Origin of the sequence: Rhizobium sp. AB2/73 (assembly GCF_020871915.1) — a bacterium.
GTDB lineage: Bacteria > Pseudomonadota > Alphaproteobacteria > Rhizobiales > Rhizobiaceae > Rhizobium > Rhizobium dioscoreae.
This window is the reverse complement of record NZ_CP067071.1, coordinates 393551-449428: the sequence shown is the minus strand read 5'-3', so window position 1 is coordinate 449428 and position 55878 is coordinate 393551. Positions and strand designations below refer to the sequence as shown.

At 60.5% G+C, this 55878-nt stretch carries 59 protein-coding genes (2 of these 59 only partly in view); 18 read left to right on the top strand and 41 right to left on the bottom strand.

Annotated elements, in window-relative coordinates; genetic code table 11:
- From I8E17_RS02295 to I8E17_RS02280, 4 genes are all read right to left on the bottom strand, one after another.
- Positions 1-1049 carry the 5' portion of a DUF2207 domain-containing protein gene (locus I8E17_RS02295; protein ID WP_069612446.1) on the bottom strand. Its footprint begins 886 nt before the window's first position, so 1049 of the gene's 1935 nt are visible here — the first part of the coding sequence; it begins with the start codon at positions 1047-1049; the stop codon falls past the left edge of the window.
- Between the two features lie 96 nt (positions 1050-1145).
- The gene (locus I8E17_RS02290) at positions 1146-2402 is read right to left on the bottom strand and encodes a 3-phosphoshikimate 1-carboxyvinyltransferase (RefSeq protein WP_176728006.1); all 1257 of its coding nucleotides are present in this window, start codon (positions 2400-2402) and stop codon (positions 1146-1148) included.
- 87 nt (positions 2403-2489) lie between these two features.
- A complete protein-coding gene (locus tag I8E17_RS02285; protein WP_069612444.1) occupies positions 2490-3041 on the bottom strand; it encodes a LemA family protein in 552 nt (183 codons plus the stop codon).
- A 209-nt stretch (positions 3042-3250) separates the two neighbouring features.
- Positions 3251-4210 carry a glycine--tRNA ligase subunit alpha gene (locus tag I8E17_RS02280; protein ID WP_069612443.1) on the bottom strand — a complete coding sequence of 320 codons (960 nt, stop codon included), beginning with the start codon at positions 4208-4210 and terminating at the stop codon, positions 3251-3253.
- Between the two features lie 117 nt (positions 4211-4327).
- On the opposite strand from I8E17_RS02280, the gene I8E17_RS02275 reads away from it, so the two are divergent.
- On the top strand, positions 4328-4612 hold the full coding sequence (locus I8E17_RS02275) for a hypothetical protein (protein ID WP_069612442.1): 285 nt from the start codon (positions 4328-4330) through the stop codon (positions 4610-4612).
- 8 nt (positions 4613-4620) lie between these two features.
- On the top strand, positions 4621-4809 hold the full coding sequence (locus I8E17_RS02270; RefSeq protein WP_229002067.1) for a type II toxin-antitoxin system RelE/ParE family toxin: 189 nt from the start codon (positions 4621-4623) through the stop codon (positions 4807-4809).
- A 76-nt stretch (positions 4810-4885) separates the two neighbouring features.
- Here the strand turns inward: I8E17_RS02270 and I8E17_RS02265 are convergent, their stop codons facing one another.
- The 5 genes from I8E17_RS02265 to I8E17_RS02245 all read right to left on the bottom strand — a co-directional run bounded on the left by I8E17_RS02265 (position 4886) and on the right by I8E17_RS02245 (position 7251).
- A complete protein-coding gene (locus tag I8E17_RS02265) occupies positions 4886-5056 on the bottom strand; it encodes a hypothetical protein (protein WP_162750965.1) in 171 nt (56 codons plus the stop codon).
- Between the two features lies 1 nt (position 5057).
- On the bottom strand, positions 5058-5249 hold the full coding sequence (locus I8E17_RS02260) for a hypothetical protein (protein ID WP_069612441.1): 192 nt from the start codon (positions 5247-5249) through the stop codon (positions 5058-5060).
- A 16-nt stretch (positions 5250-5265) separates the two neighbouring features.
- Positions 5266-6126 carry a S49 family peptidase gene (locus I8E17_RS02255; RefSeq protein WP_069612440.1) on the bottom strand — a complete coding sequence of 287 codons (861 nt, stop codon included), beginning with the start codon at positions 6124-6126 and terminating at the stop codon, positions 5266-5268.
- A 109-nt stretch (positions 6127-6235) separates the two neighbouring features.
- On the bottom strand, positions 6236-7012 hold the full coding sequence (locus I8E17_RS02250; protein WP_069612439.1) for a methyltransferase: 777 nt from the start codon (positions 7010-7012) through the stop codon (positions 6236-6238).
- An 8-nt stretch (positions 7013-7020) separates the two neighbouring features.
- Positions 7021-7251: a DUF2007 domain-containing protein gene (locus tag I8E17_RS02245; RefSeq protein WP_069612438.1), complete on the bottom strand. Its 231-nt coding sequence runs from the start codon at positions 7249-7251 to the stop codon at positions 7021-7023.
- Between the two features lie 108 nt (positions 7252-7359).
- Between I8E17_RS02245 and I8E17_RS02240 the strand changes: the two genes are divergently transcribed.
- The 4 genes from I8E17_RS02240 (at position 7360) to moaB (ending at position 11833) form a co-directional block, all read left to right on the top strand.
- Complete coding sequence (locus I8E17_RS02240; RefSeq protein ID WP_069612437.1) at positions 7360-8376, top strand: polyprenyl synthetase family protein; 1017 nt, start codon at positions 7360-7362, stop codon at positions 8374-8376.
- A 124-nt stretch (positions 8377-8500) separates the two neighbouring features.
- On the top strand, positions 8501-10357 hold the full coding sequence (locus I8E17_RS02235) for a tetratricopeptide repeat protein (protein WP_069612436.1): 1857 nt from the start codon (positions 8501-8503) through the stop codon (positions 10355-10357).
- Positions 10358-10364: 7 nt separating this feature from the next.
- Positions 10365-11279, top strand: a complete 915-nt coding sequence (locus I8E17_RS02230; RefSeq protein ID WP_069612435.1) for a 4-(cytidine 5'-diphospho)-2-C-methyl-D-erythritol kinase — start codon at positions 10365-10367, stop codon at positions 11277-11279.
- Positions 11279-11833 (top strand): molybdenum cofactor biosynthesis protein B, encoded by a 555-nt coding sequence (gene moaB, locus I8E17_RS02225; protein WP_069612434.1) that lies wholly within the window; start codon positions 11279-11281, stop codon positions 11831-11833. The genes I8E17_RS02230 and moaB overlap by 1 nt, the downstream gene beginning before the upstream one ends.
- A 31-nt stretch (positions 11834-11864) precedes the next feature.
- Here moaB and I8E17_RS02220 read toward each other — a convergent pair whose 3' ends face one another.
- Both I8E17_RS02220 and I8E17_RS02215 read right to left on the bottom strand, forming a co-directional pair.
- Entirely contained in the window at positions 11865-12173 is a 309-nt protein-coding gene (locus I8E17_RS02220) for a hypothetical protein (RefSeq protein WP_069612433.1), read from the bottom strand.
- A 274-nt stretch (positions 12174-12447) separates the two neighbouring features.
- Positions 12448-12966 carry a glycosyl transferase gene (locus I8E17_RS02215; protein WP_069612432.1) on the bottom strand — a complete coding sequence of 173 codons (519 nt, stop codon included), beginning with the start codon at positions 12964-12966 and terminating at the stop codon, positions 12448-12450.
- Between the two features lie 241 nt (positions 12967-13207).
- Between I8E17_RS02215 and I8E17_RS02210 the strand changes: the two genes are divergently transcribed.
- Both I8E17_RS02210 and I8E17_RS02205 read left to right on the top strand, forming a co-directional pair.
- Positions 13208-14365, top strand: coding sequence for a PA0069 family radical SAM protein (locus I8E17_RS02210; RefSeq protein ID WP_069612431.1), 1158 nt, complete (start codon positions 13208-13210; stop codon positions 14363-14365).
- 105 nt (positions 14366-14470) lie between these two features.
- Positions 14471-15130: a ribonuclease HII gene (locus tag I8E17_RS02205; RefSeq protein ID WP_069612430.1), complete on the top strand. Its 660-nt coding sequence runs from the start codon at positions 14471-14473 to the stop codon at positions 15128-15130.
- Positions 15131-15134: 4 nt separating this feature from the next.
- Here the strand turns inward: I8E17_RS02205 and I8E17_RS02200 are convergent, their stop codons facing one another.
- The 11 genes from I8E17_RS02200 to apbC form a co-directional block, all read right to left on the bottom strand.
- Positions 15135-15521, bottom strand: coding sequence for a phosphotransferase (locus tag I8E17_RS02200; protein ID WP_346016505.1), 387 nt, complete (start codon positions 15519-15521; stop codon positions 15135-15137).
- Positions 15518-15898 carry a hypothetical protein gene (locus I8E17_RS02195; protein WP_229002065.1) on the bottom strand — a complete coding sequence of 127 codons (381 nt, stop codon included), beginning with the start codon at positions 15896-15898 and terminating at the stop codon, positions 15518-15520. The genes I8E17_RS02200 and I8E17_RS02195 overlap by 4 nt, the downstream gene beginning before the upstream one ends.
- 169 nt (positions 15899-16067) lie before the next feature.
- Positions 16068-16559 (bottom strand): F0F1 ATP synthase subunit B, encoded by a 492-nt coding sequence (locus I8E17_RS02190; protein ID WP_069612429.1) that lies wholly within the window; start codon positions 16557-16559, stop codon positions 16068-16070.
- A gap of 3 nt (positions 16560-16562) precedes the next feature.
- On the bottom strand, positions 16563-17156 hold the full coding sequence (locus I8E17_RS02185; protein ID WP_069612428.1) for a F0F1 ATP synthase subunit B: 594 nt from the start codon (positions 17154-17156) through the stop codon (positions 16563-16565).
- A 78-nt stretch (positions 17157-17234) separates the two neighbouring features.
- On the bottom strand, positions 17235-17462 hold the full coding sequence (locus I8E17_RS02180; protein ID WP_015338972.1) for a F0F1 ATP synthase subunit C: 228 nt from the start codon (positions 17460-17462) through the stop codon (positions 17235-17237).
- A gap of 66 nt (positions 17463-17528) precedes the next feature.
- Positions 17529-18281 carry a F0F1 ATP synthase subunit A gene (locus I8E17_RS02175; RefSeq protein WP_113367242.1) on the bottom strand — a complete coding sequence of 251 codons (753 nt, stop codon included), beginning with the start codon at positions 18279-18281 and terminating at the stop codon, positions 17529-17531.
- Between the two features lie 78 nt (positions 18282-18359).
- A complete protein-coding gene (locus I8E17_RS02170) occupies positions 18360-18704 on the bottom strand; it encodes an AtpZ/AtpI family protein (protein WP_069612426.1) in 345 nt (114 codons plus the stop codon).
- A gap of 313 nt (positions 18705-19017) precedes the next feature.
- Entirely contained in the window at positions 19018-20196 is a 1179-nt protein-coding gene (locus tag I8E17_RS02165; RefSeq protein WP_069612425.1) for a cell wall hydrolase, read from the bottom strand.
- Between the two features lie 167 nt (positions 20197-20363).
- Complete coding sequence (locus I8E17_RS02160; protein WP_069612424.1) at positions 20364-22265, bottom strand: potassium transporter Kup; 1902 nt, start codon at positions 22263-22265, stop codon at positions 20364-20366.
- Between the two features lie 17 nt (positions 22266-22282).
- Positions 22283-23260 (bottom strand): magnesium transporter CorA family protein, encoded by a 978-nt coding sequence (locus I8E17_RS02155; RefSeq protein ID WP_069612423.1) that lies wholly within the window; start codon positions 23258-23260, stop codon positions 22283-22285.
- Positions 23261-23674: 414 nt separating this feature from the next.
- A complete protein-coding gene (gene apbC / locus I8E17_RS02150) occupies positions 23675-24835 on the bottom strand; it encodes an iron-sulfur cluster carrier protein ApbC (protein ID WP_069612422.1) in 1161 nt (386 codons plus the stop codon).
- Positions 24836-25182: 347 nt separating this feature from the next.
- Between apbC and I8E17_RS02145 the strand changes: the two genes are divergently transcribed.
- Positions 25183-25500, top strand: coding sequence for a hypothetical protein (locus I8E17_RS02145; protein WP_069612421.1), 318 nt, complete (start codon positions 25183-25185; stop codon positions 25498-25500).
- On the opposite strand, the gene I8E17_RS02140 is transcribed toward I8E17_RS02145, so the two are convergent.
- Positions 25458-26195, bottom strand: a complete 738-nt coding sequence (locus tag I8E17_RS02140) for a LuxR family transcriptional regulator (RefSeq protein WP_113367243.1) — start codon at positions 26193-26195, stop codon at positions 25458-25460. The genes I8E17_RS02145 and I8E17_RS02140 overlap by 43 nt on opposite strands.
- Before the next feature lie 324 nt (positions 26196-26519).
- Entirely contained in the window at positions 26520-27329 is an 810-nt protein-coding gene (locus I8E17_RS02135; RefSeq protein ID WP_083258162.1) for an IclR family transcriptional regulator, read from the bottom strand.
- A gap of 124 nt (positions 27330-27453) precedes the next feature.
- Here I8E17_RS02135 and I8E17_RS02130 point away from each other — a divergent pair, with 124 nt between their 5' ends.
- The 4 genes from I8E17_RS02130 to I8E17_RS02115 are packed head-to-tail and all read left to right on the top strand — an operon-like array spanning position 27454 to position 30720.
- Positions 27454-28224, top strand: a complete 771-nt coding sequence (locus I8E17_RS02130) for an SDR family oxidoreductase (protein ID WP_069612419.1) — start codon at positions 27454-27456, stop codon at positions 28222-28224.
- 37 nt (positions 28225-28261) lie between these two features.
- The gene (locus tag I8E17_RS02125) at positions 28262-29194 is read left to right on the top strand and encodes a 2-dehydro-3-deoxygalactonokinase (RefSeq protein WP_113367232.1); all 933 of its coding nucleotides are present in this window, start codon (positions 28262-28264) and stop codon (positions 29192-29194) included.
- A complete protein-coding gene (locus tag I8E17_RS02120) occupies positions 29194-29829 on the top strand; it encodes a 2-dehydro-3-deoxy-6-phosphogalactonate aldolase (protein WP_069612417.1) in 636 nt (211 codons plus the stop codon). The genes I8E17_RS02125 and I8E17_RS02120 overlap by 1 nt, the downstream gene beginning before the upstream one ends.
- A gap of 3 nt (positions 29830-29832) precedes the next feature.
- Positions 29833-30720: an SMP-30/gluconolactonase/LRE family protein gene (locus tag I8E17_RS02115; RefSeq protein ID WP_069612416.1), complete on the top strand. Its 888-nt coding sequence runs from the start codon at positions 29833-29835 to the stop codon at positions 30718-30720.
- Between the two features lie 123 nt (positions 30721-30843).
- On the opposite strand, the gene I8E17_RS02110 is transcribed toward I8E17_RS02115, so the two are convergent.
- Positions 30844-31149, bottom strand: a complete 306-nt coding sequence (locus tag I8E17_RS02110; protein ID WP_162750966.1) for a hypothetical protein — start codon at positions 31147-31149, stop codon at positions 30844-30846.
- Between I8E17_RS02110 and I8E17_RS02105 the strand changes: the two genes are divergently transcribed.
- Positions 31079-31699, top strand: coding sequence for a PRC-barrel domain-containing protein (locus tag I8E17_RS02105; protein WP_069612415.1), 621 nt, complete (start codon positions 31079-31081; stop codon positions 31697-31699). The two genes, I8E17_RS02110 and I8E17_RS02105, sit on opposite strands and share 71 nt — an antisense overlap.
- A gap of 88 nt (positions 31700-31787) precedes the next feature.
- On the opposite strand, the gene I8E17_RS02100 is transcribed toward I8E17_RS02105, so the two are convergent.
- Both I8E17_RS02100 and I8E17_RS02095 read right to left on the bottom strand, forming a co-directional pair.
- Positions 31788-33143 (bottom strand): EAL domain-containing protein, encoded by a 1356-nt coding sequence (locus I8E17_RS02100; RefSeq protein WP_069612414.1) that lies wholly within the window; start codon positions 33141-33143, stop codon positions 31788-31790.
- Positions 33144-33270: 127 nt separating this feature from the next.
- A complete protein-coding gene (locus tag I8E17_RS02095; protein ID WP_113367233.1) occupies positions 33271-35004 on the bottom strand; it encodes a response regulator in 1734 nt (577 codons plus the stop codon).
- A gap of 344 nt (positions 35005-35348) precedes the next feature.
- On the opposite strand from I8E17_RS02095, the gene mutL reads away from it, so the two are divergent.
- Both mutL and I8E17_RS02085 read left to right on the top strand, forming a co-directional pair.
- Positions 35349-37181 (top strand): DNA mismatch repair endonuclease MutL, encoded by a 1833-nt coding sequence (mutL, locus tag I8E17_RS02090; RefSeq protein WP_069612412.1) that lies wholly within the window; start codon positions 35349-35351, stop codon positions 37179-37181.
- 160 nt (positions 37182-37341) lie between these two features.
- Positions 37342-37572: a DUF2093 domain-containing protein gene (locus I8E17_RS02085; RefSeq protein ID WP_069612411.1), complete on the top strand. Its 231-nt coding sequence runs from the start codon at positions 37342-37344 to the stop codon at positions 37570-37572.
- Between the two features lie 26 nt (positions 37573-37598).
- Here I8E17_RS02085 and lpxK read toward each other — a convergent pair whose 3' ends face one another.
- From lpxK to I8E17_RS02055, 6 genes are all read right to left on the bottom strand, one after another.
- Positions 37599-38645 carry a tetraacyldisaccharide 4'-kinase gene (lpxK, locus tag I8E17_RS02080; RefSeq protein WP_069612410.1) on the bottom strand — a complete coding sequence of 349 codons (1047 nt, stop codon included), beginning with the start codon at positions 38643-38645 and terminating at the stop codon, positions 37599-37601.
- A gap of 84 nt (positions 38646-38729) precedes the next feature.
- Complete coding sequence (locus I8E17_RS02075; protein WP_069612409.1) at positions 38730-39461, bottom strand: HAD family hydrolase; 732 nt, start codon at positions 39459-39461, stop codon at positions 38730-38732.
- A 12-nt stretch (positions 39462-39473) separates the two neighbouring features.
- Positions 39474-40793 (bottom strand): lipid IV(A) 3-deoxy-D-manno-octulosonic acid transferase, encoded by a 1320-nt coding sequence (gene waaA / locus I8E17_RS02070; RefSeq protein WP_069612408.1) that lies wholly within the window; start codon positions 40791-40793, stop codon positions 39474-39476.
- A gap of 180 nt (positions 40794-40973) precedes the next feature.
- Positions 40974-41219, bottom strand: coding sequence for a DUF4170 domain-containing protein (locus I8E17_RS02065; protein WP_034508466.1), 246 nt, complete (start codon positions 41217-41219; stop codon positions 40974-40976).
- Between the two features lie 61 nt (positions 41220-41280).
- The gene (locus I8E17_RS02060) at positions 41281-42087 is read right to left on the bottom strand and encodes a 3'(2'),5'-bisphosphate nucleotidase CysQ (RefSeq protein ID WP_069612407.1); all 807 of its coding nucleotides are present in this window, start codon (positions 42085-42087) and stop codon (positions 41281-41283) included.
- 27 nt (positions 42088-42114) lie between these two features.
- Positions 42115-43467 (bottom strand): TldD/PmbA family protein, encoded by a 1353-nt coding sequence (locus tag I8E17_RS02055; protein ID WP_113367234.1) that lies wholly within the window; start codon positions 43465-43467, stop codon positions 42115-42117.
- Positions 43468-43617: 150 nt separating this feature from the next.
- Here I8E17_RS02055 and I8E17_RS02050 point away from each other — a divergent pair, with 150 nt between their 5' ends.
- Entirely contained in the window at positions 43618-45438 is a 1821-nt protein-coding gene (locus I8E17_RS02050; protein ID WP_069612405.1) for a monovalent cation:proton antiporter-2 (CPA2) family protein, read from the top strand.
- 57 nt (positions 45439-45495) lie between these two features.
- Here I8E17_RS02050 and I8E17_RS02045 read toward each other — a convergent pair whose 3' ends face one another.
- From I8E17_RS02045 to I8E17_RS02035, 3 genes are read right to left on the bottom strand one after another with little or no spacing between them, the layout of a single operon-like run.
- On the bottom strand, positions 45496-46362 hold the full coding sequence (locus I8E17_RS02045) for a patatin-like phospholipase family protein (RefSeq protein ID WP_069612404.1): 867 nt from the start codon (positions 46360-46362) through the stop codon (positions 45496-45498).
- 18 nt (positions 46363-46380) lie between these two features.
- Positions 46381-46947 carry a 16S rRNA (guanine(966)-N(2))-methyltransferase RsmD gene (gene rsmD, locus I8E17_RS02040; protein WP_069612403.1) on the bottom strand — a complete coding sequence of 189 codons (567 nt, stop codon included), beginning with the start codon at positions 46945-46947 and terminating at the stop codon, positions 46381-46383.
- Between the two features lie 6 nt (positions 46948-46953).
- Positions 46954-48903, bottom strand: coding sequence for a pseudouridine synthase (locus I8E17_RS02035; protein WP_113367235.1), 1950 nt, complete (start codon positions 48901-48903; stop codon positions 46954-46956).
- Positions 48904-48975: 72 nt separating this feature from the next.
- Here I8E17_RS02035 and I8E17_RS02030 point away from each other — a divergent pair, with 72 nt between their 5' ends.
- The gene (locus I8E17_RS02030; RefSeq protein ID WP_069612402.1) at positions 48976-49434 is read left to right on the top strand and encodes a nucleoside deaminase; all 459 of its coding nucleotides are present in this window, start codon (positions 48976-48978) and stop codon (positions 49432-49434) included.
- 94 nt (positions 49435-49528) lie between these two features.
- Here I8E17_RS02030 and I8E17_RS02025 read toward each other — a convergent pair whose 3' ends face one another.
- The 5 genes from I8E17_RS02025 to I8E17_RS02005 all read right to left on the bottom strand — a co-directional run.
- Positions 49529-50164 (bottom strand): hypothetical protein, encoded by a 636-nt coding sequence (locus tag I8E17_RS02025; RefSeq protein ID WP_069612401.1) that lies wholly within the window; start codon positions 50162-50164, stop codon positions 49529-49531.
- Positions 50165-50297: 133 nt separating this feature from the next.
- Positions 50298-53180, bottom strand: coding sequence for an isoleucine--tRNA ligase (ileS, locus tag I8E17_RS02020; protein ID WP_069612454.1), 2883 nt, complete (start codon positions 53178-53180; stop codon positions 50298-50300).
- Between the two features lie 299 nt (positions 53181-53479).
- Positions 53480-54955: a sodium:solute symporter family protein gene (locus I8E17_RS02015; RefSeq protein WP_069612400.1), complete on the bottom strand. Its 1476-nt coding sequence runs from the start codon at positions 54953-54955 to the stop codon at positions 53480-53482.
- A complete protein-coding gene (locus tag I8E17_RS02010; RefSeq protein WP_047627888.1) occupies positions 54945-55142 on the bottom strand; it encodes a DUF3311 domain-containing protein in 198 nt (65 codons plus the stop codon). The genes I8E17_RS02015 and I8E17_RS02010 overlap by 11 nt, the downstream gene beginning before the upstream one ends.
- A 266-nt stretch (positions 55143-55408) precedes the next feature.
- Positions 55409-55878, bottom strand: partial view of a response regulator transcription factor gene (locus I8E17_RS02005; RefSeq protein WP_069612399.1) — the 3' portion only. The gene runs 172 nt beyond the window's last position; only the last 470 of its 642 coding nucleotides appear in the window; its start codon lies beyond the right edge, outside the window; the stop codon is at positions 55409-55411.

Genomic DNA, 55878 nt, shown 5'->3' with positions numbered 1-55878 from the left:
AGCGGAGAGAATGGTCCGACGGCCTGCATCAGCACCTTGTCGCCGCCGCTGAGATCGCCGCCGGCCTTGCCGGTGGGGCGGATAACGACCTTTTCCTTCAGATCATCGAGAATGACATAGCCGCGCACGGCAAGGTCGATCGCAGTTGCGGAGAATGCCGTCCAGCCGGAACTGGCGAAGCCCCTGTTATCGATATAGTTCACGAGCGCCGGCGAAATACCGTCAGGCGGGTCCCAGCGCGGGACCATAACACCCGCAGGTGGGTCTCGGCCGACCGCGATCCAGCTTCGCATGTAATAGGCAAACAGCAGGAGCAGCCCGCCGATGGCGATGATCGTATCGAGATGATCCCGAAGGAACCAGCCCCATTGCTGGCTGTCGCTGGGCGGCGCAATCGCTCCTTTGTCCAGCTTGATGGCGATCGTCAGGCCCTCGGCCGTGGCGAGCGGCTTGGTTGTCGCGAAGGTAACAATATTGCCCTGTTGGCTCGCACTCGCGTTCTTGCCCGTAGCGCCGAGCGGCCCCGTAAAGAAGGCAAGCTGCTGCGGCTGCACGCCGTCGGGCAAGGTGACGGTTGCCTTCGCATTGATGATCGGGAACAGCCAGCCGTTGCCCGTCACATTCCAATAAAGTTCGTCGTGGTCACCGAAATAGCGCATCTGTCTGTTGGTGTCATACGTCAGGCGGAATGTATGCGGGCCTGCGTTCAGGATACGATCGGCCTTGCCGATATAGATGCGTTCGCCGCCGCTGATACGCTCGCTGCGCCAATCTTCCGGCTGGCCGTCGCGCTCGACGGAGACCACCTTGAAATCCACCTCGATTTCGCGGCCGTTGGCATCGGTCATCGTCAGCGGGAAGTCCCGGAAGATGCCGCGGCGGATATCACGCCCCTCTGCATTGACGGAGATCGTTTCGACGACCCGGATGGAGCCGTCGCGATGCAGCGCGATTGCCTGATCGAAATTCGTGATGAGCTCGGCTGCCGTCACCGCCGTTGCGCAAAGCAGCAGGCACAGAGCCAGAAAGAATCCGCAAAGCCGTGTCATCACTCCCCCCAAAGGATGGCCGCGGCGCCGCTGCTGCCGGCGCCGCTTTGCGTCGGGAATATGCCTGCGCCCAGCCTTCCCTAAGATGGCGGAGCGTCAGTCTTCGTAGGTGACCCCCAGCGACGCCAGCACGTTCCAATAGGACGGGAAGGTCTTGGCGACGCAATCGGGGTCGAGAATGGTGATGCCGCCGATCTTCAGGCCGGCGAGCGCAAAGCTCATGGCGATGCGGTGATCGGCGAAGCTGTCGATCTCCGCTGGCAGAACCCTGCCGGCAAGGCTCGGATCGGAAGCAACGATCAGATCATCGCCCTCTTCGGTGCCGAGATCCGGGACGATGCGCGACAGGCCGCTCGACAGTGCCCGGACGCGGTCGCATTCCTTGACGCGCAAGTTCTCGATGCCGACGAAGCGCACCGGCGTTTCGTTGAAGGCGGCGAGAACGGCGAGCGTCGGGATCGCATCCTGCATCTGCGAGCCGTCGATGACGGCGGGCAGACGCGGGAACTTCGAGATCAGCTCATAGGCTTTCGCATCCGGCTGAGAGAACTGCTCCGCCGGCGTGCCGAGATCGATCTTGCCGCCGCTGAGAACTTCCGCCGCCCAGAGATAGGTTGCGGCGGAAGCATCCGGTTCGATCAGGAAATCGGCCGCATGATAGCCTGTCGGCTCGACGCGCCAGGCAACCGGGCTCACGCGCTCGACCTTGGCGCCGAAAGCATGCATGGCCGCGACCGTGAGGTCGATATAGCCGACGGCACCGATATGTTCGCCAAGCAGCTCGACATCGACGGCGCGGTCGCCGCCGGCAGCCATCATCAACAGGGCCGAGACATACTGACTGGACAGGCCGCCATCGATTTGTACGCGGCTTGCTTCGAAGCGGCCGATGCCGTTGATGGTGACGGGCGGGCAGCCGGTTTCCGTGGAGGCATCGATGCCGAGCGAGCGCAGCGCGTCGACGAGCGGGCCAATCGGCCGCTTGCGCATATGGACGTCGCCGTCGACGACGACCTTGCCCTCGACCAGCGCGGCAGCGGCTGTCAGGAAGCGTGTCGCGGTGCCGGCATTGCCGAGAAAGAGAGGGGCAGCCGGCGCCTGCAGCTTGCCGCTGCCGGTCACGATGAAGGTCGTGTTATCGGGCTCATCGATGACAACGCCCATGGCACGCAGCGCTTCGGCCATATAGCGGGTATCGTCGCTCTTCAGCGCGCCGGTAAGCCGGCTCGTGCCCTTGGCAAGGCCGGCAAGCAGCAGGGCGCGATTGGTGATCGACTTCGATCCCGGCGGCATGGCGCGTCCTGTCAAAGGCTTGCCCGGCGGGATAATCGTGAGTTTGGCTCTACCCATCATCATTCTCTTTGGTCAGTCAGGAAGCCAGCCGGCGGCCAGCAGTCGGCATCCTTTACCGCCTCACATGAAAAACCGATAGCGGAAATCTCAGAACTTTACCGTGGGAACGGCGCGGTCCGCCTCGTTGGTGATCTCGAAATAGGCCTTCTTGGCAAAGCCGAAGGGGCCGGCGATGAGATTGTTCGGGAAGGTCTCGACCTTGACGTTCAGATCGCGCGCAGCGCCATTGTAGTAGCGGCGGGACATCTGGATCTCGCCTTCCACGCCCTCCAGCGAGCGCTGCAATTCGAGAAAGTTCGTGTTGGCCTTAAGGTCGGGATAGGCTTCGGCGAGCGCGATCACTCGGCCGAGTGCCTGCGACAGCAAACCCTCTACCTGACCTCGGGCGGCGACATCCCCAGACGGCACGGCCTGCGCCTTGTTGCGCAGTTCGACAACCTCTTCCAAGGTCTGGCGTTCGTGGCCGGCATAGCCTTTGACCGTCTCGACCAGATTGGGAATGAGATCGGCGCGGCGCTTCAACTGCACATCGATGCCTGACCAGGCCTCCTCAGCCACCTGACGTGCGCGGACGAGCCCATTATAAGCGAAGACGACATAGAGCGCGGCCAGCACTATGATCGCGAGAAGAATAAGCATCTGAAATCCCCACGGCGACTGCAACCATGAGGACACTAGGCAGATTTGACGGCGATGTCACCCGGCTTTAGCGGCGATACCAACCCACGAGCGGGCCAATGCGGCCCAATTTTGGGAAAATCCGCTTCGGGATCGCCGGGGAAAGATAATATCGCAGCCGCATCGCCGAGGAGCGCGGATGTTCCACGCGCTCCTGCCGCATCCGCGGCTCAGGCCGCCTGCTGGCTCCAGTTGATGCCGCCGGCATCCGTCAGCAGGAATGCCTCGCCGCAAGCCTTGGCCAGCGTGCGCACGCGCAGGATGTAGCTCTGGCGCTCCGTCACCGAAATGACGCCGCGGGCATCGAGCAGGTTGAAGACGTGGCTCGCCTTGATGCACTGGTCGTAAGCCGGAAAGACGCATTTGTGCAGGCGATGGTTTTCGCTGTCGCCGGGGGCGCCGGCTGCCAGCAATGCCTGGCATTCCTTTTCGGCATCGATGAAGTGGCGGTGCAGCATCTCGGTATTGGCATATTCGAAATTATGCCGGGAATATTCCTGCTCGGCCTGAAGGAAGACATCGCCGTAGGTGATCTTATCTTCGCCTTCGAGACCGTTAAAGTTCAGGTCATAGACGCTGTCAACGCCCTGAACATAGGTCGCAAGACGCTCCAGGCCGTAGGTCAGCTCACCGGCGACCGGTGCGCATTCGATGCCGCAGACCTGCTGGAAATAGGTGAACTGCGAGACTTCCATGCCATCGCACCAGCATTCCCAACCCAGACCCCATGCGCCGAGCGTCGGGCTTTCCCAATCGTCCTCGACGAAGCGGATGTCATGCAGCAGCGGATCGAGGCCGATCGCCTTCAGCGAGCCGAGATAGAGTTCCTGCAAGTTTGGCGGATTGGGCTTCAGGATGACCTGATATTGGTAATAATGCTGCAGACGGTTCGGGTTCTCGCCATAGCGGCCGTCGGACGGACGGCGTGACGGCTGGACATAGGCAGCCCGCCAAGGCTTCGGACCCAGCGAACGCAACGTGGTGGCCGGATGGAACGTGCCGGCGCCGACCTCCATGTCGTAGGGCTGCAGAACCGCGCAACCCTTGTCGGCCCAATAATTGTGCAGCGTCAGGATCAGCGCCTGAAAGGAGCGCTTCGGGTTCATATGGTCGGGCACGTTGGCAGTCATGGGATCAGCTACTATCTGCTTGGTGTAGGGTGGCGCGACAGGTGCCACGATAGGAGACAAGGGTCAAGACATGACGTATAGATAGCGCTATGCGTCTCCGCCTTCCTGGAGAAGATAATGAACATCAAAACCGAAATCACACTATCCGAATACCATCTTCGCCTTGCTGAAAAGATAGTCGAGGAAGGTGCGTTTCCATCGATTTCCAGCCTCGTCGAAGCTGCGATCGAGCAGATCGACCAAATAACTCACCATGATGATGCACCCAATGATGCGGTATCCGGCATGGCGGATGAAATTCGCCGGCGCATGGAATTGCCCGAGGATCGGTGGCTCCCTTGGGACGGCAAGGTAATGGCCTCCAGAGTGAAGGATCGGCTGCGCCAGAAATACGCCAAGTAAGTCGGCCCATGCGTTACGCGATAACCAAACATCCGCTTGTCGAAGGTGATCTCTTCGACATCGTCGATTTCATTTCCAGCTATTCAGGTATCGAAGTCGGGCTAGCAAAAATCGATGAAATCACGGAATTCATCGATAAGCTCGCCGACTTTCCACATGTAGGCACAGTGCGCACCGATATCGGGCCAAAGCTGTGAGCAATTCCCGCTTCAGAAAAGGCGGTCGTATGCTTCACGGTAGATGATGCGACCCAGGTCGTCCACATTATCTGCATCAGCTATGCGGGAGCGGATTGGATGTCACGGGTGGAAAAACGACGCTGAGATCCGAATGATTGCTACGCATATTGGCTTCATCGCGATCAAACTTCCAATCGGCGGGAAACTCCAACCTGAACGACTTGACTTTCTCCAAAGCCGACTTCCGCCGCTCTGCTTCGTCCATACTACTTATCCTCGCGCTTCACATGATACTCGCCGGTTTTCGGGTCCTTAACCAGCGTTCCCATCGCGCCGGTGCGGCGTTCCGTTTCGGCACGGCGGGATTTTTCGGCGAGCCGCTGGGCATCGCGGACGAAACGCCGATACAGGAACCAAATCCCGCCGACTGCGATGATGAAGAAGATGATCCGGGACATTAGCCAGCGCTCCCGCTTACAATCCGTACCGGCTCCACAATGCTCTCTCCTCTGCCGCTTCCGCAAGCCCGGATGCAAGCCCGGCGCCGAGGCCATCCATGCTCCCAAGCGAGATGCCCGGAGCCTTGCGGCCGAAAAGGCTGCGCGGCGCGGTAATCAACATAGGCTTGACCTTGTCGCCGAAGCGCTTCCTCAGCTCCTGGCGCATGTCGCCGACGCCATCGATCAGGCCGAGCTCCAGCCCGCGGCTGCCGGTCCAGAACAGGCCGGAGAACACCGTTTCGTCAGCCGAGAGTTTTCCTGTACGACGCTCGAGCACCATGTCGATGAAGACCTTGTGGATCTCCAGCTGCAGGCTCTTCAGATATTCAATGTCCTTTTCCTTCTCCGGCTTGAAGGGATCGAGGATCACCTTGTTCTCGCCGGCGGTATAGACGCGGCGCTCTACGCCGATCTTCTTCAGGAGCTCCGGAAATCCGAACCCGCCGGAAACGACGCCGATCGAGCCGACGATCGAGGTAGCATCGGCAATGATCTCGTCGCCGGCCAGCGCAATCATGTAACCACCGGAGGCCGCAACGTCCTCGACGAAGACAAGGACCTTCTTGTTTTTCTCGGCGGCCAGATCGCGGATACGATTATAGATCATGCGCGACTGCACCGGAGAACCGCCCGGCGAATTGACGACGATGGCGACAGCCGGCGCCGTCTTTATGCCGAAGGCTTTTTCAAGCGCCTGCGAAACACCGGCGAGATTCAGCGACTGACGCAGCGGCCCTCCACCGGAAGAGATGACGCCGCTCAGGCGGACGACGGGGACGATCACCTCCTCCTTGCGGAAGCGCTTCGGAAGCATGCGTCTCAAGAACCCAACCATTCGTCATCCCTGTTTCATGATGTTTGTTGCCCGTGATGTATGCATGGAAATGGCAAACGCAATATTGCGGATCGTATTTGATGCTCTGACGCTGAGGGTGGCCGAATGGCTATCGGCGCGGATACGAAGCGCGGCCGTTGTTCATATCATCGACGAAATCGGTGAATTTATGTGTCCCCTCGCCATGCATGATCAGGGGCGCACGCAGTACCAGTCTTGCCCTCGAACCCTTGATCGCCGTCACCAGGATGCGCACGGCATTCTCACCTTCGCGGGGATGGACAGGGGTGATTTCTATGCCGCCGAAGCGGCGGCCGCAGGCGGCGATGATCTCGCCGATCGATTCCGGCCTGGCGATCAGCGACAGCTGACCGCCAGGGATCATGATCGCGCCTGCTGTGCGGATCCATTTCTCGAAAAGTCCATCCGTCATGGCATGCGCCTCGGCCTTCAAAGTATCGGGCGTCAGCCTGTCGCTGGCATCGTTGAAGGGCGGGTTCATGATGACATGGTGGAAACTGTCGTCGACAAGCCCCGCCTCGTTGCGATCCTTGCCGGTGAGCGTCACATCGGCTTCGATGACCGAGACGCGGCTGGCAAAACGGTCATTTTCCGGCAACGAAAGGCTCTTGCGCGCAAACTCGGCCATATCGGAGGAGCGCTCGAACAAGACGACCTCCGCATGGTCGAGTCTCGAGGCCACAGCCATTCCAGCCGCTCCAGCACCTGCACCGAGATCCGCCACCCGGATCGTTCGCTCATCTGCAACGAGCGCCGCCAGCAACATGGCATCCATGCCGGAGCGGTGCCCTCTACCCTTCGGCTGCACGACATGGAAGGCGCCGCGGTGGAAGGCATCGATGGTTTCGGAGGGCTTGCCGGTCATGGCCGACCTCAGGTCCGCACCGGGCGCAGTTCGTCGCCGAGACCGGCATCAATGAGGATGCGGCGGGCCAGATCGGCACGCTCTTCCTCCACCAGAAAGCGGCGGGGCAGCATGCCGAGCGAACCCTCCAGAACGCTCATCGCCTGATCCGCCACCAGGCAATGGATTCCTGCATCCTTCATCAGACTCTCCGCGAATGAGAGAAGGACCGGGTCGTTGGTGCGGATCAGCTCGTGCATAAGCCTTAGAATTCCTGTCAAATTTACGCGACGAGACAATTCGCCTCTTGCCGCCTCTTTCGCCCCTTCTTATTGTGCTTTGCAGGAAATGAACAGGAGTCCGGATCGTTGGGCGTCGTGATACCGCTGGAAGAAAGCAAGAATAAACTGGCATCCATCAAGCCTTTGGTGGACCTGACCAAGGCGGACATGGAACGCGTCAATCAGCTCATCCTGTCCAAGGCCGGCTCCGATGTGCAGATGATCCCCGAGGTTGCGGAGCATCTGATCTCCTCCGGCGGCAAGCGTTTGCGGCCGATGCTGACGATCGCCTCCGCCGCTCTTTACGGCTATCAGGGCGACAATCACATCAAGCTCGCGACCTCGGTCGAATTCCTGCATACGGCGACGCTGCTGCACGACGACGTCGTCGATGAAAGCGATCTGCGCCGCGGCAAATCCACGGCCCGGATGATCTGGGGCAACCAGGCGAGCGTTCTGGTCGGCGATTTCCTGCTCGGTCAGGCTTTCCGCATGATGGTGGAAGTCGGCTCGCTCGAAGCGCTCGACGTGCTCTCGTCGGCCGCCTGCGTCATTGCTGAAGGCGAGGTGCTGCAGCTTTCCGTTTCCAAGAACATGGAGACGACGGAAGACGATTATCTCTCGGTCATCCGCGCCAAGACCGCTGCGCTCTTTGCCGCGGCGGCCGAGGTCGGCCCGATCGTTGCCAATGCCGGCAAGGCGGAGCGCAATGCGCTGAAGTCCTACGGCACCAATCTCGGCCTAGCCTTCCAGCTCGTCGACGATGCGCTCGATTATGGCGGCAAGGCTGCCGATCTCGGCAAGAATGTCGGCGACGATTTCCGCGAAGGCAAGATCACGCTTCCGGTGATCCTCGCCTATCGCCGCGGCACCGAGAAGGAACGCGCCTTCTGGCGTGAGGCCATCGAAACCGGCGATAACAGCGACGAGAATCTCGAAAAGGCCCTCGGCCTGATCACGAAATACGGCGCGCTGGCCGACACAATTGCCCGCGCCGTACACTACGGCACGATTGCCCGCGACGCCTTGGCGCCATTGCCGGAAACGCCCTGGAAATCGGCACTTCTGGAAGTGATCGATTTCTGCATCGAACGCGTTAATTGATAGCGGCGGCCTGAATTTGTTGCAGGGCCGCTTCAAAAAAGCCATCCTGTTGTGAATCAGTTGACACGAATGCGTTGTGCCGCCGGCGAAGTCGCCGGCCATTCCCTTGATGAAAGGCTTTCTAATGCGGCAGAGACTTGCCATCCGTTTCCTTTCGGGCGTAGCCTTGGCGGCAATCCTTTCGGTGTCCGCCCTGACTGGCGCGCGCGCAGAGGATAAGCCGGCAGCGCCGGAGGCCAGTGCTCCGGTCACTTCTTTCGATCCGGATAGCGTCGATACGTTCGCAGGCGCGTTCCTCGCCGCCCGTACCGCAGATGTCGATCACGACTACGATACTGCCATTGCGCTCTACAAAAAGGCGCTGATGATCGATCCGAGCAATCCGGAAATTCGCCAGCGGCTGATGATCTCGCTGCTGCTGAACGGCAATCTGGAAGAAGGCGTCAAATACGCCAACGAGTTGAAGAGCGATCCTTCGGTCGAGCGTGTCACGACGATCGTGCGCGGCATGGATGCCATCCGCCGCCATGAATACCGCACCGCGCAGGAAATCCTCAAATATAATGGTCCGAACGATCTCGACCGGATGATGACCAACCTGCTCGCCGCCTGGGCGCGCGCCGGATCCGGCCGCGGCAAGGAAGCGATCTCGATGATCGACAAGATGAAGGGCCCGGATTGGTTCAACATCTTCAAGAACTATCATGCCGGCGCCATCGCACTGACGCTGGGCGACCTGAAGTCGGCGCGCTCTCACCTTAACGATGCCATCCTCGACAAGACGGGCGGCGCTACCGCACCTGACACCTTCATGCGCGCCGTCATGGCGCTCGCACGCCTCGAAGCCAAGGCCGGCGACAAGCAGAAGGCCCTGGATGCGATATCCGTCGGCGACAACCTCGTCAGCAATTATGCGCCGCTGAATGCACTGCGCGACAGTATCAGCAAGGGCGATACGCCGGATCAGCAGGTCACCAATGCCAGCGAAGGTGCAGCCGCCGTGCTCTTCACCATCGGTGCCGCGCTGAACCGCGATGGTGCCGAGGATGTCGTCTCGCTCTATCTGCAGATCGCCAATTCCCTCGACCCCAAGGCAGCCGATACGCTGGTCCTGCTCGGCGGGCTGGCCGAAAAGCAGGAACAGACCGATCGAGCGATCGCCTTCTACAAGAAGGTGCCCGATAATTCGCCGATGGCCCGCATCTCCGAGCTGCAGCTCGGCCTCGCACTCGCCCAGGCAGGTAAAATCGACGATGCACGCAAACATCTGAAGGCACTGATCGATTCCGATCCCAACGATGTCCGCAGCTATCTCGCCTATGGCAGCGTCCTTTCGGATGCCAAGGACTTCCAGGCCATGGCCGACAATTACGACAAGGCCGTGCAGATCATCGGCCCGGTACCGAAGCGCAGCGATTGGGCGGTGTTCTTCCAGCGCGGCATTGCCTATGAGCGGCTGAAGAAGTGGGCGGATGCCGAGCCGAACTTCAAGAAAGCCCTCGAGCTCAATCCGGATCAGCCGCAAGTGCTGAACTATCTCGGCTATTCCTGGGTCGACATGAACATGAACCTCGACCAAGGTTTGGACATGATCAAGAAGGCCGTCGATCTGAGGCCGGATGACGGCTATATCGTCGATTCCCTTGGCTGGGCCTATTTCCGCCTCAACCGTTTCGATGATGCGGTGAGCGAATTGGAGAGGGCAGCGCAGCTCAAGGCCGGCGATCCGACGATCAACGACCATCTCGGCGACGCCTATTGGCGCGTCAATCGCAAGCTTGAAGCCGTCTATCAGTGGAACCGGGCGCTCGCCTCGAAGCCGGAAGAAGCCGATATTCCGAAGATCAAGGAGAAGGTCGAGAAGGGCTTGCCGCCGCTCGACAACGACCCGAAGACTGTCGACAAGAGCAAGCTGCCCGATCCAGCACCCGCGCCCTCGCCCGACACGAACGCTCCGGCGCCGGTCGACAAGAAGTCCTAAGATTTCCATGAGCACGATCTTGGCTGCGGGCGATTTCGACCTCACGGAAGAAGCGCCCGCAAAGATCAATCTTGCACTGCATGTCACGGGCCGCCGAGCCGATGGCTATCATCTGCTCGACATGCTCGTCAGCTTTGCTCGCCACGGCGACCGTCTTTTCTTTCGCGCAAGCGAGGATGACGATTTCAGTCTCTCTGGACGTTTTGGCCCGTTGCTTTCGGCCGATGCCGAGGCCGGCGACAATCTCGTTCTCAAGGCGCGCGATCTCTTGCGGCAGGCAGTCAACTCGGCCGGCTTCGATGCCCCCCCTGCCCATATTCATCTGGAAAAGAATCTACCGATCGCATCCGGCATCGGCGGCGGCTCGGCGGATGGGGCGGCGACCTTGCGCGGGCTGATGCGGCTATGGCGCGTTACCCTGCCGGAGGCGACGGTCAAAGCTATCGCCTTGAAACTCGGCGCCGATGTGCCGATGTGCCTTGCCAGCCAACCGCTGGTCGCGCGGGGGATCGGCGAGGCGATAGACCTGCTGCCGGGATTTCCCGCCTTTGCCGTTGTTCTCGGCAATCCGCTTGTCGGCGTCTCGACATCGGACGTGTTTCGGCAGCTCACCCGAAAGGACAATCCGCCACTCTTGTTTCCATCACAGATGCCGCAGCGACACGGCGAATGGATCGACACGATCAAGACCCTGCGCAACGATCTCGAACCGCCGGCACGCTCGATCTGCGGTGAGATTTCAGCGCTCTCCGGCCTGATCGAAAGCCAGGCGCCGATCATGACGCGCATGTCCGGTTCCGGTGCGACGTGCTTCGGTATTTTCAACGATATCGAACAGGCGACGGCGGCCGCCGCTTCGCTTCACAGGCAGCGGCCGGACTGGTATTTCCAGGTAACCGAAACGATCGCGGGAGAGGCATGATGGCAGCGTCAGGCAACGAAAGATCCTTCATTCCCATAGGCATCGCCGTGTTGACCGTTTCCGACACGCGCACGCTCGCTGACGATAAATCCGGCGATACGCTGGTTGCCCGCATTGCGGAGGCGGGCCATAGGCTTGCTGCCCGCGCCATCGTGCCCGACGACAAGGAGCGCATCCGCACGCAGGTGGAAGCCTGGACGAAGGACGATGCGGTCGATGTGGTGATTACCACCGGCGGCACGGGCTTTACCGGCCGCGATGTCACGCCCGAGGCGCTGGAGCCGCTGTTCGAGAAGCGGATGGATGGGTTTTCCGAGGTCTTCCATCGCATTTCCTATGACAAGATCGGCACGGCGACGATCCAGTCACGGGCGACCGGCGGTGTGGCCAATGCCACCTTCATCTTCGTACTGCCGGGTTCGCCTGGCGCCTGCAAGGATGCATGGGACGGCATCTTGAAGGCGCAACTCGACTATCGCCACATGCCTTGCAATTTCGTGGAGATCATGCCGCGCCTCGACGAGCATCTAAAGCGCGGCGCCGGCTCGAGATAGGTCTTCTGCTCAACGCGATATTGCGCGTCGATCATGCCTTCGGCAGAACAGGAATTGATTCCCAAGAATCGCCGGTGAGAATGATGCAGCTCCGGCCGGACACATCGCTCATCAGCAATGTCCAGTTGCCGCTTTCGGCGGCGTAGATCTCAACAATCGTGCTCTGATCGAGCTTGCCGACGGCCGAAAGCTTTTCCGAAAGATGGTCGCCAAGAAACGCGACGATATCGACGCGTTGAGCGCAGGCCAAGGTCACCTGAGCGGCGGCAATACCGGGGAAAAGAGTTGCACTTGCAACGAAGATCGTTGCCATGAGGCGGTAGAGCATCGTGCGTTTCATAACGCACCTCCTTTCGCCGAAATCCCGGCAGAAAAGGAGAGTTCCGCTGACCAGTTCCGCCTGATATCGGCATCTTCATGGTCGGCCGCCTGACGCGACACGCATAAGGTGCCGCCACACGCGAATTATCGCAGCTATTCGCGCGTTTACAAATGGAATCTGCGCGCTAGCGCAGTTCCAGCAAAAGTGCGAAGCGGCTTTGCGTCCGGAGCTGCGTAAAAACAAGAAGATGAAGCGATTTCGCGATTCGAAGAAAGCGGAAACGCTTTAGGCCCTACCGCGCAGCGCGCGCCACCCAGGACGGAATGAGCTCGCTTGAAAGCCGTCGGCCCTTCTGTCCCTTGGCGAACTCCGCCAGCCCCATGCCCGACCTGGCGACGGCGATCGCCTGGTGCTTGGAAAGCAGCAAACCCAGTTCCAGCGGCGCCGTACGGCGGCCGATTCGCTTCAGGAACGGGCGACGATAGCCGCGTGATGCTGTAAAGCGCGCCGGCACCTTGTTCAGCGAGACATATTCGGCGATCTCATCGATCCAGCCGGCTTGCGGCCGCGCGCCCGGCTCGACCAGCAGCAACCATTCGCCCCTCGCAGACCGCAATATATCCTTGATATCCCACTGCGAATAAAAACGGCAGCCGGCAGCATCGGCCACCTTCGATGTGCCGTCCCTGGAACCATGATCAAGCACGACCACGTCGCTGACCAGCCCTTCGACCGCTCCTGCCACCAATGCCGCCAATGTCTGCGCCAGCTCGGGTTCGTGATCCTGGCATTCGATGATGACCGTCAACATTGCCCATTTATAGTGCGGCGCATAATTTATTGCCAGCACCTAACCCTCAGGCTCAAGCGTTTAAGAAAAGCATCATAAACGGCCGAAAATTCTCACAGCCGGCACCGCCGAATGCCTCCTGTGAATGAGATGAAAAATGACGGTCGCGGATTTTTGTTCTTGCAATGTTCTCATTTGTCGGATAGGAATTTAATCATCTTAGACGCGGCATGCGATGGCATGAGCCGCCCTGGAGCTACCGATGAACGAGCAGTCCCTTGCAGGGCAGGCCGCTTTCGCGCCTGCCAATACGGCAGACGTTGCCAACGCTTTGATCGCCGACTCCGGTCTCAGGATCGACGCCGAACGCCGGCGTGGGCGCGGTGCCGGATTGAACCCCAGCGGCCGCTTCGAGCCGCAGCAGCGCGAAGCCTTCGATGACGGCTGGCAGAGCTGGGAGGAGTTGCCGCCCTTCAAGACCGAGGTGCAGGTGGAGAAGCCGCGCACGGCCATTACCCGTAACGAATCCCCCGATATTTCTTTCGATCGTTCCATCAATCCCTATCGCGGTTGCGAGCATGGCTGCATCTATTGCTTCGCGCGGCCGACGCATGCCTATATGGGGCTATCTGCCGGGCTGGATTTCGAATCGAAGCTATTTGCCAAGCCGGATGCGGCCAAGCTGCTGGAGCGAGAATTGGCAAAACCCGGCTACAAGCCGCGCGTTATCGCCATCGGCACCAATACCGACCCCTATCAGCCGATCGAGAAGGAATGGCGGATCATGCGCCAGATCCTTGAGGTGCTGAACCGGGCAAACCACCCAGTTGCCATCGTCACCAAGTCGGCGCTGGTCATGCGCGATATCGATATTCTGAAGGAGATGGCCGCCAAGAACCTTGTGCGGGTGGGAGTATCGGTGACGACGCTCGACCGGAAGCTCGCACGCACCATGGAACCGCGGGCAGCGACACCGCCACGGCGGCTGGAGGCGATCCAGGCTTTGAACGAGGCCGGCATCCGCACCGCGATCATGGTGGCGCCGATTATCCCTGCCCTCAACGATCATGAAATCGAACGCATCCTCGATGCTGGCAAGGCGGCCGGCGCGCAGGAGGCGAGCTATGTCATCCTGCGGCTGCCGCTGGAGGTGAGCCCGCTGTTTCGTGATTGGCTGCTGCAGCACTATCCGGATCGCTATCGCCATGTCATGTCGCTGATCCGCTCCATGCGCGGCGGCAAGGATTACGATGCCGAATTCGGCAAACGCATGAAAGGTGCCGGGCCTTATGCCTGGCAGATCAGCCGCCGCTTCGAAATGGCGACGCGCCGGCTCGAGCTCACCCGCCGCAATATTGCGCTACGCGACGACCTGTTCGTGCCGCCGGATGGCAGCGGCGTGCAGCTGTCGCTGCTCTGACGATCCCTGCGGGTTTTCCCTGTACCCGCTGGAAAAGCCCCTGGCTTCGCCGCCATGATCCACCGGGGGCTTGCAGGAGATCGGGTGGTGTGCGAGCTTCGCCGCATGTCACGCCGTGCACCACCCGATTCTCCAATGCTGTTCGAGGATGTTCCGCTCGTCCCCACTTTCGAGCTGGAGCTGATCGCGCGCCGTGCCGGCCATTGGCCGGTTGCGGGGGCCGATGAGGCCGGTCGAGGCCCGCTTGCCGGACCGGTCGTGGCGGCCGCCGTCATTCTCGATCCAGAGCGTATCCCGGATGGGCTAAACGATTCCAAGCAGTTGACAGCCGCCAGACGTGAGGAACTGTTCGTCGAAATCCTGGCGACGGCAACCGTGTCCATCGCCTCATCAAGTGCCGGCCGTATCGACACGACCGATATACGCAAGGCAAGCCTCGATGCGATGCGCCGTGCCATTTGCGGGCTTGCCGTACCGGCAAGCTATGTGCTGACCGATGGGCTCGATGTACCAGCCGGGCTCGCCTGCCCAGGAAAAGCCGTGGTCAAAGGCGATGCACGCTCCTTCTCCATTGCCGCCGCTTCGATCGTCGCCAAGGTGACACGCGACAGAATGATGGCGCGCGCTGGTGTCGTTTTTCCGGCCTATGGCTTTGCGGCCCATGCCGGCTATGGCACGGCGCAGCATCGTGCAGGTATCGAAGAGCATGGTCCCTGCCCGCTGCACCGCATGAGCTTTCGCCCCTTGCGCAAAGAGGTCGTCTGAGCACTCAGCCCGTCAGCCCCGCGGCGATTTCAGCCGACCGCTTTCTGACATAGGCAACATCTTCTCTGTAGATGCGGTCATGTCCCTCGTGGAGATTCCGACGATATCTCTCGATGCCGCGTGCAGCTTCCCGTTCCATGAAAGCCAAAAGAGCCTCAAGCCGCTCGATTATGACGTCAGGCAACGAGGCGCGCTCGCCAATGGACAGGCCATAGGCATCAACAAAGATGCGGGCACGACCGACTTGGGCGGCAAGTATGTCCATTCCCTCGACGGCGACGCTGGAGGACAGCGGCGCCCAGCGATAGATGGCATAGGCCAGATCCCACATTCGCGGACCGGGATGCGCAGCCTCGAAATCGATGATACCGGTCACTTCGCCATCGTTCAGGACGACATTGTAAGGAGCAAAATCCCCGTGGCAGATGACCTCGCAAGGCGAGCGGGCCGGCAGTTGCCAGTATGATCGGCCTCAAGGTCCCTTACGAACAAGCCAGAACAATCATGATAGCGACGCAGCAGCGATGCAGCCGACCGCAGCGCCATCTCGCCGCGCATATCAATGCAGTCATCGAGATCCCCAGTATCTCCGGGTAGATAGGTTACCCGCTCCCAGGCCTCGTCATATCCAGCCGAAATCGGAGCTGCATCGAATCCATACCGATGCAGCGCAGCCAGCAAGGCGTGCACGCCCGGTGTCCATGCCGCAGCAGGCCTCACGATGAGATCGCCTTGACGAAACGGTTCATCGCCTGCCGCTGCCTGCATCCGGCCCTCCTCAATCTTGTGATTTTGCTGTTGGTTCCGGCAATGATCAACCCGGCAGTGCGGAAATAAAAAACCCCGCCGAATGAACTTACCCCCGAACGTTGGGTGTCCAACTTTCGGGGGTCAGTTCACGAAGCGGGGCTCTTTCGAATTTCGATATTCCCGGAGCTTAGTTCAGCCGCGTCTTCACTTCCTTGACGGCATCGCTGAAGAGACCGGACTGGACGTTTCCATCGGCCTTCTTGGCAAGCACCGATTCAGCAGCGGCGATTGCGAGGTCGACAGCAGCGGAGCGGACCGCCTTCATCGCATCAGCTTCTGCCTGCTTGATCTTCTGCTCGGACAAAGCCGTGCGGTTGGCAACGAATTCCTCGGTCTTCTTGCGAGCCTCGGTCGTCAGCATTTCCGCTTCGCGCTCGGCTGCGGCAACGATGTGTGCTGCCTCAGCCTCGGCTTCCTTGCGCTTGCGCTGATATTCGGCCAGCAGGTGCTGGGCCTCTTCGCGCAGGCGCTTGGCTTCCGCCAGCTCGTTGCGGATCTGATCAGCACGGTCGTCCAGCGACTTTGCCATCATGCCCGGAACCTTCAGGTAAACGATCAGGCCGAGGAAGATGAGAAGGCTCACAAAGGCGAAGAAGGTGTTGTCTAAAGCGAACTCCATGGATCACCCCTCCTGCTTGGCGGCGGCTGCTGCAACCGCAGAGGCGACATCGGCCTTGCCGGCGACATTGCCGACCAGCTGCTCGACGACGGCACTAGCCGTCTCCTCGGCAATCGCACCGACATCACCGAAGGCTTTCGCCTTGATTTCAGCAATGCGGCCTTCTGCGGCCTTGAGCTTCTCAGCCAGGCTTGCCTCGATCGCCTTGCGATCCTCTTCGGCCTTGGCCTTGGCGGCATCGCGGGCAGTGGCGCCGATGGAATTCGCCTTGGCGCGCGCAGCGGCCAATTCGCTTTCATAGGTCGCGACGGCGGCATCGGCTTCAGCCTTCAGACGCGAGGCCTCTTCGATATCCTGAGCGATCCGGTCGTGCCGGCTTTCCAGAATGCTGCCGACGCGCGGAATAACGATCTTCTGCATGGCCACGTAGAAGATGACGAAGGTGATCACCAGCCAAAACAGCTGTGACGGATACGTCGTATGGTCAAACGGCGGGAATACGCCGCCGTGATGGCCTTCATTCGGCGCACCCGTTTCCGTGTGCACCGCTCCGGCGGCCGGCGGTGCTTCTTCAGCATATGCCGGGGTCACAAACATGCTCACCTCCAGGTGGTCTGCAAATACAAAGAATCACGGCTCGCTGCCCGCGAACCGTGATCTATGACGCCGCTGATATCAGACGGCGAAGAGCAGGAGGAGAGCGACGAGCAGCGAGAAGATGCCCAGAGCTTCCGTAACGGCGAAGCCGAATACCAGACGGCCGAACTGGCTGTCAGCAGCCGACGGGTTGCGCAGTGCGCCGGACAGGTAGCTGCCGAAGATATTGCCGAGGCCGAGAGCCGTGCCGGCCATACCAAAGCAAGCCAAACCTGCGCCGATGAACTTTGCTGCTTCCGCGTCCATGTTGAACTCCTTTGAAATGGTTGTGCGGTGAATGACTGACGCCTTTAGACGCCAATGTCTTTATCCTTAGTGGCCGCCCGGATGGATTGCGTCGTTGAGGTACATGCAAGTCAGCACCGCAAAGACGTAAGCCTGAAGGAAGGCGACAAGGAACTCGAGACCGGTGAGGGCGACGGTCATGATAAGAGGGAGAACAGCCCCGCCGATACCAAGCGCGCCGAGTGCTCCGAGCGAGGCGACGAAGCCTGCGAACACCTTAAGCGTGATATGACCGGCCAGCATGTTGGCGAAAAGACGAACGGAGAGCGAAACCGGACGGGACAGGAAGGAGATGATCTCGATCGCCACCACCAGCGGCAGAAGAACACCCGGAACACCCTGCGGGACGAAGATCTTGAAGAAGCCGAAACCATGCTTGATCAAGCCGTAGAAAATAACGGTAAAGATGACAAGCAGCGCAAGCGCCAGCGTCACGATGATCTGGCTAGTGACGGTATAGAAGTAAGGAACAAGGCCGAGCAGGTTTGCCGTCAGGACGAACATGAAGAGAGAGAAGACCAGCGGGAAGAACTTCATTCCCTTTGTCCCCGCCCCTTCTTTCAACATCGAGGCGATGAACTCATAGGCCATTTCCGCCACCGACTGCGAGCGCGTCGGGATGACGCCGCGCGGCGCACTGGCGAAATAAAGGAAGCCCACGGAGATAACTGCGGAGGCAACCATGAACAGCGAGGCGTTGGTGAACGAAAAATCAATTCCGCCGATATCGATCGGGATAATCTTGAAGATCAGGAACTGATGGGTAGGATCGTTTGCCACCGCTTGTTCTCTTTCATTTTTCCGCTCCACCGAGCGGATGCTTCTCATCTGGAAACAGCGCCGCAGCGTTGCTTCCGCTCATTTCTTATCAGGCCTGCCCTCGCCGGGCACCGGTGTCGCCACCTTGCCCGCAGAGCGCAGCACATTCAAAACGCCGGCACAAAATCCGAGAAGCAGCAAGATAATCATGCCCCACGGCGTCGTACCGACAAAACGGTCGAAGACATAGCCCAGAACGGCGCCAACGATGATTGCGGCTATGAACTCGCTGGAAAGCTTCATCGCCTGAGCGTAGCCCTTACGGCTTTCCTCGGCGCGAACCTCCCCGCGTTCACCCTCTCTCACCGCAGCGCGCTTGTTCGCCAATTCGGCTCCCAGCTGCGCTCGCCGCTGTTCCAGACCCTCGTCGCGGTCATCCGTCATGATGGCATCCTCCCCAATTTCGCTGCGCGTAATCCCTATACCCCGGTCAACGCGTAAACGAACGGCAGGTTTCGCCACCTTTCGGCCCGTTTTGAAGTCGCGCGCAACATAGTTTTAGGAAAAAGCATAGTCAAGGCGTAGACACCATCTGTCCAGCCATAAATTAGCCCAATTAAATCATGAGTTTAGACTGAAAGAGCCATATTGACCGAAAACTGAGCGGAAGAATCCTCTTCAGCCCACGCTTTCCTGTGGCTTTTTTGCGAGGGGAAGCGGCCCTGCCTAGGGTGTCAATCTGCCGGAACCGGGCGCATCAGCTCCAGCCGCCGCCATAGGTCCTGTAAAAGATGTGCATGCCTATGCGGCCGACCTTCACCATTTCGGCAGCCCATTTCGGCCGGACATAGACAGCATGATAATGAGTGGCGGAACCGACTTCCGGCAGCCAGATCTTGCCGGCGGTCACGGCCATGGCGACCTGACGGGCAATGCGCCAGTGTTCGGGAGAATTGACGCGCTCCTTGACGTTGTCGCAGGCGAAGGAAAACTGGCAAGCGTTGGTCCAATCCTCGTTCTGATAGACGACGCCGCAAATAGTCTTCGGGTAAGCCGGGTTGCGGACACGATTGAGGATGACCTGGGCAACGGCCGCCTGCCCTTTCACAGACTCGCCCCTCGCTTCGAAATAGATGCCGGTGGCAAGGCACTGCTGCTCGTCGGGCGAGAAAACCGATGGCGGCAGGACATTGGCGGCCCAGGCATGATCCTTCGGGCCGATCTGCGGCACGAAGCGGCCCTCGCCGTCCTGATCCTTGGCGAGAATGGAATCGAAGGGCGAGACACGGGCATAGTCCGGCGCCGGCGAGGCATAGGCGGCGGCCAGAACATCGGCATTCTCATTGGTGACCAGATTGGCGATATAGGCCGGCACGCTCTCGTCCGGCTTCGGCGGCTCTTTCTTATAGAAAGCGGTGGCAATCTGGATTTCCTTGCCGCCGAGTTTCGGCTTCAGGAAGGCGGTGCGCTCGCCGGTTGCCGATTCCGGCCGAAGCAGCAGGCTTTGGCGCTGCAGCACGGAGCCTGCGGAGAAATCCTTTGGCGGCTGCATCGGCGTGATGGCCACCACCCTGCCTTTCTTGTCCTGCCGGTTGATGCGCTCCTCATCGGGCCGGGGATCGCTACCCTTGGCTTCGGATTGGAACGCGACGCGGCGTCCATCTGCCAGCATCAGACCGCCATCGCCAACGGCAGCCGACGCCTTGACATCACCGAAGGCCAGTTCCGCCTGGTGGGTGGAGCCGGCTGGCGAGTCGGTCATTACCATGCGCCAATTGGCCCCTTCCCTATCGATCCCGGCAAGCAAGCTGGCAAGATCGCCATAGGCTGCCGTCGATGGAAAAATAAGCCAGGCGCAAAGCCCGAAGACGGCTGGAGAGGTCCAATTTTGTGGCAGGAACCGCGACTTGCGGCTGATGGAACGCGAGCGAGACAACACCGGACTCCAAACGGCACTCGAAACTAGGAGCCGGAATAATCTCCCATTAACCTTGATGGATGGTTAATTCGGGCGAATCCATGGTTATGCAGGCGGTAAACGGAAAACAAAAAGGCCCGGCGGATATCCACCGGGCCTTTGAACAACCAGCAAGGATATCCGTGTCAAATGATGACGTGCGAGCCCAGTTCTACAACGCGGTTGGCAGGCAGGCGGAAGTAGTCGGAGGGGTCGGTCGCGGCGTTGGCGAGGGCGATATAAAGCCGGTCCTGCCAGTGCGGCATGCCGGACTTCGCGTCCGGCACCAGCTTGCGCCGGCCGAGATAGAAGGAGGTCGACATGATATCGAACTTCAGGCCCGTCTTGCGCAGGGTTGCGAGCGCCTGCGAGACATTCTGCGATTCCATGAAGCCGAAGCGCAGCTCGACGCGCGAGAAACGGTCCGAAACTTTCTCGACCGTATAGCGGTCCTCCTGGGCGACGCGCGGCTTGTTGATGGTGCGGATCGTCAGGATGACGTTCTTGTCGTGCAGGACGTGATTGTGCTTCAGATTGTGTAGCAGCGCGGCGGGCGCAGATTCCGGATCGCTGGTCAGGAAGATCGCCGTGCCGGGCACATGCGCGGGCGAATGATCGCTCTTGCGCTCGATGGAACTAACGAAGGACGACAGCGGGATATCGGTGTGCCGCGTCTTTTCCATCAAGATCGAGGTGCCGCGGCGCCAGGTCCACATGATCACGGTGAAGGCCGTTGCGATCATGACCGGAACATAGCCGCCGTCGTGGATCTTCAGGAGGTTGGCGCCGAGGAAGACGAATTCCAAGAGCAAGAGCGGCGTGAGCACGGCAACCGCCATCGGCAGCGTCCAGTTCCAGCGGACCCGGACGAATTCAAATGCCATGATCGAGGTGACGACCATCGCGCCGGTCACCGAAATACCATAGGCCGTTGCCAGCGCATCCGAGGTCTTGAAGGCCAATACGAGGAAGATGACGCCGAAGAACAGGACCGTATTGACCGATGGCAGGAAGATCTGCCCGGTATTGGTCTCGGAGGTAAAGAGGATTTCCATGCGCGGCAGGAAGCCGAGGTGAATCGCCTGACGCGTGAGCGAGAAAGCACCCGTGATGACGGCCTGGCTCGCAATGATCGTCGCCATCGTGGCAAGAATGACCACCGGCAGAATTGCCCAATGCGGATACATCAGGAAGAACGGATCCGACATGGCCATGGGATCGCGCAGAACCAGCGCGCCCTGACCGAAGTAGTTCAAGGTCAGCGACGGAAACACCAGTACGAACCAAGCCCACTGAATCGGGCGGCGGCCGAAATGGCCGAGGTCAGCATAGAGCGCTTCCGCGCCCGTCACCGTCAGGAATACGGCACCGAGAACGACGACGCCGAGGAAGGCCTCGCGCATCAGAAAGCTCACCGCGTACCAGGGATTGAGCGCTGCCAGAATGCTGTAATCATCGGAAATGTGCATGATGCCGGCTAGGCCCATGACGATGAACCAAAGCGCCGTGATCGGGCCGAAGAAGCGGGCGACCGCGCCGGTACCATGTGACTGGATCGCGAAAAGCAATGCCAGGATCGCCACCGATATCGGCACGATATAGTCGGACAGCTTCGGCGTGACGAGCTTCAGCCCCTCGACAGCGGAGAGAACGGAAAGCGCCGGGGTGATCATCGCATCACCGAGGAAGAGCGCGGCACCCAAAAGGCCCAGCAGCATCAGGATGGCCGTGTGGCCATTCGCCGTCTTCATCAACAGCGCTAGCAGCGACAAGGTGCCGCCTTCGCCGTCGTTGTCCGCACGCAGCAGAAAAAGGACATATTTGATCGTGACGATGATGGTCAGCGTCCAGAACATCAGCGACACGACGCTGATGACTTCGCCGCGCGTCAGACCGTCGGCGGCCACCGGCTTCAATGCTTCGCGAAAGGCATAAAGCGGGCTCGTACCAATGTCACCATAGACAACGCCGATCGAGCCGAGGGCGAGGTATGCGAGGTTACGAGCGTTCATTTTCCCGTCGGGAGAATGATGGGTTTCGTTAGACATTCAGGATCACTAGACTCTCAGAGCCAGCCTTTCCAGCGAAAAAAGAAAAACGGAACGATGGCGGAAACCACCATCAGCAACAACGATGTCGGGTAACCGTAGGCAAAGTGCAGTTCGGGCATATGCTCGAAATTCATGCCGTAGACGGACGCTACGAGCGTCGGCGGCAAAAACACCACCGAAGCGATCGAAAAGATCTTGATGATGGCGTTCTGCTCGATATTGATCAGCCCGAGCGATGCATCCAGCAGGAAGGTGATGTTTCCCGCGACGAAGGATGCATGCTCCGACAGTGACTGCACATCCCGCGAGACGTTGCGACACAGTTCCCTGGCCTCGTGGTCCTGCTGCATGGCGGGGATGGTATGAAGAAAGGTCAGCAGCCGGGACAGCGAACTCAGACTGTCACGCACCTTGCTGAGCGTACGGTGATAGCCTGCGATGTCCTTGAGCTTTTCTTCCAGATAGTTCGCCGGGCGGCGGATTTTCTTTACACGATCGCCGAACACGTGCACCGACAATATATCGATACCCGCCACGGTCTGTTCAAGGACCTCGGCGGTACGGTCAGCGATGGTTTCGAGAAGCTTGGCAAGAAGCGCGACACCCGTGCGCCGCTCCTGCGGAATACGCTGCAGTGCTGCGATGAAGAGCGCGAAGGACTTCGGCTGCGCGTAGCGGATGGTGACCAGCCGATGTCCCGTCAGGATGAAGGCGACATCGGTGAGCGTCGGCAGATTGGTGTCGGCCTTCCACAGCAGCGAGGCCGTGAGAAAGACAGAGCCGTTTTCGACATAGAGGCGGCTCGACGGCTCGATGTCCTTCATGTCCTCGCGCGTGGGAACCTCGAGCCCAAGCAGGCGCTCGATACTGGCCTCTTCCTCACGCGTGGGATCGACCATATCGATCCAGACGGCATTGTCAGGCAAGCGGTCGGCGGCCGAAAGATCGGGCAGCTGAAGCGGCTTGGAATCTGAGCAATAGGCAGTTATCAACTGCTTGCTCCCACAGCAGCGAAGAGGAAGCCGCCATCAAGGCGCCTTGCGCGCGCTTGCCCCGATCCCACTGATGGCCAATGAAAAAAGCTCATAAAACCCCGGTCGTATCCCGCCGGTCCGGCCGGGAATCCGTGTCCATGTTCCATTGCGCTGCTGTACCAATCCTTCGCCCGTCCTGGCGAAGCCGCCTGCTCGGACGAAATAAAACCACCATGCGGCGGAGGGCGGTCATCGGAAATGCCTGACCAGTTCCACGCCGGCGGCGCATATGCAGCAAAGCTCGCAAAGAATCAAGTCACAACCTCTTCATTGCGCGATTTCACCGCAGTTTGGCTAAACTTGCGAAGTCATAGCACAGGACGCCGACAAGACAATCCGTCACTATACGGAAAGCAGACATGTCTTTGTGAATTATTCAAATACGATCGACGGCGCCGCGCGCTGCGGCGCGCCTGACACTTGCTTCCAGACATTGGCTGCGATCTCGCGATAAATATTCGCAACCACTCCATTAGGCTCGGCCACGACGAGCGGCGTGCCGGCGTCCGAAGTTTCACGGATGCCCATGGTCAGAGGCACCTCCCCCAGGAAAGGCACGCCGATACGTTCCGCCTCCTTGCGGGCGCCACCATGGCCAAAGATATCGTAGCGCGCACCGGTATCCGGAGCGATGAAATAGCTCATGTTTTCAACGATGCCGAGAACGGGAACCTCGACCTTGCGGAACATGTTCAGGCCCTTGCGCGCATCGATCAAGGCCAGATCCTGCGGCGTCGAGACGATGACGGCGCCGGCAAGCGGCACCTGCTGCGCCATCGTCAACTGCACGTCGCCGGTCCCGGGCGGCATGTCGACAACCAGGACATCGAGTTCGCCCCAGGCGACTTCGCGCAGCATCTGCAGCAGAGCGGACTGCACCATCGGCCCGCGCCAGATCATTGCCGTTTCCTCTTCGACGAGGAAACCCATCGACATGACCTTGAGGCCATAATTCTCCATGGGATTGATGATACGCCCATCGATCTGGGTGGGCCGCCCGGAAATCTTCAGGAGGCGCGGCATCGAAGGGCCGTAGATATCGGCATCCAGGATGCCGACCTTCAGGCCGTTGGCAAGCAGCCCCAGCGCCAGATTGACCGCCGTCGTCGATTTGCCGACACCGCCCTTGCCCGAGGCGACCGCGATGATGGCCTTGACGCCCGGCACACCGATCTTGGCGGCGCGGGGCGGCTGTTGCGGCGCGTGCTGATGAGGATGCGAATGGGAATGGCCCTGCGGGGCAGCTTGCGCAGGCGCGGCCCGAGGCGCAGGAGCGCCAGCCTTCTTGTCGGCCGTCAGCGCGACCATGGCGCCCTTGACGCCGGCCATATCCTTGACGACACGCTCGGCGGCAAGACGCATCGGCTCCAGATCCTTGGCGCGCTCGGCGGGTACGGTGATGGAGAAATAGACCTTGCCATCGGAGATGAAGACATCCGACACCATGCCGAGTTCGACGATGTTGCGCTCCAGGTCCGGGCCGCGAACCGTCTTCAACGTTTCCAGCACCTGTTCCTTGGTGATGTCTGCCATTTCATCCTCACTGCAGAATCCTTTTCGGCAGCGCCGCAGGGAGCGCACGCTTTTCCGATATCATTCTGGCTTAGATAGTGGAGAGGCGGGACTTCGCCAAACGAAATTCGGGACGCCGTCGATAAAATGCGTCTTCGTTGCGGCCGGCAGGTCCGCCGGGTCCACAAAGAACCCTTACCAGCCGCAACGCGCTCCCAATTCGGGAAGACATGATCGCGGGCCGACATAGAACACCCGTCTGAAAGGAATAGGGCAAAGGCGCGAAAATCGTCCCACAAGCGCGCCCGAACTTGCTAAGCGTGTTAAATGAGCAACAACCGCCGCCGATCCCCTCGCCGGGAGAAGCTGTGGCGACGGGCATCGGCGACGGTCATTTGATCCGCGCACGTTTCATCGGCGCTGTTATCAAAGTCCCCTCTGGACCTCTGTCTTTTCAGAAGCAGGAAGCGTGCCAGTTTTCAGAAAATCCGGGAAATAAAGGCATTTCAATTGGTTATTCGCCGTCCGCCTGGACCGGCAAGATCGATCATCGCCGCAGGGTTCATCATATTTTATTCGCAGCGCACAAAATTCATTCACACGCTGCTCGAATCTCGATCATCGCGTCGAGACGGCGACGTCATTATTTGATCAATCCAACGCGCAAAGCCTTGGCGACGGCCTGAGTGCGGTTGACGGTGTCGAGCTTCTTGGTGGCGCGGTTGAGGTAGTGATTGACCGTATGTTCGGACAGAGACAGGATTTCGGCGATCTCGGCGCTGGTCTTTCCGGCCGCTGTCCAGTTCAGGCAATCGATCTCACGGTCGGTCAGGGCATCGACGACGCGAACATCGAGATTGCGGATTTCCGCAAGCCGGTCGTAGACGTGAACTGCTATGTAGAAAAGGTCCTTGACCTCCTCCACCGAAAAGACCTCGCGATCGCCAGCCAAACAAACCGCGCTGCGAAGCCCGGAGGCATCGTGTGTCGGGAAATAGACAAAGCGCGTCATGCGGAAACGTTCGAACAGAGCCACCACGAGCTGCGACTTGCTCTCCTCGCGATTGGGGCTTGTTGTCACCTCATAAAGAAAGGGCAGCGTGGAGCCGCGCAGACGCTGCAGCGGAGGGCTGGTCGACAACAGGTTTTCCTGATCGTAGATCGACAGCAGCTCTGCCGGCCAATTGTTGATGACTGAATTGCTCTGCAGGTCCGAGGACGTAATAGGCGGCAGATTGAGCACCATGAAGGCCCGGCAACGATACGCCTCAGTCAGGCCCTTCATGAAACGGAACACATCGAACTGCGTCTTAAGCCTGCTGATTTCCTCGATAAAGTCCTCGCTACGAGGGGACATGCCCGCCTGTATCAATGCCGCCATCATCAGTCTTCTTTATGTAAAAGAGGAAAAAAATACGAAACTTCCGTCTCTTGTCCCTCACGATTATCGTACGGCAGCCGGTCTCAGCCGCTCGGCAAAATATAAGTTTTCCAAAATCAGGACTGCATCAACGCCCGTTACTATTATGTCCGCTCAACACCTCGCCAAATCCTATATGGTTCCAATAATCACTTGCGGATAATGGCAGTTCTTCCGCATATCTCAACAGTAAAATTCAAGATAAACGAGCAATTTCGCTAAGGTTAGGCGCCGACAGCATTAAATTCGCGAGTTTCCGACAGCCGTTGCGCGAAATTTATGGAGTTAGCGCTTGGGGCCCATGCGGTTGCGCATGTCCGTCATGATCGAATCAGCAGCGGCAACCACCAAAGGCGCCCATGCCTGCAACTTTTCCAGTGTGACGCGATAGGCCGGACCGGTCACTGAGACGCCGGCCAGCATATGCCCGTCGTCGGAACGGATCGGGGCGGCAACGCAGCAAATACCGCTTTCATGCTCCTCGAGATCGAAGGCATAACCTCGCTTCCTGATTTCCGAAACATCGAAAAGCAGCTCCGAGACATCGCGAAGCGTATGCTCGGTATAAGGGCGATATTCGAGGCTTGAGATTCTCGCATCCAGCTCGGCATCGTCGAGCGCGGAAAGCGCCGCCTTGCCGACACCGGTACAATAGGCCGGAGATGCATTGCCGACCTGCGAATACATGCGTACGGATTGGCGACCTTCGACCTTGTCGAGATAGATGACCTCCGTGCCACGCAGGACGCCAAGATGGACGGTTTCGCCGGTTACTTCCTGCAAGCGGTGCAGATGTGGCTCGGCAACCGCGCGAAACTCGTTGCGCGCCCAGCTGCGCGAGGCAAGCGTCAAGAGCCGCAACCCAATCAGATAACGACCATCGCGGTCGACCTCCAGAAGCCCTTCCTCGACAAGGTGCGACAATTGGCGATGCAATGTGCCGCGCGGCTGATCGGAGAGCGAAAGGATGTCGGTAAAGCGCATCGGGCCATCGGCGAGCGCGACAAGATCGAGCAGGGAGACGAGCTTTCCCAGCGTTCCGGTTTCCCGGTCGCGATGCCCTTTATTTTTTCCACCCTCTGAACCTAGATCCATGTTCATTCATTTATCTCTGGCAGAGCCGCACTATCCTTGACACCGCGCAAGGGTAGATCGATAATTCCATATAGTCAAATTATGTTCCGAATAATGGAACTTTCAATTGATCGGGAGGAAACATTTGGTGGACACTCAGGCGCAATTTCCCGATCTGAAAGATCGCACCGTCCTCATCACCGGCGGCGGCTCCGGCATCGGCGCAAGCCTTGTGGAGGCCTTTGCCAAACAAGGCGCAAAGGTTGCCTTCATCGATATCGTCGAAGAAGCGAGCAAGGCACTGGCGGCCAAGCTTTCGACGCAATCCGCCCATCCTGTCTCCTTCTATCACGCCGACCTGCGCGATGTCAGCGCGATCAAAAGCACGGTTGCTGCGGTTGAGTCCGATCTCGGGGCGGTCCGCGTCCTCGTCAACAATGCAGCCTGGGACGACCGGCACGATATCGACACCACGACCGAAGAATACTGGGACAACAATCAGGCAATCAACCTGAAGCAGGTCTTCTTCGTCTCGCAGGCGGCTGCACCCGGCATGCGCGCCGCCGGCGGCGGGGCCATCATCAATTTCTCCTCGATCGTCTTCAAGATGAACCCGCCGCTGCTGTCCTCCTACGCGACCGCGAAGTCCGGTATCATCGGGTTGACCAAGAGCTTTGCCGGACGCTTCGGTCCCGAGAACATCCGCGTCAATGCCGTCCTGCCGGGAATGATCGTCACCAAGCGACAGCTCGACCTCTGGCTGACCGAAGAGGGCATGGCCAAGACGATAGACCGGCAATGCCTGAAGCGCGTGCTGAGCGCCGACGATCTGGTCGGGCCGGTGCTCTTTTTGGCTTCGGACTGCTCCGGCGCCATCACCGGACAAGCCATCACCGTCGACGGCGGTATTTTCTAATCTCAAGAGTTCTGACGTAAGACTTGGAGCATTTCTCATGACGAAACCCGCATATGTCGCGGTGGACTGGGGCACCAGCAGTTTCCGGCTGTGGCTGGTCGGCGAAGATGGCAGCATACTGGCGGAGCGCCGCAGCGGCGAAGGTATGACCACGGCGGCACAGACCGGCTTTGCCAAGGTCCTGCAATCGCATCTCGACGCCATATCCGCGCCGGACGCCCTTCCCGTCATCGTCTGCGGCATGGCCGGAGCACGCCAGGGCTGGGTGGAAGCCGGATATATCGACACGCCGACCTCACTTGCCGCCATCCTGACAGGCGCCGTTTCCGTGCCCGGACAATCCCGCGACGTGCGCATCCTCCCGGGTCTCGCACAGCGAAGCCAGCAGGTGCCCGATGTCATGCGCGGTGAGGAAACGCAGCTGCTCGGCGCGATTGCCGCCGATGCGAAGGGCGAACAGCTCGTGTGCATGCCGGGAACGCATTCGAAATGGGTGCGCGTGCTGGATGGCCAGGTGACAGGTTTTTCCACCTTCATGACGGGCGAGCTTTTCGACGTCATTACCAAGCACAGCATCCTGTCGCATGCCGTTGCCGGCGCCGCGGACATGCCGCCCGACACGAAGGCGTTCGAGGCTGCCCTCAAGACGGCCCTCGACAAGCCGGCCCTCGTCACCAACCTGCTGTTCACGGCCCGCTCCGGCCAGCTCCTGAACGGGCTTACGGCCGCCGGCGCCCAGGCACTGATCTCGGGCACCCTGATCGGCGCGGAAATCGCCGGTGCGCTCGCTTCGGCGGGGCAGAATGCGGCCATCACGCTGGTCGCTTCCGGCCGCCTCCAGGCGCTCTATGAAGACGCCTTTCGTACCCTTTCCCTCAATTACAAGACCATCGATGCCGATGCCGCCGTCCGTCGCGGACTGTCCGCTGCGGCCGAGGCGATCTGGTTCAAGAAAGAAAGCAAAAGCTGATGACGACCCGCATCCCCTTCCCACCCATGAAGCGTCCGCTCATTGCCATTCTTCGCGGCATCAAGCCGGAGGAAACGGCCGATATCGTCGGCACGCTGATCGAGACAGGTTTCACGGCAATCGAAATTCCGCTGAATTCGCCGGAACCGTTCCGCTCTATCGAGACCGCCGCCAAGATGGCGCCTGCCGATTGCCTGATCGGCGCAGGCACGGTGCTGGCCGTGGAAGACGTCGACAGGCTGGATGGCGCCGGCGGCAAGCTCTTGGTGACACCGAATGTCGAGCCCGCGGTCATCAGCCGCGCCCGCGACAAGGGCATGGTGACGATGCCCGGCGTCTTCACCGCCACGGAAGCGCTTTCCGCCGCCCGCGCCGGTGCCACCGGTCTCAAATTCTTCCCCGCCGGCGTGCTCGGCGCCTCCGGCATCACTGCCATTCGCGCGGTGCTGCCGCCGGAACTCGTCATCGCCGCGGTAGGCGGCGTTTCGGACAAGAATTTTGCCGACTACACCAAGGCAGGCATTCTGGCTTTCGGTCTCGGCACCAGCCTCTACAAGCCGGGAATGACGGCGGCCGAGGTTGCCGAACGCGCCAAAGTCACCATTTATGCCTATGATGCAGCAATAGGAGCCTGATGTATGACCGATATTCACGACTTTCAGGGGAATATTCTCTGCAACACCTCCTCAGTCCTCGGAGAAGGCCCGACCTACGATCCCGATACGGATACCGTCTGGTGGTTCAACATTCTCGGCAAGGAATTGCATGAACTGCACCTGCCGACCGGCAAGAAGCAGGTTCACGAGCTGCCGATGATGGCGAGCGTGCTGGCTCGGGTCGATGCGGAACGGCAGATGATCGCGACCGAACAGGGTCTCTTCCTTCGCAACATCGCGACGGGCGAATTGACCTTCTATACGGCCATCGAAGCCGACAAGCCCGAAAACCGCTCCAATGACGGGCGCACGCATATTTCCGGATCGCTCTGGATCGGCACCATGGGCAAGCGCGCCGAGATGCAGGCAGGCGCGATCTATCATGTCGCCGGCGGCAAGGTTACGAAGATCTTCGACCAGATCAGCATTCCGAATTCCATCTGCTTCTCCCCCGATGGCACGATCGCCTATTTCACCGATACCCGCGTCAGCCAGCTGATGCGCGTGCTCGTCGACCCCGAGACGGGACTCCCGAGCGGCGAGCCGATCGTCATGGTCGACAGCATGGAAGATCCTGGCGGTCTTGACGGTTCGGTCTGCGACGCGGACGGCTATATCTGGAATGCGCGCTGGGGCTCCGGCTTCGTCGACAAATACAGCCCGGACGGCCTGCGCATCGAGCGGTATCGCGTGCCCGCAATGCAGCCGTCCTGCCCGGCCTTCATCGGCAAGAACGCGGACCGGCTGGCCGTGACGACTGCCTGGGAAGGCTTGGATGAGGAGGCGCGCTCGATGCAGCCGCAGGCGGGTGCCCTTCTGGAACTTGGCCTGACAGTCAAAGGCGTTTTCGACCCCCCATACAAGCTTTGATTGAAGGCCGCCTTCAGCCAATCTCGCTGAGGGCGGCATTATTTTGATGGGTCATGTGAGGCGCAAGACACGTTGGGCCTCGAAAAAAGAATTGAAATCTGAGTTGGATCGTTTTTTGTGGTCCTAATAATCTTTCTGGTTGTTTTTTGAAGCTGTATCTATTGATTTTCCAACATATTCCTTTTGCTTCCGAGGTGAGTGAAGCAATTTTCTGCAACTTTTGACGGAACCAAAACTTCCCTGAGCCATTGCTTCTAGGACCGGTACGAAAACGGCCGGCAGCACAAAAGTTCCACTCGCGCTGGTAAGCATGCGCGTATGACGAAGCATGCCCATCAGAATGAAAGGTAGGTTCACGATGACTGGGAAACTCTTCACTTCCGTTGCAGCAGGCGCCATCTTTGCTACGGCGTCGGTGCTTTCACCCATGGCTTTTGCCCAAGCGCAACAGCCATCAAATGGCGGCGCGGGCAATAATGCGCCGGTGACACAAAGCGCGCCGGCAACGCCGGATGCCACCAAACCCGATAGCTCGGCAGCACCGCAAAGCGCTGAGGCTCCCGCCCCCTCCACGGGTGGTCAGGCGGGCTATCTGACCACGCAGTCCGCCGATCAGATCAGCGCCAAGACCTATATGGGCCAGTCGGTCTATAATGGTCAGAACGAAAGCATCGGCAGCATCAACGACCTGATCCTGCAGAAGCAGGGTGGCGTCGTCGCCGCAGTCGTCGGCGTCGGCGGTTTCCTTGGCATGGGCCAGAAAAACGTCGCCGTTCCGTTCGATAAGATCAGCGCCACCCAGAACCCGCAGGACGGGACGGTGAAATTGACGACGACGGAAACGGCCGATTCCCTGAAGGCCGCACCAGAGTTCAAGACCCTTTCGATGCAGGCATCCGAAAAGGCGGCTCAATCGTCCGGCACGTCGACAATGCCGGCCACCGACAATACCACGACTTCGTCGACCACCAACAAGTAACTATTGGCAAAGGTTGGACGAAATACAGAAGCGGCGGTCTTATGGGCCGCCGCTTTCTTTGACCATTTCTTCACCCTGCTTTTTACGCTTAGGCAATTTCGCGTTCGTGGCTGAGATCGAAATAATGGGTCTGCAGGTAGCGAAGCGTCGCAGCGCTATCGACCGGCTTTCCAAAATAATAGCCCTGCCCCATAGCGCAGCCCAGTGCCTTCAGCTTCGCCGCTTCAGCATGATCCTCGATACCTTCCGCGACCACACGCAGGTCAAGTCCTTCGCACATGGCAAGAACAGCCTTGATGATGTGCTCGGAGGCCCTGTCCGAATTCATGCGCGAGACGAAGGCCCGATCGATCTTGACCTTATCGAAAATGAATTCGCGCAAGCGTCCAAGGCTGGACTGACCGGTGCCGAAATCATCGAGAGAGATGCGCACGCCGACCGCTCGAAGATCGGCGATGATGCGATGGGCGGTATCGGCCGAGCTCATGACCGCCGTTTCCGTGATTTCAAGTTCGAGGCGGTGCGGGTCCAGACCGGCGCGCGTCAGGATGGCGAGAATGCTGCTGCTGGTGCCGGGATCCATCAGTTGCGCCGACGAGAGATTGAAGGACAGAAACAGTTCGCGCGGCCACGAGAGCGCCGCCTCCGCCGCTTTTCGTAGCAGCGTTTCGGACAGCGCATCGATAAAGCCTCGTTCCTCGGCAAGCGGCACGAAGACAGCCGGTGAGACAAAGCCGAGATCCGGATCGTTCCAGCGCGCCAGAGCCTCGAAACCGAGAACCATGTCGTTGGCAAGCGAGACGATCGGCTGGAAATGCACGTCGATGGAGTCGGAAATGATGGCGTTGCGCAGCGCCTGCTCCAGCTGCGTCGCACGCTTCATCTCCTGCGCAATCTCTCTGGAATAGACGGTGATCTGGCCGCGGCCTCGACGCTTGGAGCGATAAAGCGCCGTATCCGCATTTTTCAGGAGATCGTCGAATTCTTCTCCGGCGAAAGGATGAATGGCAAAGCCGAAGGATGCGGAAAGGCGGACATTGCGATCGCCGAGATCATAGGGCGCCGACAGCACTTCCCGGATCATCTGCCCGAATTTCTCGGCGCCGACGCGTTCGAAGACAAGCGGCAGTACAAAGGCGAATTCATCGCCGTCGTGACGCGTCACCAGTGCGCCGTCGGGTATGCAGGCCTTCAGACGATGAGCAACCTGGCAGAGGATCTCATCGCCCGCGTCGACGCCGAACAGGTCATTGATCGGCTTGAAGGCATCGAGATTGACGATGCCGATCGTAAAGGGTGCGGGATCGCCGGCACGCTCGAGCGAAAGCGCGCGCGCACGCTCGCGCATGCGATGGCGGTTGCCCAACCCGGTGAGCGGATCGGTATAAGCGATTGCCTGCGGCTGCTGATTGACTGGCCCCGGCAGCATCTCAGTCGATTTCATATTTGGTTCCGGCCTTTTCTCCACCCGGGGGAAGAGCATGCCGAGGAAGTCTTAACAAAGGATGCCAAGACGACAGTCATTCGGCGTCGGCGATAAGTTGCCGTCGGGAATGATATCATTGTAACATTTATATATTTTGCGCCTTCAGAGCACCGCGCATATGCTTCTGAAATACCGTTTCGATGATATCGGGACTAACCGGTTTCAGGATGACGTCGTCCATGCCGACATCGGCGCACTCCTTGCGGTCGCGCTCGAAAGCCTGCGTCAGAACACCGATGATCGGCGTATGGGAGCCGGTACCCTTTTCCGCGCCGCGGATCAGCCGGGTGGATTCAAAGCCATTCAGTCCCGGCAGCGAAATGTCCATCAGGATCAGTTCCGGACGATGCTCCTGCCACAGGCGCACCGCCTCGTCACCACTTGCGGCGATCACATAGCTGTATCCCAAGCCCTCGAGGATCTGCGAAAAGACGATCTGATTGATATCATTGTCTTCCGCGACCAGAATCTGCGCCCGACGCTCCTCTCCGGTCGCACGCCGCCATTCGGGCGCGAGCCCCGGCTCCATGCTCTCGTCAAGCTCGCCACGGATGTTGCGATTGAAATGGCGCGCGATCAGGAAGGCAAGCTCGGTTGCCAGCTGCGAGCCGTTCAGCGACAACGCGGCTAGGTTCTGCCGCTCGGCCAGCTCAATTCCGCGCTTGCCGAGCTGGTTGTCGACGATGACCAGATCGATCTTGACGCCATGCGCGCTGGCCACGTCCAGAAATGCCGCCTCTTCGTTCTCGTTGTGCACGACGCAGGCTTCGAAACCGTATTTCTCGAGCGTCTTCAGAGCCGCCGTTTCGGCAGCGAAATCCGGCGTGACGACGAGCATCCTGCGGCCGCTGAAATTCTCCGGAACGAAGGTTTCCATCGCCGCCGGACGGCGCGAAATGGTCTGCAGCGCGACCATCGGAACATAGGCGCGGCGATAGGAGCGATCGCCGTTTTCCCGAATGCTCGACGCGAGCGCGAACTCGTCGAAGTCGCCGCCATCCTTGGGCAGGTCCTGCATGGTGCAGACCAGGAAATAGCGGCCCGGCTTGCCGATGCGCTGCTTGCGGGTGACGATGTCGCGCTCGACGCCGTCGCGGGTGATCTGGCGCTGCCGGGAGATCGACATTTCGCCGGTCTCGATCACATGCCGATCGCTTTCATGGAAGCGATTGGCAAGGTCGGTGGAAAATATATCGATGCTCTTGCGACCGCGCACTTCGTCAGCCGCCGTCTGATACTTGTCGCAGAACGCCCGGTTGACTGCGACGTAGACGAGGTTCTGGTCCTTGACGAAAACCGGAAAGGGCAGATTGTCGAGAATATCCTCGGTCAGCTGCACGCGCTCCATGTCGACGCGCCATTGCTCTTCGCGCTTCTTGACTTCGGAAACGTCTGACATGATGCAGAAGCCGATACCCGAGGAGAGCCGCCGCTTGAAGATGCGCACCCAGCGGTCGTCGGTGAAATGCTCGGTCGTCTCGTAGCGTTCGCGCCAATGGGTGGCTATGCGCTGCGATATCCAATCGTCGCGATTGGCGGCCGTTTTGGTCTGGTGGCGCTGATAGCGTACACCCGTGTCGAAGACGGCGCTCAGAAAATCCCGCAGTCGCGTCGAAGGTTGCAGGAAATCAGGCGCGATCGGGAAGAAGTTCAGAACCTGACGGCTGGCAAACAGCAGGAGGTCGTTCTTGTCGTAGGCAAAAAAGGCGCTGGATAGCCCATCGCAAAAGGCATCGAAGAACATCGTCTGCAGACTGCCGCCGAAAGGGGCATCAGCCGTCATCATTGCCAAAGCTGCCTTTTCAGTCTCGGCAGTCATTCGTCGGATTCCTACGCTCAACCAGTTTCACAACACGGCAAATCGACAGGGCGGCATTCGCTCTGCAAGGCAAGTTCATGGGAGTTGCATGCTGGCCTTGGCACTTGAAGCAGATGGCACCTGGCTCCATTTTCACTGATGGCCACCAACCTGCCATCGAGAGCCGTCAGCATGCACGAAACGCGCCACCTGCGGTCATTTCAAGTTCTGTCTCCGCAACCTGTCATCATTCCCTTAAACATTGATTAAATTTCTTAACAAAGTCCCCATGTAAACGGGTGGATCAAGGCCGGAAAATTGCCTTTCCTCTTCCCTCGCCGCCGCGAATCCACGAGAATGCAGCCATGACCATCAAGCAACTTTCCGAGACCCTGATCAATCAGATCGCCGCCGGCGAAGTCATCGAACGCCCGGCGAGCGCCGCCAAGGAACTGATCGAAAACGCACTCGATGCCGGTGCAACCCGTGTCGAGATCGCGACCGCAGGCGGCGGCAAGGCACTGCTGAGGGTGACCGATAACGGCTCGGGCATGGAGGAAGCCGACCTCGAACTTGCGGTACGGCGCCACTGCACCTCGAAGATTTCCGATACGCTGGAAGACATTCGTACCCTTGGTTTTCGCGGCGAGGCCCTGCCCTCCATCGGCTCGGTGGCGAAGCTTTCGATCGCAAGCCGCAGAGTGGGCGCGGCCGGCGGCGCCGAGATCACGGTTGCAGGCGGCAAGGTTCTGCATCTGCGCCCAGCGGCCGCCAATCCGGGCACGATCGTCGAGGTACGCGACCTGTTCTTTGCGACGCCGGCGCGCCTGAAATTCCTGAAGACCGAAAAGGCGGAGGCGGCCGCGATCACCGAAGTCGTCAAGCGCATGGCGATTGCCTTTCCGCGCGTGCGCTTCGTTCTGTCGGGCACCGACCGCTCGACGCTGGAATTTCCCGCGACCGGCGATGATCATCTCGCCCGCATGGCACAGATACTGGGTGCCGATTTCAAGGACAACGCCATCGCGCTCGATGCGGTGCGTGAGGATGTGAGCCTTACCGGTTTTGCCGGCGTGCCGACCTTCAACCGTGGCAACTCCGCGCATCAATATGCCTTCGTCAATGGCCGGCCGGTGCAGGACAAGCTGATCCTCTCGGCGATCCGCGGCGCCTATGCCGAAACCATCCCCGCCGGACGCTATCCTGTCGCGGTCCTTTCCCTGAGGCTCGATCCGGCGCTTGTCGACGTCAACGTACATCCGGCGAAATCCGACGTGCGCTTCCGCGATCCGGGGCTGGTGCGCGGCCTGATCGTCGGCGCCGTGCGCGAAGCGCTGGCGCGCGAGGGCGACCGCGCGGCTACGACCGGCGCAGACGGCATGTTGCGCGCCTTCACCGCCGGACGATCCGCCTTTCAGCAGGGTTGGCGACCCTCGCCAGCGCCGACCCCTTGGACGACCGAAACGTCGCCGTCCCGTCCCTACGAAAGAGCGGCGGCAACGGCAGACTACGGATTTGCCGAAAACCCGCAGACCACTTTCGAAGGGCTTGCCATGCCCACCGCGCGTGCCGAAGTCGCCCCGCCGCTGCAATCGGCACGTGCCGAGGAACCCGCTCGCTTTCCGCTGGGTGCTGCCCGCGCCCAGCTGCATGAGAATTATATTGTCGCCCAGACGGAAAACGGCCTTGTCATAGTCGATCAGCACGCGGCGCATGAGCGGCTGGTATTCGAGGCCATGCGTAAGGCGCTGCATTCGAAGCGGCTGTCATCGCAGGTCCTGCTGATTCCGGAAATCGTCGACCTGCCCGAAGAGGACTGCGACCGGCTGATGGTGTTTGCCGAAGAACTCGGCGAACTCGGGCTCGCGATCGAACGCTTCGGCCCCGGCGCTATCGCGGTACGGGAAACGCCGGCCATGCTCGGCGAAGTCGACGCACAGGGCCTGATCCGGCAGTTGGCCGACGAGATCGCCGAATGGGATACAGCCTCTGGCCTTGCCGCCAAGCTGGAATATGTGGCTGCGACCATGGCCTGCCACGGTTCGGTGCGATCCGGCCGGCGCCTGCGCCCGGAAGAGATGAATGCGCTTCTGCGCCAGATGGAGGCAACGCCAGGTTCCGGACAGTGCAATCACGGCAGGCCGACCTATATAGAATTGAAGCTCTCGGATATCGAACGGCTGTTCGGGCGCAGCTAACCTCAGCCATTTCCAAAAGAAACTTTTCCGGGAAATAGTCTGGAAAGTCGCGCCTGCTGCGTAATTTTAAGTGCCACAGCGACCTTTGCGCATCATATTTGACGCGCGGCGCTGTTGTGAGGTATGGCAAATAGATGACAGAGATCAAGGACTGCATCAGATGAATCTTTTCGAAGGACATGGAAACCGCGAGGCGAAAGTTCGCTATCTCGACGGCGATTTCCAGATCCTGATGCCGGGCTCCTATGTCGTCTGCGCCATGACCGGCAAACATATCGCGCTCGATGAACTGCGCTACTGGAGCGTTGCCCGCCAGGAGCCCTATGCCGACGTCATCACTTCGCTCGAGGCCGAAAAGCGCGCCGGCGCGCTGCCCAATCAGAAGCGCTGATTTCCCGCTGAGCAGCTGATCTAGTTTTAAGCCGGTTTGCCGCGCTTTTCCCGCAGGCGACGCTCTCTGGCGGCTGCAACAGCCCTGTCGATAATCAGGGCCGGAGCCAGCGGATCGTCAAAGACCATATCGATCTCGATTACCCTGCAGCGCCGCAAGAGTTCATCGGCCCGGCCATGATGGCCGATCAAGCGCACGTAGTCCTTCGAGGTGGTGACGATCTCGAGCCCCTCGCGCGAGGCTATGTCGAGCATGTCGGAGACGTCGTCTTCGCCGGGATGCTCGTGATCTCCGAAGCTGCGCCGGACGGCGATCTCGGCCCCCAGCGTCTCGACCGTGCGGAAGAACTTGGCCGGATCGGCGATGCCGGCGAAGGCAAGCACCTTGCGGCCGCGCAAATCCTCCTGCCCACGCACCCTGACGCTTGCGGAAAAGAAGGGCTTCCCTGCCCTTGCCGCAAGGCGAACGACGCGATCGGCGGCAGTGCCCTCGCCGACTTTCAGCAGGCCGGACGCATAGAGGAGCTGCGTGCGCAGCGGCGCGCGCACTGGACCGCCGGGAACGAGATGACCGTTGCCGATGCCTCTGCCGCCATCGATGACGACAAGCGCGTAGTCGATCGCAAGCTGCGCGCTCTGGAAACCGTCATCCATGATGATGATGTCGGCGCCCTCGCGCACCAGCCTTTCCGCGCCATCGGCCCGGCGACGGGCAATCACCGTCAGCGCCTCACGGGCAAGCAGCAGCGGCTCGTCCCCGACGGCGGCGGCATGGTGATGCGAGGGATCGACAATCGTGGTGACATCGAGCGAGCCGCCATAGCCTCGACTGAGGAAACCAGGCTTCAGCCCCTTCGCCTTCGCGGCCTGGGCAAGCGCAAGCGCCGTCGGCGTCTTGCCGGCGCCGCCGACCGTGAAATTACCGACGCAGATCACAGGCACCGGCACGGAGGCCCGTTTGCCATTCACCATGCGGCGCCCGGCAATGCGGCCGTATAGGAACGAAAAGGGTGAGAGCCCCCAGGCACGCCAATCCGGCTTTCGCCACCAGAAAGGTGGGGCTTCCGATACCATGCGTCTAATCCAGCCCTTCGCCTGTGCCTGCAACAAAGCGGCAAGAAAGGCCAGATTGCATGAAAAAGCAAGCCATTGCCGGGATCAGGCCGATTGCACCAAAGGCATGAGCAGGCTTTCCAGCTCGGTAATGTCGTTGAGGCAATAGTCCGATGCCGCCGTCAGCGTTTCGCGCGAGCCGGTGCCCGTCAGCACGCCGACGGTCAGGCCGACGCCCGCATTGCGACCCATGTGGAGATCATGATTATTGTCGCCGACGACGGCGACCTGTGCCGGCGAAAGGCCGGTCGCGGCGTAAAAGCCGAGTACCATTCCCGGCTCCGGCTTGGTGCCGAAGCCGCTGTCATAGCCGGCGATATAATCGACATAGTCGATGAAGCCGAAGCGGCGCGCCGTCTGGCGGATGGAGCGCTCATTATCACTGGAAGCAACGCCAAGCTTGTAGCCGCGCTCGTGCAGGCGCCGGAAGAATGCGGCGAGATCGGTCACGGGCGAAGAGAAATCGGCCGCATGCGCAAAAAGCGCATCGAGTTTTTCCACCAGCTCCGCGACATTCACTTTCGAGCCGGCGGCCACCAGGCCCTCGGAAATCTGCCGGGTGTTACCTGCCGCAAGCAGACTGTCCGGCACGATATGGCCGGTGACCGGGTCCATGCCGCAGGCGGAGAGAAGATGATCGGCAAGAATGGGATCGTCTTGAGCAGCGATGCGTGCGAGCTCCCGATTGACCGGCAGCCAGCTCTGGTCATAGTCGAGCAACGTTCCGTCCTTATCGAAAAGAATGCCCGCAATCGCTCCCAGCTTGGCCGCTGTCATACCCTTCCCTTCTTATCCGTTCGCCATCGTCTTCGGCATCAGCCGCGCCTTGACCGAAAGCGGATTGATATAGGGCTCCAGCCCCTTCACCGTTGCTGCCAGTGCACCACGCATTTCATGCACGGCTGCGAAGCCGGCATCGATCATGCTGCGCCGTGCCGTGTCGTTGGTAAGCAAATAATGGACGCCGCGCGCCAGCATCTCGGTATCGCGCACCATGCGGGCGCTGCCGCGGCGGGCGAGCAGCTGATAGGAATCGCGGAAATTCTGGACATGACCGCCGGTCAGGATCGCGCAACCGAGCATGGCCGGCTCAAGCGGATTCTGGCCGCCTTCATTGAACAGCGACTTGCCCATGAAGGCGACTTCGGTCATCCGCAGATAAAGCCCCATCTCGCCTATGGTATCGCCAAGGAAGACATCGACATCGGACGAAAGGATATCGTTGCGAGTGCGGCGCGCCACTTTGAGACCCTGTTCAGCGAGCATAGCCTCGATCGCGTCGCTGCGCTCGGGATGGCGCGGCACGATGATGGTAAGCTGGCCGTTATGCCCCTTCAGCATCGAGTGGACGGAGGCTGCAGCACCTTCCTCGCCCTCGAAAGTGGAGACCGCGGCCCAGGTCTTGCGGTCGCCGATCTGCTTCATGTAGCCGGCGAGCGTCGGTGCATCATATGACGGTGCATCCGTATCCACTTTGAGATTGCCCGATTTCAGAACCTGCAAAGCGCCGAGATCGCGGAAGCGTTCGGCGTCGAGGTCGGACTGGGCCACGACCAGCGCCAGATTCTCAAACAACGCCTCGGCAAGCGAGAGATGCCGGCTCCAGCGTTCAAAGGATCGATCCGACATGCGGGCGTTGACGAGGATCTGCGGGATTCGCTTGCGGCCAAGCTCCATGATCGTCGTCGGCCAGATCTCGGATTCGGCAAAAATGGCGCAATCGGGCTGCCAGTAGTCGAGGAAGCGCTTGATGGCGGGCTTGAGATCGAGCGGCACGTATTGATGGATGACCTCTTCGCCAAGACGTTGCTGCGCAACCTTGGCCGAGGTCATCGTGCCCGTCGTCAGGATAACGTGAATGTCGCGGCGACGGATCTCGCGGATCAACGGAATGACGGCCGAGGTTTCCCCCACGCTCGCGGCATGGAACCAGATCAACGGCCCCTGCGGACGGTTGGCGCTCGCATAACCCGAGCGCTCCAGCCTGCGGGAACTATCTTCCTTGCCCTTGGCCGCGCGAACCGCGAGATAAGGCCCGATGAATGGATAGACGGCGATTCCACCAAAGCGATAGGCGCTCAAGGCAAGACGCGCCCTGAGGCTACTCATTTCGTTCGCCTCCTATCCCAGCTGATCACCATCAATGCCAAATCCCGATTATGAACCGGCCGAATAAACGGCCGAATTTTCGTTCTTATTGTGTCAAAGATACTGCTTCATGACCGGATTTAAAGCGACGGGGCTGTACCGGACAGAGATATCAAATGCAAAATTCGGTGCGAGGCGATCTCAGGATGCCGCTTTTTCCTGCGGATCGAGCAAACGATGCAGGTGGACAATGAAATAACGCATATGGGCATTGTCGACAGTCTGCTGCGCCTTGGATTTCCACGCCGTCAACGCGCTCGCATAATCGGGATACATGCCGACGATATCGAGCTCGTTGAGATTGCGGAACTGGACCTCTTCGAGGTTTTCCAATTCACCGCCGAAGACAAGGTGCAGGAGCTGCTTTTTGCCGCTGGTATCAGTCATTTTCGTCTCTTTCTGCTGTCATCCCCCTCCGCCTTTCATCTGCGGGATTTTGACTGAAAGGTCAACCGTCTCGTCGATGTGAAAGCTGACGGAGAAACTCCGGTAATTGCGATGCCGATGCGCCGCAAAGCTCGTCATGCGATACTTCGGCGCGATTGTAGCTGAGGGTATTGCCCGAAAGGTCCACGAGCGCGCCGCCGGCCCGCTCCAGAATGAGATCGGCGGCGGCCAGATCCCAGTCATGCGAGTTGCGCTTGACGATCGTTCCTTCGAGGCGCCCGTCCGCCACCATGGCGAGGCGATAGGCAAGTGACGGCACGTGCTTCACCCGCTCGACGGTCTTGCGGAAATCCGGATCAACGCCCTTCAGCATATCCTCGCCGGTCGCCAGCCGATGGATGTCATCACCGACTCTCTGAGACACGCGGATCGGCTTGCCGTTCTTCAGGGCCTCCCCACCAGTCGTCGCCACGAAAAGCTCGTCAAGCGCCGGCGCGTAGAGCACGCCCGCCACAGGCCGCCCATCGGTGACGACGGCGACGCTGACGCACCAAAGATCCAGGCCCGCAAGAAATCCCCTGGTGCCGTCGATGGGATCGACGACGAAGACGGTCTCGTGCTTCAGACGCTCGGCATCGTCGTCGGTTTCCTCGGAAAGCCAACCATAGTTCGGGCGCGCCGAGCGCAATATGACGGCAAGGCTTTCGTTGGCGGCAAAATCGGCAGCACTGACGGGGGACTGACCGTTGTTCTTCCACCAGACTTCCGGCGATTGCCGGAAGAAACCAAGAGCGATCTTGCCCGCCTCGAGCGCGGCACCCACAATCAGGTCCACGTCGCTCAATTGGCCGGCCTTGCTATCGATCATTGACTAATTCCAATCTCCGCTCGTTTTTCAGCGGCCCGCCAGCGTCATGCCCTCAATGGCAAGCGTCGGAGCAGCGATGCCGAAATCGCGGTCGATGTCGTTTGCCGGCGTTACGCGCATGAACATGTCCTTCAGATTGGAGGCGATCGTCACCTCCGAAACCGGGAAGGTCAATTCGCCGTTCTCGATCCAGAAACCGGTGGCGCCGCGGCTGTACTCGCCTGTTATCATGTTGACGCCCTGGCCGATCAACTCGGTAACATAGAAGCCGGTTCCGACGTTGCGGATCAGGTCCTCCGGCGAAATATCGCCCGGCTCCAGCGCCAGGTTGGTGGACGCGGGCGATACGGATGTGCCGCCGCGTACGCCGCGGCCGTTGGTCTTCAGTCCGCCGCCGATTTCCCGCGCAGTCGCTGTCGAGAGGAACCAGGACTGCAGCACGCCGTCCTCGATCATGACGAGCCGCTTGCCCGATACGCCCTCGCCGTCGAAGGGGCGCGAGGATGGGCCACGCACGATCAGCGGATCGTCCGTGATCGAGAGGCCCGATTTCAGCACCTGCTGGCCCATCTTGTCGCGCAGGAAGCTGGTCTTGCGGGCGACGGAAGCGCCATTGATCGCGCCGGCAATATGGCCGACGAAGCCGCGGGCGACGCGCGGGTCGAAAACGACGGTGACGTTCTTGCCCGTCGGAACCTGGCGCGGATTGAGCCGTTTGACGACTCGTTCGCCGGCGCGGCCGCCGATCTCCTCGGCCGCATCAAGATCGGCGAAATAGAGGCGGCTGTCGAAATCATAGTCGCGCTCCATGCCGGTGCCTTCGCCGGCAATGACGCTGACGGAGCGCCCGAAGCGCGAGCCCATATAGTAGCCGGCAAAACCATGCGAGGTGACGAGCACGAGGCCGCCCATGCCGGCCGAAGCACCGGCACCGGAAGAATTGGTGACGCCCGGAACAGCGAGTGCCGCAGCTTCGGTCGCAAGCGCCGCTTCGCGCAGCTGCTCCGTGGACACTTCGGTCGGATCGAACAGTTCGAGATCGGGATAGCTCTTGGCGAGATCCGCTTCGTCAGCGAGGCAGGCAAAGGGATCTTCCGGAGAAACTTTGGCCATGGCGACCGCGCGTTCGGCAAGAGCGTTGAGATCGAAGCCGGGATTGGCCGAAACGCTCGCCACGCGATTGCCGACGAAGACCCTCAGCGAGAAGTCGTCGCTCTCGGAGGATTCCGTGCCTTCGACCTTGCCGAGACGGACGCTGACGGAATGGGCCCTCGACCGCACCACGACGGCATCGGCGGCATCCGCACCGGCTTTCCGGGCGAGGTCGATCAACTGGCTGGCGCGGGAAAGCAGAGTGGCGGAATCGATTTCAGAGGTCATGACTTGGCCTTTCCTTCGCGTTCCATTTATTGTGCACTACATAAAGCATCAAGGGCGGCAAAGCCGATTCTTGTTCTAATCGCTTCACGCATGGTTGTTTATCATGACCAAGCGTCGCAACACCGCCTGCCCCACGGAAAGAAACAGACGATGTCCGCCCCCAATACGCTTTTCACCGAAACCCTGCTGCTGCTCGGCGGCGCCGTCGTCACGGCGCCGATCTTCAAGAAACTGGGGCTTGGCACGGTGCTCGGCTATCTCGCTGCAGGCGTTGTGATCGGGCCGATTCTCCACAGCATCAGCGACAGCGAGGCTGTTCTGGCCGTGGCCGAACTCGGCGTCGTCTTCCTGCTCTTCATCATCGGCCTGGAACTGAAGCCGTCCCGCCTCTGGCAGATGCGCCGGGATATTTTCGGCCTCGGCACGGCACAGGTGGTTCTCAGCGGACTTGCGCTGATGGTGGCCGCCTATTTCGGCGGCATTGCCGGCTGGAAGGGCAGCATCATCATCGGTTTCGGCCTGGCGCTTTCCTCGACCGCCTTCGCGATGCAGATCCTCGAACAGCAGGGCGACGTCAACACGAAATACGGCCAGCGCTCCTTCTCGATGCTGCTGCTGCAGGATCTTGCCATCGTGCCGCTGCTGGCGCTGATCACCGTGCTCGACGGCGCGCAGGAAACCGCCAATCCACTGCCAAGTCTCGCCATTGCCATCGGCGCAGTGGCAGCGATGATCATCGCAGGGCGCTATCTGCTGACGCCGCTGTTTCAGGTGATCGCACGCACCGGCGCACGCGAGGCGATGATTGCCGCCGCCCTCTTCGTCGTCATGGGGTCGGCTACGCTGATGCAGCTCGCCGGCCTCTCCATGGCGATGGGCGCATTCCTCTCCGGCGTGATGCTGGCCGAATCCTCCTATCGGCATGAGCTGGAGGCGGATATCGAACCCTTCCGTGGCGTGTTACTCGCGATTTTCTTCATTGCCGTCGGCCTGTCGCTGAAACTCGAGGTCATCCTCGACAACTGGGTGATGATCGTGCTCGCCGTCCCGGTAATGATGGTCATCAAGGCGGTCGTGATCTATGCGCTCTGCCGGCTCGCAGGCTCGCCGCACAATGATGCCGTCCGTATCGCGGGGCTGCTGCCGCAAGGCGGCGAATTCGGTTTCGTGCTCTTCAGCGCGGCCAGCGCCAGCGGCAATCTTTTCTCGGCGAACACGGCATCGATGCTGATCGCCATCGTCACACTATCGATGGCGCTGACACCGCTCAGTTCCGCGCTGGCGAAACGGCTGGTGAAGGGCGATACGCAGGAAGAGCTGGACGAGGATTTCGAAGGCGCCGGTTCCGATGTGCTGATGATCGGCTTTTCGCGTTTCGGCCAGATTGCCGCACAGATCCTGCTTGCCAGCGGCCGCGACGTGACGGTGATCGATTTCTCGGCCGACCGCATCCGCCAGGCATCGAGCTTCGGGTTCCGGATCTATTTCGGCGACGGAACCCGCAAGGACGTGCTGCGCTCGGCCGGCATTGACCGCGCCAAGATCGTCGTCGTCAGCACGCATCTGCGCGAGGTGACGGACAAGATCGTCGAACTTGTGCAGACGGATTATCCGCATGCGCGCCTTTTCGTGCGCTCCTATGACCGTATTCACTCGATCGAGCTGCGGCATAAAGGTGTGGACTACGAGCTGCGCGAGACGCTGGAATCCGGTCTGCTCTTCGGCCGCCGCACCCTGGAAGCACTTGGGGTCAGCGAGGCGGAAGCCTACGAGATTGGCGAGGATATCCGCAAACGCGACGAGCAAAGGCTCGTACTGCAGGTGAGCGAGGGGCTGCAGGCCGGCAGCGACATGCTCTATTCACGCCCCGTCAAGCCGGAACCGCTGGTCAAGCCGAAGCGTGCCGCCGATACCTACAGCGACGCCGACGATCTCGTTGTCCTGCCACAAGAGGAGCCGGAGCGAGCTTAAACATCTTCGCTTCACGATTTCTGACGCAAGCCGCATCCCGCGCTTCTTGCCTGAATGCTAATTCTTCGCCGTCATCGCCCGGTCGAGCGCGAATTTCAGCTCGTCCTTGACGCCGGCCGACATGGCGAGGATATCGCGCGCCTTCAGGAAGTCGAGGACGCCGGTGCGGCCGACGGTGGGGCGCAGGAAGATTTGCGGTGCCTGCAGCCGCAGCTTCAAGGCAATATTGGACTGCATGGTCAGCTGGCCGGCGCCGAACAGGCTCTCGATACGGTTCGGAACCTGTCGGCCGCTTCCTTCCGGCCCGCCGACGACGTCGATGCCGATGATGATATCGGCAAGACCGGCCAAATGTTCATAAGGAACCGGATTCATGATACCGCCGTCGATCATCACGCGGTCTCCGAGCTTTACCGGCATGAACACGGCGGGAATGGCCGCAGAAGCGGCGAGCACGGGGAAGAGTTCGCCCTTCTCGATGACGACCTCCGCCTGGTCGTAATAATCGGTGGTGACAACCTTCAACGGGATATGCAGCTCGGAAAAGCTCTCCGGAATAGCCGGCGGCAGGAAGGTGCGCAGAATGCGTTCGAGATTGAACTGACCGAAGCGGATGCTGCGCATGCTGACCGGCCGCAGGCTCCAGATCTTGTTGAGAACGGCCGGGCGATTACCGACGGTTGCCAGGGTATAATCGCGGATCTCAGCACCGCTCATGCCGACGGCCATGGCCGCGCCCATGATCGAGCCGATGGAGGAGCCTGCTATGGCGACGGGGCGAATGCCGAGTTCGTCCAGCGCCTCTATGATATGAATATGGGCGAGACCGCGCGCACCGCCGCAGCCGAAGGCGACTGCGACGCTCGGCGTGCCGGAAGCGGCGAGCGGATAGTCGCTGCCGACGAAATCAGCATAATCGCCCATAGGGTTCTCCTTCCTCCGTCAGGCCGCCAGCGGCTGGTAACGGAAGAAATGCATCTTGCTGTCGCCGAAGGTTCGCTCCTCCAGAAACAGGAAATCCGATGGCGCGGCAACTGTGACATCGGCGCGCTCCTCGAGGATTGCCAGAGCGCCCGGCACCAGCCAGCCACCGGCGGCAGCGGCCGCGAAAGCTTTCTCGCCCAGCCCCTTGCCGTATGGCGGGTCGGCGAAGAGAAAATCGAAGGGTTCGAGATTGCCGACGCTGCCGAGGTCCGTCGCATCACGACGCAGCATGCGCGTGCGGCCATGCAGGCCGAGCGCATCGATGTTCTCCCAGAGAAGGCCCCTGCCCTCGACGCTGCTTTCCACGAAGAGCACATGGCGGCAGCCCCGCGAGGCTGCCTCCAGCCCGACGGCGCCGGTGCCGGCAAAAACGTCCATCATCCGCGTGCAATCGATGGCCTCGGGATAGGCGTGGTTCAGAATGTTGAACAGGCTTTCGCGCGTGCGATCCGCCGTCGGACGAATATCGTTCGACTTCGGCGTTGCAAGCGAGCGACCGCGAAACTCACCGCCGACGATCCTCACCGCGCGTCAGCCCCTGCCGCCCTTGGGGCCGCCCCTGCCGGGGCCACCCCGACCGGAACCGCCGCGCGGACCGCCGGATGGGCGACCTGCGCCACCCGGCTTGCCGCCAAAGCCACGCGAGCCACCGGGCTTTCCGCCCGGCTTGCCGCCAAAGGATTTGCCGCCAGGCTTCTTGCCGAAGGGCTTGCCGGCCGGCCGATCGCCGAAGGAACGTTCGCCCTGAGGGCGATCACCGAAGGGTCGGTCACCACGGGGCGGACGATCACCAAAAGGGCGATCGCCGCGGGGGCGTTCGGAGCGCTGTTCACCGCCGAAAGACTTGTTGCGCGGACGCTCGTCCCCCTCGGCACGCGGACGCCGGTCGCCACGAGGCTTGTCGCCGAAAGGCCGGTCGCCGCGCGCAGGTCGATCTCCGAAGGACCGTTCGGAGCGGGCTTCACCGTGGAAGGATTTCGCACGAGGACGGTCACCACTCTCCGACCGAGAACTGCGTTCGCCGCGCGGACGATCGCCAAACGCCCGATCGCCGCGGGGACGATCACCAAACGGTCGTTCCCCACGGGCGGGACGATCACCCTGGGGGCGATCGCCGCGCGAGCGCTTGCGATCAAAGCCCTCGTCGTCGCCACGCGACCTGCGCGGCGCTTCCTCGCTCGAACGAATCCATTCGCCATCGCCCTCGTCGACACGATTGATACGGACGCGCGGGCCTTCGTCCGGTCGGTCGAAGCTGCTGCGCTGCGGGCGCTCGATCTCGCCGCGCCGGGAAGCGGTCTTTGCATTCTTTGCGGCCTTCGCTGCCGCCTTTTCACCGAGCGGGCGGGCGCCCGGCGCCATCCAGACATTGGCGCTGCGGCGCGGGCCGAGCGGCTGGCGCTTCGCCCGGTCGTCGTCCTTGTGGCCGCCTTCGCGGCGATCATCACGCTTGGCATCGCGTTTGGTATCGAGACGGCTGAGCGCTCGCTCGCGCTTGTCCTCGGGGCGCTCTCGGCGCGGGCGTTCTTCCCTGGTCGTCCGAGCCGGATTGGCATCTGCCTCTTCGGGCTCGGCCACGGCCGGGGCGTTATAGAGCGGTGCATCGAAATTCGCCTTGGCATCCTCGACCAGACGGGGACCGAGCTGGTCGCGCAGCGTGCGGCCGCGCACCTCGAGCACATGACCCTCAGGCAGCTCGCCGAGCTGGAACGGGCCATAGGAGATGCGGATCAGGCGATTGACCTCGAGGCCGAGCGCGCCGAGCACGTTCTTGATTTCGCGGTTCTTGCCTTCGCGCAGGCCCATGGTAATCCAGACATTGGACCCTTGCGTGCGGTCAAGCGTCGCGTCGATCGAGCCGTAAAGCACGCCATCGACGGCAATCCCTTCCTTCAGCTTGTCGAGCGCTTCCTGATCGATCTCGCCATGGGCGCGCACGCGATAGCGGCGCAGCCAGCCAGTGGTCGGCAATTCCAGAACGCGGGCAAGGCCGCCGTCATTGGTCAGCAGCAGCAAACCTTCGGTGTTGATATCGAGACGGCCGATCGACATGACGCGTGGCAGCTCGTCCGGCAGATTGTCGAACACCGTCGGGCGGCCCTCCGGATCGGCATTGGTGGTCACGAGGCCTGCCGGCTTGTGATAGAGCCATAGACGGGTGCGCTCGATGCCGCGGATCGGCACGCCGTCGACCTCGATCTTGTCTGTAAGGGTGACGTTGACCACGGGCGTATCGAGCAGCACGCCGTTCAGCTTGACACGGCCATCCAGGATCATGCGCTCGATATCGCGGCGAGACGCCACGCCGGCGCGCGCCATCACCTTGGAAATGCGCTCAGCCTTTCCATCCTCGACCGCGGTCGCTTCCGCAGCTTTAACGGCTGCGGCCTTCAGAGGCTTCGCACCATCTCGCTTTATCGTCTTCTTGTCGCCAGCAAAGGGTTTAGACCCAGGCCGCTTGGGCTTGTCATTCATCGTCATTTGTTGTTTGCCTGAATTTTTAACGCGTGTTCCTATCAGGTCACGCCCTTGCGGTTAAGTGGAAAAACTTGAATGGCGGCTACAAATCAATTTATAGAGCTTGCTTTGGCCGAAGCGCGCCGCGCTGGAGAGCGTGGCGAAGTGCCGATCGGCGCCGCAATCGCACTCGACAACAAGGTCATCGCCACTGCCGGCAACCGCACCCGTGAGCTCAACGACGTCACCGCCCATGCCGAAATCGTCGCCATCCGCCTGGCCTGCGAGGAGCTGGGCCAGGAACGTCTTGCGGGCGCCGATCTCTATGTGACGCTGGAACCCTGCACCATGTGCGCCGCTGCCATTTCCTTCGCGCGCATCCGCCGTCTCTATTATGGTGCCGAGGATCCGAAGGGCGGCGGTGTCGACAATGGCGTGCGCTTCTATCGTCAACCAACCTGCCACCATGCGCCGGAGGTCTATTCCGGCCTCGGCGAGACAGCATCCGCCGACATCCTCAGAGCTTTCTTCCAAGCGAAACGTTCCGAAGACTGAAAAGCGGCGGTTTACAGCACCGCGCGTCTTTCAAGACGCGTAAAGGACGCGGTAGCACTTTAAAATTATGCAGCTGCCGCCGCCTTGAGAGCTTTTACTGGAAAGGCTTCCACCAGCTGCTGTTGCTGGTCTGCTGCGCGGCTTCGGCATCCTTCTTGCGCTTCTTTTCCTTCTTCGACTCGGGCGTGCCGAGATCGTTCAAAGCAGCCTGATCGGATACCTGGCGATATTGCTGCGGCGGGTCGATCAGATAGCGACGCTGATCGATATAGGTGCCGGCCTGGTCCTGACGGGCAGCGCGATAGGCAGCGGTCTGCTGCGCTTCGCTCATGTGATTTTTGGCGCTGTCAGCCTGAGCCAGCGGCGAGCGATAATTGACGTCGCTCTTCTTCTCGTCGGCTTCCGCGGCAAGGCGCTTGCGGGCTTCTTCCGGCGATTCCAGCCAGGCCGGGTTGTCCTTGCTTGCCAGAGACTGCTGCGGCGCGGTGAGATTGTCGCGATCCTTGTCGGAAGGCAGAACGAGACCCGGACGGTTCGGATACTTCACGCCCTTGTCCTTCGGCGTCGCCGCCGAAACGGAGGCGATGTCGCCGAGGTCATCGAGGAGCTGGACGCCGGCCGTCTTGTCGGTGCCGTAAGTCGGGCTGCTAAGGCAGCCGGACATGGCGCCGCAGCCAACCACAAGTGCCGCCAAGCTGACGCCGACACGAACCTTATGCATCGCTCTCATGAAAACCCTTCCCAGCCATGCCGGAATAAACGCGATAGGACCCCATTCAAGGCAACTGCCGTAAAATTCAGGCCATTTTCAGGCAGCTTTTACCGGATGAACGCCGCAAAGGCAATTCATCCGGCAATTTTCTTCAGTTGATAGCTGCAAGCTCGCGCAGCGCCGCAGCATCGCGCGCCGAGACATCCGGATATTCCGGATCGGAGCCGACATCCGTGGTGATGCGCCACGAACGGGCGCATTTGCGGCCTTCGGCAAGCTTGGGCACGACGCTGACCTTGGCGGTGTCATCAAGACGGAATGCATCGGCCGGACCTTCGCCACCGAGGATGGTGATGTCAGACGTGATGCAGATTTCCGAGAAATCCTGCCCTTCGAGCACCTTCAATAGCTCCGGATCGGCGACGTAGACGACCGGGGCAGCTTCGAGCGAGGAGCCGATCCGCTTGTCCTTGCGTTCGATTTCCAAAGCACCGGTGACGACGCTGCGCACAGCGCGGATCTTCTTCCACTTCTCGGCCAGCGCCTCGTTTTTCCACTCGGCCGGAACGGTAACGAACTGCTCGAGGTGAACCGAGACCGCCGAGGGATTGCGCGAGAGCCACGCCTCTTCCGTGGTGAAGGGCAGCATGGGCGCCAGCCACGTCACCATGCAATCGAAGATCGTACGGATGACGGCGAGCGAGGCGCGGCGGCGCAGGCTCGACGGCGCATCGCAGTAAAGCGCATCCTTGCGGACGTCGAAGTAGAAGGCCGAGAGCTCGACATTGGCGAAATCGATCAGGGCGCGGGCGATGCGCTTGAAGTCGAAGGCGTCGTAGCTTTCGCGCACCAGTTCGTCGAGCTCGGCCAGACGGTGCAGCATCAGCTGCTCCAGCTCCGGCATGTCGGCATAGGCGATCACTTCGCCCTTGTCGTGTGCCAGCGTGCCGAGCATCCAGCGGATGGTGTTGCGCAGCTTGCGATAAGCGTCGACATTGGTCTGGATGATAGCCTTACCGACGCGCAGATCTTCCGAATAGTCCGACGTCATGACCCAGAGGCGGAGGATGTCGGCGCCCGCATCCTTCATCACCTCTTGCGGCGACGTGACGTTACCCTTGGACTTCGACATCTTTTCGCCCTTCTCGTCCATGGTGAAGCCATGGGTGAGGACGGCGTCATATGGCGCGCGGCCACGCGTCGCAGCACTTTCGAGCAGCGACGAATGGAACCAGCCGCGATGCTGGTCGGAGCCTTCGAGATAGAGGTCTGCCGGCCACTTCAGATCCGGACGGTCCTCCAGCGTGAAAGTGTGGGTCGAACCGGAATCGAACCACACGTCGAGGATGTCCATGACCTGCGTCCAGGGCTCGTTAGCCTTCTCGCCAAGGAAGCGCTCGCGCGCACCTTCGGCAAACCAGGCATCGGCACCTTCCTGCTCGAAAGCCTCAAGGATACGGGCGTTGACGCCGTCATCCTGCAGGATGTTGCCTTGCTCGTCGACGAAGATCGCGATCGGCACGCCCCAGGCGCGCTGACGCGACAGAACCCAATCCGGACGCTGCTCGATCATGGCGCGCAGGCGGTTCTGGCCGGCAGCCGGCACGAAGCGGGTGTCGTCGATCGCCTTCAAGGCACGCGAACGCAGCGTCGAACCGTCAGCAAAGTCCTTGTCCATATAGACGAACCACTGAGGCGTGTTGCGGAAGATGACCGGCTTCTTCGACCGCCAGGAATGCGGATAGGAATGCTTCAGCCTGCCGCGTGCAAACAGCGTATTCGTCTCGATCAGCGCCTTGATGACGAGATCGTTGGCATTGCCCTTCTTGCCGTTGTCGTCCATGACGCGGCCGCCTTCGAAGCCGGGGGCATCGGCGGTGTAGAAGCCGGCATCATCGACCGGGAACGGGATGGCGGAGGAGATGCCGCGCTTTTCGAGATCGCGTGCATGCGACATCCAGGCATCAAAGTCCTCGCGGCCATGGCTGGGCGCGGTGTGCACGAAGCCCGTGCCGGCATCGTCAGTAACATGATCGCCATCGAGAAGCGGCACCTTGAAACCGTAGCCGAGCGAGGCGAGCGGATGAGCGCAGGTGAGCGCGGCCAGATCGGCAGCGGTCACATCGCCAAGACGCTTGTACTGCAGCTTTGCCTTGGCAAAGGACTCTTCCGCCAGCTTGTCGGCGAAAACAAGTTTCTCGCCGGGACGCGGGCCGAAATCATTGACGGCTTCCGTGACCTCATAGAGGCCATAGGATACGCGCGAGGAGTATGCGATCGCGCGATTGCCGGGGATCGTCCAGGGGGTGGTCGTCCAGATGACGACGAAGGCACCGGCGAGATGCGCCGGGCCTTGAGCCACCGGGAACTTCACCCAGATCGTGTCGCTTTCGACATCGGCATATTCGACTTCGGCTTCGGCGAGCGCCGTACGCTCGACCACCGACCACATGACGGGCTTGGAGCCACGGTAAAGCTGACCGGTGCGGGCGATCTTCAGGAGTTCGCCGGCGATACGGGATTCCGCATGGAAGTTCATGGTCAGATAGGGATTGTCGAAATCGCCCGTGATGCCGAGGCGCTTAAACTCCTCGGACTGGATCTTGATCCAGCCGGCGGCAAAGTCGCGGCATTCCTGGCGAAACTCGTTCACCGGAACCTCGTCCTTGTTCTTACCCTTCTCGCGGTACTTTTCCTCGATCTTCCACTCGATCGGCAGGCCGTGGCAATCCCAGCCCGGAACGTAGTTGCTGTCATAGCCGCGCATCTGGAACGAGCGGGTGATGACGTCCTTGAGGATCTTGTTCAGCGCATGGCCGATGTGGATGTGGCCATTGGCGTAGGGCGGTCCGTCATGCAGCACGAACTTTTCGCGGCCGGCGGCGGAAGCGCGCAACTTCTTATAGAGGTTCATCTCTTCCCAGCGCTTCACCAGCTCCGGCTCCTTCTGCGGCAGTCCGGCGCGCATCGGAAAATCGGTTTCCGGCAGGTAAAGGGTCTTGGAGTAATCCATCTTTTCAGCGGTATCGGTCATAGTCGTGACAATTGCCTCGGTGTCTCGGGCGTCTTGCGCCTGAACTGGCGCAGCCATACGGGGATTTTTCGGCGGCGGAAAGCGCCTCGTGAACGAAGCGCCAAAAACCCGGACCTTCCGGCAGCTTAGAGCGCGCGGAAGGCCGGGCCAATAATTCGTATCGATAGGCTCAGCCGAAATTGGGTCATGGTCGCCGGTTCATAGGCGTTTTTTCCAAGGAAAGGAAGAGGAAACAACGCAGCCGGCATAGAGAAAGGCCGCGAACGTTTCCATCCGCGGCCATAAGGGCATTGTTCGGATCAGGCCCGTGCTTCTGCCCGCGCCGGCATCACCGCATTGACGACGATCGCCACGACGATATTGGCGAGAAGCGCCAGCAGTCCGGTATAGACAGTGAAACCCGCTTCGCCGAGGGGGACCATATGCAGCGGCTTCCAGCCGGCATCCCAGACCAGATAGGTGCCGCCAAAGAAGCCGACGAACCAGCCGACAAGCAGGGCCGGCGCACGGAACCACTTGGTGTAGAGGCCGAATACAAGGGCCGGCAACGTCTGCAGGATCCAGATGCCGCCGAGCAGTTGCAGATCGAGCGCGAATTGCGTCGGCAGGAAAATGATGACCAGAAGTGCGCCGATCTTGACGACGAGCGAGGTCATCTTGGCAACCTTCGCCTCACCGGCATCGGAAACCTGCGGATCGACATAGGCCTTCCAGAAGTTGCGCGTGAAGAGATTGGCAGCGCCAATGCTCATCACAGCTGCGGGAACGAGCGCGCCGATGGCGATGGCCGCGAAGGCGAAGCCCGCAAACCAGCTCGAGAACAGCGTCTGGAACAGCGCCGGCACCACGTCATTGGCGCTGTCCAGCTTCAGCTGCGCGGCATGGCCCATATAGCCGAGCAGCGCCAGAAGCCCGAGCAGCAGGGTATAGGCCGGCAGCAACACGGCATTCTTGCGGATGGTATTGCCGCTGTTGGAGGCGAAGATACCCGTCAGCGTATGCGGATACATGAAGGCCGCCAGCGCCGAGCCGAGCGCCAAAGTCGCGTAGGCGACGTACTGGTTACCGCCGAGCAGCAGGCTGCCCGCCCCTTTGGCCTTGAAATCCGCATCGGCGGCCGCAAAGACATTGGCATAACCACCGAGCTTGGCCGGAATGAGCGCAATCGCCGCAATCACCACGATATAGATCATGATGTCCTTGACGAAGGCGATCAGCGCCGGGGCGCGAAGACCGGCCGAATAGGTATAGAGCGCCAGGATGATGAAGGCGACGGCGAGCGGCAGTTCGCCATGAAGCCCGAGCGCCTTGAACACCGCCGTCATGCCGACGAGTTGCAGGGCGATATAGGGCATGGTGGCGATGACGCCCGTCAGAGCGACCGCCAGTTCCAGCGCCCGCGAGCCATATTGCCCGTGGACGACATCGCCCGCCGTGACATAGCCGTGGTCCTTCGCACGCCTCCAGAGAAGCGGCATAACCATGAAGACGAACGGATAGACGACGATCGTATAGGGCAGCGCGAAGAAGCCATAGGCACCGACGGTGTAGACCAGGGCTGGAACTGCGATGACCGTATAGGCGGTGTAAAAGTCGCCGCCGACGAGGAACCAGGTGATCCAGGTGCCGAAGGTGCGGCCGCCAAGACCCCATTCGTCAATATGGGCAAGAGTCTTCGGTCGGCGCCAGCGGGCAGCGACAAAGCCCATGACGGTCACGAGGGCCAGGAAGAAGATGAAGACGGCAAGAGCTGTCGGATCGATATCAGTCATCATGGCGCATGCTCCGATAGGCGATCCAGGTCAGAATAGCGGTGATCGGCACCCAGGCCAGCTGATACCAGTAGAAAAAGGGGAAACCCAACAGCACCGGATCGTGGCTGTTGTAGAAGGGGACCCAAAGCAAGCCTATGTAGGGAATGACGAGCAGCCAGCAGGCCGCCGTTCCGAAACGTTTGTCCATGTCCGATACCTCTCACACGGTGTCTGCGCGCCACCTTGTTGCAGTTGTCAGAGTGGAAGGGGTGCATCAGTCTGCGATTGCAATGTAGGCCCTAGGACCGAAGCCGAGGAGCTTTGGCTATGCAGAGCCAGACCAACGAATGTGAATTCCTCCCAACGGCCCGCCTGCGGGCAGCCGCTGATAAAGTCCTACGGCGAGTCTGCCGGCCGAACAAGATATTAGCTGATGCGAAATCGCCGAACCTACCCAGAAGTGGGTAGGCGAGGTTAGCCCACCGCGGTTGCAATGCCGTGGTCAAGCGCGTAGCGGATCAGACCGGCGGTCGTTGCGATGCCAAGCTTCTTCTTCAAATTCTTGCGATGCGTTTCCGCCGTCGCAGGCGTGATCTGAAGTTCTTCGGCAATCTCGCGATTACTCCTGCCTGTAACGATCAAGCCCAGAATGCGCCGCTCGCGCGGGGTCAGAGGATCAGCCTCATTTTGCGCCGTGTCTGCCACCAGTATGTCGCGAACGCCGGACGAGAAATAAGTCCCGCCGGCTGCTACCGTCTCGATGGCGCAGACGACTTCATCCGTCGAAACATCCTTGAGGATATATCCGACCGCACCGCGCATGATCGACGAAGAGATGTACTCGCGGCTGTCATGCATGGACAGCATCACGATCCGCGTCTCCGGAAGCTCCCGGCGAAAGAGCTCGATCGCCTCGATACCGCTCAGCTTCGGCATATTGATAT

Excerpts from the sequence above, each read along its gene's own strand:
- I8E17_RS02290 (WP_176728006.1), bottom strand. The coding sequence starts at position 2,402 with ATGATGGGTAGAGCCAAACTCACGATTATCCCGCCGGGCAAGCCTTTG.
- I8E17_RS02285 (WP_069612444.1), bottom strand. The coding sequence starts at position 3,041 with ATGCTTATTCTTCTCGCGATCATAGTGCTGGCCGCGCTCTATGTCGTC.
- I8E17_RS02280 (WP_069612443.1), bottom strand. The coding sequence starts at position 4,210 with ATGACTGCCAACGTGCCCGACCATATGAACCCGAAGCGCTCCTTTCAG.
- I8E17_RS02275 (WP_069612442.1), top strand. The coding sequence starts at position 4,328 with ATGAACATCAAAACCGAAATCACACTATCCGAATACCATCTTCGCCTT.
- I8E17_RS02270 (WP_229002067.1), top strand. The coding sequence starts at position 4,621 with ATGCGTTACGCGATAACCAAACATCCGCTTGTCGAAGGTGATCTCTTC.
- I8E17_RS02265 (WP_162750965.1), bottom strand. The coding sequence starts at position 5,056 with ATGGACGAAGCAGAGCGGCGGAAGTCGGCTTTGGAGAAAGTCAAGTCG.
- I8E17_RS02260 (WP_069612441.1), bottom strand. The coding sequence starts at position 5,249 with ATGTCCCGGATCATCTTCTTCATCATCGCAGTCGGCGGGATTTGGTTC.
- I8E17_RS02255 (WP_069612440.1), bottom strand. The coding sequence starts at position 6,126 with ATGGTTGGGTTCTTGAGACGCATGCTTCCGAAGCGCTTCCGCAAGGAG.
- I8E17_RS02250 (WP_069612439.1), bottom strand. The coding sequence starts at position 7,012 with ATGACCGGCAAGCCCTCCGAAACCATCGATGCCTTCCACCGCGGCGCC.
- I8E17_RS02245 (WP_069612438.1), bottom strand. The coding sequence starts at position 7,251 with ATGCACGAGCTGATCCGCACCAACGACCCGGTCCTTCTCTCATTCGCG.
- I8E17_RS02235 (WP_069612436.1), top strand. The coding sequence starts at position 8,501 with ATGCGGCAGAGACTTGCCATCCGTTTCCTTTCGGGCGTAGCCTTGGCG.
- I8E17_RS02230 (WP_069612435.1), top strand. The coding sequence starts at position 10,365 with ATGAGCACGATCTTGGCTGCGGGCGATTTCGACCTCACGGAAGAAGCG.
- moaB (WP_069612434.1), top strand. The coding sequence starts at position 11,279 with ATGGCAGCGTCAGGCAACGAAAGATCCTTCATTCCCATAGGCATCGCC.
- I8E17_RS02220 (WP_069612433.1), bottom strand. The coding sequence starts at position 12,173 with ATGAAACGCACGATGCTCTACCGCCTCATGGCAACGATCTTCGTTGCA.
- I8E17_RS02215 (WP_069612432.1), bottom strand. The coding sequence starts at position 12,966 with ATGTTGACGGTCATCATCGAATGCCAGGATCACGAACCCGAGCTGGCG.
- I8E17_RS02210 (WP_069612431.1), top strand. The coding sequence starts at position 13,208 with ATGAACGAGCAGTCCCTTGCAGGGCAGGCCGCTTTCGCGCCTGCCAAT.
- I8E17_RS02205 (WP_069612430.1), top strand. The coding sequence starts at position 14,471 with ATGTCACGCCGTGCACCACCCGATTCTCCAATGCTGTTCGAGGATGTT.
- I8E17_RS02195 (WP_229002065.1), bottom strand. The coding sequence starts at position 15,898 with ATGCAGGCAGCGGCAGGCGATGAACCGTTTCGTCAAGGCGATCTCATC.
- I8E17_RS02190 (WP_069612429.1), bottom strand. The coding sequence starts at position 16,559 with ATGGAGTTCGCTTTAGACAACACCTTCTTCGCCTTTGTGAGCCTTCTC.
- I8E17_RS02185 (WP_069612428.1), bottom strand. The coding sequence starts at position 17,156 with ATGTTTGTGACCCCGGCATATGCTGAAGAAGCACCGCCGGCCGCCGGA.
- I8E17_RS02180 (WP_015338972.1), bottom strand. The coding sequence starts at position 17,462 with ATGGACGCGGAAGCAGCAAAGTTCATCGGCGCAGGTTTGGCTTGCTTT.
- I8E17_RS02170 (WP_069612426.1), bottom strand. The coding sequence starts at position 18,704 with ATGACGGATGACCGCGACGAGGGTCTGGAACAGCGGCGAGCGCAGCTG.
- I8E17_RS02160 (WP_069612424.1), bottom strand. The coding sequence starts at position 22,265 with ATGTCTAACGAAACCCATCATTCTCCCGACGGGAAAATGAACGCTCGT.
- apbC (WP_069612422.1), bottom strand. The coding sequence starts at position 24,835 with ATGGCAGACATCACCAAGGAACAGGTGCTGGAAACGTTGAAGACGGTT.
- I8E17_RS02140 (WP_113367243.1), bottom strand. The coding sequence starts at position 26,195 with ATGGCGGCATTGATACAGGCGGGCATGTCCCCTCGTAGCGAGGACTTT.
- I8E17_RS02135 (WP_083258162.1), bottom strand. The coding sequence starts at position 27,329 with ATGGATCTAGGTTCAGAGGGTGGAAAAAATAAAGGGCATCGCGACCGG.
- I8E17_RS02125 (WP_113367232.1), top strand. The coding sequence starts at position 28,262 with ATGACGAAACCCGCATATGTCGCGGTGGACTGGGGCACCAGCAGTTTC.
- I8E17_RS02120 (WP_069612417.1), top strand. The coding sequence starts at position 29,194 with ATGACGACCCGCATCCCCTTCCCACCCATGAAGCGTCCGCTCATTGCC.
- I8E17_RS02115 (WP_069612416.1), top strand. The coding sequence starts at position 29,833 with ATGACCGATATTCACGACTTTCAGGGGAATATTCTCTGCAACACCTCC.
- I8E17_RS02105 (WP_069612415.1), top strand. The coding sequence starts at position 31,079 with ATGACTGGGAAACTCTTCACTTCCGTTGCAGCAGGCGCCATCTTTGCT.
- I8E17_RS02110 (WP_162750966.1), bottom strand. The coding sequence starts at position 31,149 with ATGGGTGAAAGCACCGACGCCGTAGCAAAGATGGCGCCTGCTGCAACG.
- I8E17_RS02100 (WP_069612414.1), bottom strand. The coding sequence starts at position 33,143 with ATGAAATCGACTGAGATGCTGCCGGGGCCAGTCAATCAGCAGCCGCAG.
- I8E17_RS02095 (WP_113367233.1), bottom strand. The coding sequence starts at position 35,004 with ATGACTGCCGAGACTGAAAAGGCAGCTTTGGCAATGATGACGGCTGAT.
- mutL (WP_069612412.1), top strand. The coding sequence starts at position 35,349 with ATGACCATCAAGCAACTTTCCGAGACCCTGATCAATCAGATCGCCGCC.
- I8E17_RS02085 (WP_069612411.1), top strand. The coding sequence starts at position 37,342 with ATGAATCTTTTCGAAGGACATGGAAACCGCGAGGCGAAAGTTCGCTAT.
- lpxK (WP_069612410.1), bottom strand. The coding sequence starts at position 38,645 with ATGGTATCGGAAGCCCCACCTTTCTGGTGGCGAAAGCCGGATTGGCGT.
- I8E17_RS02075 (WP_069612409.1), bottom strand. The coding sequence starts at position 39,461 with ATGACAGCGGCCAAGCTGGGAGCGATTGCGGGCATTCTTTTCGATAAG.
- waaA (WP_069612408.1), bottom strand. The coding sequence starts at position 40,793 with ATGAGTAGCCTCAGGGCGCGTCTTGCCTTGAGCGCCTATCGCTTTGGT.
- I8E17_RS02065 (WP_034508466.1), bottom strand. The coding sequence starts at position 41,219 with ATGACTGATACCAGCGGCAAAAAGCAGCTCCTGCACCTTGTCTTCGGC.
- I8E17_RS02060 (WP_069612407.1), bottom strand. The coding sequence starts at position 42,087 with ATGATCGATAGCAAGGCCGGCCAATTGAGCGACGTGGACCTGATTGTG.
- I8E17_RS02055 (WP_113367234.1), bottom strand. The coding sequence starts at position 43,467 with ATGACCTCTGAAATCGATTCCGCCACTCTGCTTTCCCGCGCCAGCCAG.
- I8E17_RS02050 (WP_069612405.1), top strand. The coding sequence starts at position 43,618 with ATGTCCGCCCCCAATACGCTTTTCACCGAAACCCTGCTGCTGCTCGGC.
- I8E17_RS02045 (WP_069612404.1), bottom strand. The coding sequence starts at position 46,362 with ATGGGCGATTATGCTGATTTCGTCGGCAGCGACTATCCGCTCGCCGCT.
- I8E17_RS02035 (WP_113367235.1), bottom strand. The coding sequence starts at position 48,903 with ATGACGATGAATGACAAGCCCAAGCGGCCTGGGTCTAAACCCTTTGCT.
- I8E17_RS02030 (WP_069612402.1), top strand. The coding sequence starts at position 48,976 with ATGGCGGCTACAAATCAATTTATAGAGCTTGCTTTGGCCGAAGCGCGC.
- I8E17_RS02025 (WP_069612401.1), bottom strand. The coding sequence starts at position 50,164 with ATGAGAGCGATGCATAAGGTTCGTGTCGGCGTCAGCTTGGCGGCACTT.
- ileS (WP_069612454.1), bottom strand. The coding sequence starts at position 53,180 with ATGACCGATACCGCTGAAAAGATGGATTACTCCAAGACCCTTTACCTG.
- I8E17_RS02015 (WP_069612400.1), bottom strand. The coding sequence starts at position 54,955 with ATGATGACTGATATCGATCCGACAGCTCTTGCCGTCTTCATCTTCTTC.
- I8E17_RS02010 (WP_047627888.1), bottom strand. The coding sequence starts at position 55,142 with ATGGACAAACGTTTCGGAACGGCGGCCTGCTGGCTGCTCGTCATTCCC.